The following is a 51603-nucleotide window of genomic DNA, read 5'->3' as shown; positions in this document are numbered from 1 at the left end:
TGGCTGGCCAAACAGCGATATCGAGGCACTTATGCCTTGGAACAACCAGCGCTGAACGGCATCAGCTACCCGCTTACATTGCAAGCCGATAAAGAGGAGTTCTCCTTCGCTGAACCGGCGGCCTGCTTTGCGATTACGGGGACAGTGCACTATTTTCGCCGCCTGTCTGGTTTCCGGGTTCACGGCTTTGCCGATTTGCACGGCGATGCTCTCGGCCCATGGGTGCATCGAACAGCGCGACATCGGCGACGGGGCAATAGTCGATGAGTTCTTGTGGAACACATAGTCTTCGGACGTGAAAATACTTTGGCTCGCACGCGAGGTGCTGGGGATGCGGCAGACCGGGGGGTGCACCATGCGGCGGAGGCGACACGGTAAAAGTTGCACTGTCACCGTAATTCATCCTAATTCATCCACCGTAATCCATCACCCCAGCAGTTCAATCACTCGGCGTCGATGTCGGCCTTAAGTGTACTGAACAAATTCCGAAGTGTTGACAAAGCCTCGGCATCGTCCATTAGCAACTTCCGGACTGCGCTCTCGTACTGTGCCTTTCCCTGGAAACCGAGGCTTGTTGCAATCCGGTCCAACGCCGGTGTCTCACGAGCGGGATATCTCGCGACGATCGCACCGACGTCTCCGTCATCGCACGCTTGCGTCAATCTCACGACCTCTTCGGCAACAATTGCTGGTACGTCGATCGTGATGGCGATCGGCTGCGCCTGAGCGATATCGGATCGCTTTGGGAGCCTGCTCATTAGTGATTGCCGGATCGAGGCTTCAACTACCCGCTCTGAAAGGCGTTGGATGTGCGGTCGAACAGAGTCGATGGCTGCAGCCTTGGCCTGTTCAAGCAACTGACTCGCGTCTGCACTCGTCATGTGGTGTTGGCGAGTCGCCAGTCGCTCCAGCACTTCGGCGTGATAGTAGATGGACTCGACTGCATAGACCGGTACAGCGTAGACGCTCTTCCCCTTCAGTTCAGCAATCACGCATTGCGGCCGACGATCATTGTCCACGATGCCAAACGCCCGCAACCAGTGCAGATCGTGCGCGTCACGGATGCTCGATACGGCGTGTTCGACATCACGACAGCTCGACTTCGGGATCACCGATACCTGTGGGAACAGCAGGCTATAGAGGGGCTTGTCCAAGCTGCTTTCGGTCCCCTCAACGAAGAGCAACTTGCGGCGGCTGCCAAGAACATCCTGCTTCAGCTGGTCATCAATCTCAGCGCTTGCGCCCATCAGATCAGCATCCCAGTTCGACACATTCGAGTTCTGATAGGTGCAACCTCGGATCAGAAGTGTTCTCGCCTCTGGATTATCCAGAGGCAGCATCACATCGTGCGTGGAGATGACGAACGCGCAGTCAGCTCGCTTCGAGAACAAAAGCGTGAGCAAGGGCGATATGATGGAACGGTGAAGATGCCGCTCGGGTTCATCAATGAGCAGAATCGATCCAGGCTTGCAAGTAAGGACATTTGCCGCGATTAGAAGGGCATTCCGCTCTCCGTCCGACAACTCGGCTATACTGTACTTGGCTCCATTATTTCGCGATGCCATCACTTGCTCGGATTCGTGAATGGATATCTCCACCGGGATATTGGAAAGTCTGAGCAGTTCGTTGATGACTTTTATTGGAGCATCTTTCTTGGCCAACTCTAACGCAAGGTCCGTGTCCTTACCGTCGACGGCATCGGCAATTGATCGTGCCCGAATGTTTTGTGCGTCCACCAGATCATATATGGCCACACTAGCCCGAGCGGACGAGTAGTCATCCTTCCACCGTGACTGAGGGTGCGCATCTGCGTTGAGCATGCTGGTTTCGGTGCTCTTCTTACTATGGGCAGACAGTGTGATCGCATTTGACTCGAACCAAGTCTGGCGATGAGCGGAAATCCTGCGACCCATCGCCCGATGGTTGGAGTAGAAGCGCTGCAGCAGACTGGATTTCCCGGTCCCGTTCGCGCCCAGTACGAAAAGAACTTGTCCGACATCGACTGTGAAGTTCAAGGGTTGCCCGGTCAGCAAAGGTAACGATAGATCAAATGGCATCTTGTTCAGATTCCCGAATCAGTCGCCACGACTCTAGGATGCTTCCTTGATATTTGCACGTCGTGACACGTCGAACAGTTTGACCTTTTCGCACCGACGATCGGGTATAGGATTATGGTGGCAGCGCACAATTTTCTTTCGCCGCCTGCCTCGTTTCCGGGTTTCACGGCTCGCCGATTTGCCCGGCGATGCGGCAGACCGGGAAAGCGAGCAAGGTGAGCACTATGCGGAGGGGGCGACATGGTAAAAAGTGCACTGTCACCGTAGTTCACATTTTCTGCGCCGCTTCAAGCGAGGTCGCTCATGCCTTCCTTACATGCCCCATCAGGTGTTGGACGCCTCTTCTAGCAACTCGGACTTGTTGGTTGCCGATTTGAAGGCTTGAAGCATCGCGTCGGCAACGAAGTTTTCCAGCTGAGTGTAGAAAGGGAATTTTACGTCGCAGACTGGCGCCGCAACACCGTCTTTATAGGGTTCAAACTTGCCATCGCCCTTTTTTCGCTTAGTGCGCTCGAAAAGCTCTCGGTATCGCCTAGGAGACACTCCATAAAAGTGTTGAAACTGCACCGCAGGATAGCCTTGGTAGCGACCCCTGTCACTGCTCTCGACCTGTAATGAATCGGAGTGAAGATCTGACGCAAGGCTTTTCGGATATGGCTCCAAAAATATCACTTTGCTGATGCCTGCTGCTACTATGTGTTTTGCGCACATGTGGCAGGGAAACGTAGTACAGTATAAGGTGCTGTCTCGTACTGCGTGGCCCAGCCGAGCTGCATCGGCTATGGCGGACATTTCGGCGTGAATGATGCGGCCGTATTCCAGGGCATCCATAAATTGAGAATCGAGAACTTTGGCGTTCTCAAGGACGTCGTTTACGCTACGCTCAGGATCGATGATTTTGACTAATTCGGACAAAATCTCTCTTTTGCGTTGATCGTTCGAGTCATGCTCTCTCACGTACTCCCGATCATCGTGATTCTCATCATGCCAATAAGTTCCTCCTGTTGCCTTGGGAACCTCATTGGACCCCAATGCAAGTATTTCGCCGGTTGGTGAAAACACGGCGGCTCCAACCTGACGTGATAAATCAAGAGTTCGAAGCGCAGCAGCCTTGGCCAAAAACATTCCATATTCCATGCGGGTAGGGGAGATGGAATTCGAACCGAAAAGCAGCTCACAAAATCGATCAATCTGTTTTTGAACGGACTGTTCCGCATCATTATTGATGATGAAATCCGCGTCATGAAAAATCTTGGACACTCGTTGGCCGTGAGCGTGCCCCAGTTCGTGTTCGTCGGCTTGGGTCAACGCCTCCGCTTTGTCTCGGAAACGGTGAGGACCTGCCGTGTTGTCATCACTGGCGAAGCGTCTCGACAAATAATCCACTCGCGCTCCTCTGCGAGAATAGATAGACACTTGATAGAAGAGATCGCCGTAAACCGACCTCAATAGATCAATCTCTTCCTTTCGTTTGAACTGATGAAGCAGATAGACAACCCTGCTGAATTCCTCGGCGCCTCCTCGATGAGGAAGGCGAAGGCGCTTTTTGATCACGCGCATTACGGTCGCTGACGCCAAAAAGGCATTGTCCGAAAACCGCTCCCGCAATTGGTCTCCATAAGAGATGTGGGTCTCGTACCGTTCATAAAGCGGCGTTTTCCGTAGTGGTTTGTTCGGCTTCACGTATTTCTGGAAGACCGAAAACACGTCAGTCACTTTGACTTCGACAACGTGATAGCCGCGGCGTTCGAAGTGACTTCGAAAATCCAGCAGCGATTGCGCGATCTCGGCGCCCATCGGTGCAACGAACCCAATGAAGAGTTCCGGGAATTTAATTTGCTTAATGACTGCTCCCACCGAACCATCCCCCCAGATGTGTGTTATCCTCTAGCCAGAAGCTAGGAGGCGACAATGGCTGGAATGAACCCCGAAAGGAAGTCCCAGGATGCGATCGAACAAGCCAACCGCAAATTGCTTCAGGAAAACGATAAGCGATTGGAAAAATGGCGGGAAGATCGGTTGAACTCGATCGAACGGGAGAGAGAAATTACCGATCGAAATCTCGTAAGAGCTTCGGCTCGCGAATAGAATCAGCTTCGATATCCAGCAATCGGCAATCCCGTTTTAGGTACCGCAGAGCTAAATACGCGGCGCACCTGTGATGGGGTGGCCGCCCCGCACAGTTTCACAAACGCGCTGAGCCTTTGAAATCTCGGATTGGATCGAAGGGAACTGGCTGGGGAACCTGGATTCGAACCAGGACTAACGGAGTCAGAGTCCGTGGGTCTACCGTTAACCTATTCCCCAGCAGGCGTGGCTGTTGAAAACCGCGCGGCAGGGCGACGATGTCGCCGCGCGTGCCTTGTAGCCGCCGCCGGAAAATAGTCAACCCTGTGTCTGGGTTCAATTGCTGGCTTCCGGCGCTTCAACTCTCACTCCGGCTGAATTGCGAGCGCTCGAAATAGAGCACCACGCCGAGCGCGATCAGCAGCGGGATGATCAGGTAGAACAGCCGAAATACCAGCAGTGCCGCCAGCACGCCGACCTGGTCCATATGTGACAAGCCGGCGAGGAACACCACCTCGAAGACGCCGAGCCCGCCCGGCGCATGCGAGATCTGCGCGATCGAGAACGACACCAGGAAAACGCCGAGCACGACGAAATAGCCGGGATTGCCGGCGGCGGGCAGGGCGAAGAAGATGATCGCCGCCGCCGCCAGCAGCTCGATCGGGCCGACCAGCAATTGCCGCGCGACGATCGGCAGCGCCGGGTAGTGCAGCTGAAAGCTGCCGATCCTCAGCGGCCTCAGATGCAGCCAGCTGCCGAACACATAGGCCGCCACCACGAGCAGCATGGCGAGCCCGGCGGCTTGCGACAGCTTGTGATGCGGCGTGCCGGAAAACCGGTCGATCACCTCGGGCTCGAGCAGCAGGACGATGCTTGAGACGAACAGCGTCGACAGCACGAAGGTGATCCAGCAGATCGCCACCAGAACGCCGACATCCTGCCCGGTCAGGCCCTTGGTGCCGTAGGCGCGGTAGCGGACCACCGCACCGGAAAACACCGAGCCGCCGATATTGTGCGACAGCGCGTAGGTGGTGAACGAGCAGAAGGTGACGAACAGCCACGAAACTTTTTTGCCGATGTGCAGCAGCGCGATGTGGTCGTAGCCGGCGAGCGAGGCATAGGCGATGACCGAGCTCAGCGCCGCCAGCACCCAGCCGCGCGCCGGGATGGCGACTATGCCGGCCCAGACGTCGTCGAGCGAGATGCCGCGCAATTCGTGCAGCAGCAGCCACAGCGAGAACACCACCGCGGCGATGCCGATGACGGGCCAGAAATAGCGCCTCCAGTTCATGGCCTGACGATCATGCGTTGCAGCCCGTACCCGTTTTCCGGTTCGCAGCAGGAAAACCGCCCGCGGTCCCGAATGATTCATTTCAGAAATGCCTCATTGAAGCCGGCTATTCAACCGGGAACGCGCGTCGCGGCGCTCGCGCCTTTCCTTCTCCCCTTGTGGGAGAAGGTGGATCGGCGCGCAGCGCCGAGCCGGATGAGGGGTGTCGGAAGAAACTCGGCTCGAAAAAATCGAGTGATCTGAACGGCTTACATCTTCGACGCCGCGATCCGTCCAGCACCCCTCATCCGACCGAGCTTCGCTCGGCCACCTTCTCCCACAAGGGGAGAAGGGGTCACCGACGTCGCCGCCTTCACGCCGCCGGCAAAATTCGCCGCGAGCACTCTTGGTGATCCGGCCCGGCGCTGATAGTCTGGCCGCAACTTGAACATGTAAAAGCGCCTGCTGCGTCCGGTCTCGGTTCGCGCGGCGCCGGAAGGAACGACAGTGGAAGACCACGACGCCGGCGCTGGCGCGCCGGAAGTGGGCGTGTCCAGGGGTTCGCCGACGCCGTCCGGCCAGGCAAGCCCATCCACCGGACGCTACGGCCGTCAGGTGCAGCCCCGGTCCGGCAATGGACAGGCTGGCGACACGTCCCACGATCACAAGGGTCAGAACGGCCCGCATCAGAACGGCAAACCCAAGAAGCGGCGCAAGCGCCGGCGCGGGCGCAAGGTTTTCGCACGCGACGAGACTCGTCCGGTGGCAACAGGCACTTCCACCGCCGGCGAGGCCCCGGCCGCTCGCCAGCCCCAGCCAGCGGCTTTGATCGCGCCCCCATCTTCGATCGCGCAATCGGCTTCGATCGCGCAATTGCCTCCAGCCTCGCCAAGGCCGGGGCAAGGTGCCCGCACGCCGCCACCGCTGCAGGAATTGCCGGTATTTGCCGCACTCGACCTCGGTACCAACAATTGCCGCCTGCTGGTCGCGGTGCCGACGCGTCATGGCCAGTTCCGCGTCATCGATGCGTTCTCGCGCATCGTCAGGCTGGGCGAGGGCCTTACCGCCAATGGCCGGCTCGGCGACGCCGCAATGGACCGCGCGGTCGAAGCGCTGAAGATCTGCGGTGACAAATTGCGCAACCGCAAGGTCAGGAAGGCCAGGCTGATCGCCACCGAGGCCTGTCGCACCGCCGCCAACGGCGTCGAGTTCCTCGAGCGCGTCGAGCGCGAGGCCGGCCTGAAGCTCGAGATCATCGACCGCCAGACCGAGGCGCGGCTGGCGGTGTCGGGCTGCGGCTCGCTGGTCGAGCGCGACACGCAAGGGGTCGTGCTGTTCGACATCGGCGGCGGCTCGTCCGAAATCGCGCTGATCGACCTCACCGGCCAGCGCTCGCCGAGGCTTGCCAACCATATCGTCTCGTGGACCTCGCTGCCGGTCGGCGTCGTCTCGCTGGCCGAGCGTTTTGGCGGCCGCACGGTAACGCGCGAGATCTTTGGCGCCATGGTCGAGGATGTCGCAATGCGGCTGCGTGCCTTCGACGGGCGCGACCGGCTGAGCCACCTCCTGTCCAGCCCGAAATTCCATTTGCTCGGCACCTCGGGCACGGTGACGACGCTGGCCGGCGTCCACCTCGATCTCGAACGCTACGACCGCCGCCGCGTCGACGGGCTGTGGATGGATCGCCACAGCGTTGATCGCATGGTCGAAAAGCTGGTCGGCTGGGATTTCCAGCAGCGCGTCGCCAACCCTTGCATCGGCGCCGACCGCGCCGACTTGGTTCTGGCCGGCTGCGCCATATTGGAGGCGATCCGTGCCGTCTGGCCGTCGGAGCGGCTGCGTGTCGCCGACCGCGGCCTGCGCGAGGGCATATTGAGCGAATTGATGGCCGACGACGGCGTCTGGCGCAACAGTGGGCGGGGCAGAGCATGATCCCGAAAAGTGGCTGCCGGTTTTCGGACAAGATCATGCTCAAACAGGCAATCAAGCAATGACCAAGAAACCGGAAAGACCGAGCTCCGCCGGCATTCGCGTGCTGAAGACGAAGATCAAGAAGAAAAGCGGGCTGAAGGAATCGTCGCGCCGCTGGCTGCAGCGCCACATCAACGATCCTTATGTCCAGCGTTCGAAGGCCGACGGTTATCGCTCGCGCGCGGCCTATAAGCTGATCGAGATCGACGACAAGCACCATTTGCTCAAGCCCGGCATGAAGGTGATCGACCTTGGCGCGGCACCCGGTGGCTGGTGCCAGGTCGCCGCCGCACGTACCAAATCTGCCGCGGAACACCCGAACGTCGTCGGCATCGACTATCTCGAGATGGACGCGGTGCCGGGCGCGCCGGTGCTGCTGATGGATTTCCTCGATCCGCAGGCGCCGCAGAAGCTGGCCGAGACGCTGGGCGGGCCGCCGGATATCGTGCTTTCCGACATGGCCGCACCGACCACCGGCCACAAGCGGACCGACCACATCCGCACCATGCATCTGTGCGAGGTGGCGGCCGATTTCGCGCTGTCGGTATTGAAGCCGGGCGGGCATTTCCTCGCCAAGACGTTTCAGGGCGGCGCCGAGAACGAATTGCTGGCAAGGCTGAAGCGGAATTTCCGCTCGGTCCATCACGTCAAGCCGCCGGCCTCGCGCGACGAATCGGTGGAGCTATATCTGCTGGCGAAGGATTTTAAGGGCTAGCGCGCTTTCCTTCTCCCCTTGTGGGAGAAGGTGGCCTCGCGAAGCGAGGTCGGATGAGGGGTGTTCCAGCTTGGCAACACGCTTGCAGTTATCATCGCCTCATTTCTTCCAACACCCCTCAACCGTCTCGGCGCTGCGCGCCGATCCACCTTCTCCCACAAGGGGAGAAGGGAAGGGTCCTCAACTCCCCGGCGGGCTCACCGGCTCCAGCGTCTTCGGCGGCGTCAACCTGCCATGTCCCGACACGGCATTGCCGGCGTCCGGCGCCAGCCGCATGAACGACAGCGAGGCCGCCGCCGACACCGCCGCCACGATGAAGAAGGCGGTGTGGAAGTCGCTCAGCGTCAACGGGCCGCCATGGATTTTGGTCGACACTTCCAGGATACCGCCGGCCAGCGCGACGCCGAGCGCGATCGCCAACTGCTGGAACACCGCCGTGATCGGCGTCGCCTTGCTGGTGTCGGCGGCCGAAATCTCGGCGTAGGCAAGCGCATTGATGCCGGTGAAGAACATCGAGCGGATGAAGCCCCCGGCGAGCAGCATGGCGAGGATCAGCCCATAGGACGTGTCGGGTGTGAACAGGCCGTTGATGGCGATGGACGCGGCAGCGATGAGCGAGCCTGAAATCAGCACACGGCGGAAGCCGGCGACCCTGAAGATCAGCGCGGTGACGAATTTCATGCCTATGGCGCCGATTGCCGAGACGAAGGTGATCATACCGGACTGGAACGGCGTCAGCCCGAAACCGATCTGGAACATCAGCGGCAACAGGAAAGGTACGGCACCGATGCCGATGCGGAACAGTCCGCCGCCGAGCACCGACGAGCGGAACACCCGATTGCGAAACAGCTCGAGCGCCAGCAGCGGATTCTTGGCGCGGCGCGCGTGCAGCAGGTAAAGCACCGCCGAAGCCAGCCCGACGGCAACGGTGAAAAAGCCGGCAGCGGGCGGCAGAGCCGGCAGGCTGACCACCGAGAGGCCGAACACGATGCCCGATGCCGCCAGCCCGCTCAGCACGAAGCCGGTGAAATCGAGCGGCGGTGTCTCGGCAGGGTCGGTCTTTGGCAGGAAACGCGTGGCCAGCCAGATGCCGATCAGGCCGATCGGCACATTGATCAGAAAAATCCAGTGCCAGGAAAAATAGGTCGTGATGAAGCCGCCGACCGGCGGGCCGACCAGCGGGCCGACCAGAGCCGGAACGGTCAGCCATGACATGGCGGCGACAAGTTCGCTTTTCGGCGTTGCGCGTACCAGCACCAGGCGCCCAACCGGCGTCATCATGGCGCCGCCAATGCCTTGCAGGAAGCGTGAGACCACGAAAGCCGGCAGCGAATTGGACATGGCGCACGCGACCGAACCGACGATGAACACGGCGATCGCGGCACGGAAGACATTCTTGGCCCCAAAGCGGTCGGCCATCCAGCCGCTGATCGGAATGAAGATCGCCAGCGAAACCAGATAGGCGGTCAGCGCGAGCTTGAGCGCGATCGGGTTGGTGTGGATGTCGATGGCGATAGCCGGCAACGATGTCGCAATGACGGTCGAATCCATGTTTTCCATGAATAGAGCGACCGCCAGGATAAGCGGAATGGTGCGGTTCACGATGGATCCGGCCTTGAAATGTGCGTCGCGATTGCCTGCCGGCCTTGGGGGGCCAAACCGACAGGTAGGGTGGTTATCATGGCTTGGCCCGGATGTCGCATTAATTTGCTGTCACGTTTGTGCGACCGCAAGTCTTGCAGCACCTGCGGCAAATGCAGCTTTGCCACTACACAACCATCGGCTTTTCAACGGCGACGGGACGTGTTACGAGCCAGCGCCAATCCTGAAAGGGAAGAAGACGAGTCGGCGCTGTCCATCAGGGCGAGCGCCTTTACTGCATTCCGAGGGCTGGCAATGGCAAAAATCATCGAGACGTCCACCGGCGCACTGGCGCTGACCTTTGACGACGTGCTGCTGCAGCCGGGTCATTCCGAGGTCATGCCCGGCGAGACCGACATCCGCACCCGCATCGCCGGCGACATCGAACTCAACGTGCCGATCCTGTCGGCCGCCATGGACACGGTTACCGAGGCGCGGCTCGCCATCGCCATGGCCCAGGCCGGCGGCATCGGTGTCATCCACCGCAATTTCTCGCCGGCCGAACAGGCCGAGCAGGTGCGGCAGGTGAAGAAATTCGAATCCGGCATGGTGGTCAACCCCGTCACCATCGGTCCCGAGGCGACGCTTGCCGATGCGCTGGGTCTGATGCGCACCTACAGCATCTCAGGCATTCCGGTGGTCGAGAACGGCGGCACCGGCGGTCACACGGTCGGCCGGCTGGTCGGCATCCTGACCAACCGCGACGTGCGCTTCGCCTCCGATCCGGCGCAAAAGGTCTATGAACTGATGACCCGCGAGAACCTGATCACGGTCAAGGAGAACGTCGATCAGGACGAGGCCAAGCGGCTGCTCCACCAGCACCGCATCGAGAAGCTGGTCGTGGTCGACCGGGACGGCAATTGCGTCGGGCTTATCACGGTCAAGGACATCGAGAAGTCGCAGCTCAATCCGCACGCCACCAAGGATGCGCAGGGACGCTTGCGCGCCGCCGCCGCCACCAGCGTCGGCGATGACGGTTTCGAACGGGCCGAGCGCCTCATCGACGCCGGCGTCGACCTTCTGGTGATCGACACCGCGCACGGTCATTCGCAGCGCGTTCTGGATGCGGTGACGCGGGCCAAGAAGCTGTCCAACTCGGTTCGCATCCTGGCCGGCAACGTCGCCACCGCGGAAGGCACCTTGGCCCTGATCGATGCCGGCGCCGACGCGGTCAAGGTCGGCATCGGACCAGGCTCCATCTGCACCACCCGCATCGTCGCCGGCGTCGGCGTGCCGCAGCTCTCGGCAATCATGTCGGCGGTCGAGACGGCGCAGAAATCGGGCGTGTCGGTCATTGCCGATGGCGGCATCAAATATTCGGGCGATCTCGCCAAGGCACTGGCCGCCGGCGCCAGCGCGGCGATGATCGGCTCGCTGCTGGCCGGCACCGACGAGAGCCCGGGCGAGGTCTATCTGCACCAGGGCCGCTCCTTCAAAGCCTATCGCGGCATGGGCTCGGTCGGCGCGATGGCACGCGGCTCCGCCGATCGTTACTTCCAGGCCGAGGTGCGCGACACGCTGAAACTGGTCCCGGAAGGCATCGAAGGGCAGGTCCCATACAAAGGACCTGTGTCTGGCGTGCTGCACCAGCTTGCAGGCGGCCTGAAAGCCGCTATGGGTTATGTCGGTGGCCGCGACCTTGCCGATTTCCGCGAGCGCGCCACTTTTGTGCGGATATCCAATGCCGGACTTCGTGAAAGCCACGCCCATGACGTCACGATTACCCGCGAAAGCCCGAATTATCCTGGCGGAGCCTGACCGTCATGCGTCTTGGCGCAATCTGGCGGCAATGATCCTGCGGCTGTCGCGCCACGCGGCCGCACTCTGTGTCGCCGCCGTGGCGGTTTTCATCATCATGACGGCGATGGAGTTCCTCTATTTTCGCCAATTGAGCGGCGGTCTGCCGTCGCTCGACATGCGCTATGCCGGTTTCACCCCGGATGAGGGCATGGCCTGGCTGACGGCCCTCGGCCGGCGCGGCAGCGAGATTATCCTCGTCTGGCATTACCTGACCTTCGACCTGCTGTTTCCGGCGCTGCTGTCGCTGACGATGGTAAGCCTGATCCTGGCCACGGGCCGGCGGCTGAAGAACTTCCGTGCACTGCCTGCGCAAACCCAGTCGATATTCGCGGTTGTGCTGGTGCTGCCATACCTGCTTACCGACTATGCCCAGAACATCGCCGTGGCTCGTCTTTTGTCCGATTTCCTGTCGGCCAATCCGGATTCGCTATCCTTCGCCTCGGCGCTGATCGTCACCAAATTCGCCCTGCTGGCGATACCGGTGACCGTCATTGCGGCTTTCATTCTGATGGCTCAGAAACGGCCTTGAAGGCTGGGTGACAACGACAGGGGGCGTCTTGAACCAGACCGCGATCTTCTGGCCGATGCTGGCGCAGGTGCTGCTGGTCTATATCGTCTATGTCGTAATGGGCCGGCGCCGCCATGGCGCGGTCAGATCGGGCGAAGCCAAGACCGGCCAGTTCAAGACGCGCTCGACGGAGCCTGGGTCCAGTATCACCGTCGCCAACAATCTGAGCAACCAGTTCGAACTGCCGGTGCTTTTCTACGTCTTATGCTTGACGCTGCACGTGACCAATGGCGTCAATTATCTGACTTTGGCACTGATGTGGATCTTTGTCGTCTCCCGCTATCTTCACGCATCGGTCCACTTGACCAGCAATCGGATAATCCTGCGCAGCAGGGCATTCTACCTGGGCGCGGTCGTTCTTGCACTTGGCTGGATATGGCTAGCGCTGCATCTGCTCGGCTTGGTTTGAGCAAGCTCAAGGCTACAAATCGAACACCGCGATCTTGCGCTTGTCGAACCTGATGGCGAGTTCGCCGCGCACCAGCTTGAGCGCGGCTTCGCCAAAGACGGCGCGCCGCCAGCCTTGCAATGCCGGCACGTCGGCTTCCTCGCCCTCGGCAGCGATGCGGTCGATGTCGTCACTGGAGGCGAGTACCTTGGATGCGACGCCCTCCTTTTCGGCAACGATCCGCAACAGCACCTTCAGCAACTCCGCAGCCGCGCTTGACCCCTCCGGCGGCTGGAAGCTCTTCGGCAGCTTCGGCATCTCTTCCCTGGGCAGGGCAAGGGCAGCGTTTACCGCGCCAAGCAGTGCAGTCGCCGTCGACGAGCGCTCCCAGCCCTTCGGCGTGGTACGCAGCTTGCTCAGCGCCGCAGCGTCGCGCGGCGCCTGCTGCGCCACTTCGTAGATCGCATCGTCCTTGAGCACCCGGCCGCGCGGCACGTCGCGCTCGCGCGCTTCGCGTTCGCGCCAGGCGGCCACCGCCTGCACGATCGCCAGTTCCTGCGGCTTGCGCAGCCGCATCTTGAGCCGCTTCCAGGCATCCTCTGGATGCGGATCGTAGGTCTCGCGCGAGGTCAGCACGTCCATTTCCTCGTTCAGCCAGTGGGCGCGGTTTTCCCGCACCAGCTCGGCGCTGAGATGCTTGTAGACCTCGATCAGGTGGGTGACGTCGGCGAGCGCATAGTCGAGCTGCTTTTCGGACAGCGGACGGTGGCGCCAGTCGGTGAAGCGCGAGGACTTGTCGAGCCGCGCGCCGGTGATGCGCTGCACCAGCTGGTCGTAGGAAACGCTGTCGCCGAAGCCGCAGACCATCGCCGCGACCTGTGTGTCGAACACCGGATGCGGCACCAGATCGCCGAGATGCACGATGATTTCGATGTCCTGCCGCGCCGCATGAAAGACTTTGACGATCGCCTCGTTAGCCATCAGCCTGAAGAACGGTTTCAGGTCGATGTCGGGCGACAGCGGATCGATCAGCGCCGTCACCCCGGGCGCTGCCATCTGGATCAGGCACAGGATCGGCCAGAAGGTCGTTTCGCGAATAAATTCGGTATCGACGGTGACGAATTCCGCCTTTTCGAAAGCGGCAATAGCGGTCTCGAGTTCTTTCTGGGTGGTGATGACGTGCATCAAATCGCTTTTGGCAAGGGACTAGGGTCTCCTTCAATTTCAGCCGCGCGCGCTTTCGTCAAGCGCAAGCACCTCTATCCAGGCTTTGCCGGTTCATCGGGATCGGCATTCCGCTTCGCCAACCGGGCAAAAACCGTCGACGTGCGCAACAGCGCCGTAAAACGGCTGCGATGGGTGGCCGGCACGGCGGAGCGCGCCTGCATCCGGTAAAGGATGACGGCCACGAAGATCGCATAGACGGTGGCGCTGAACACGAACAGCGCGCTCGGCCCGAAAAATTGCATCGCCGTCGAGGCTGCGAACGGCCCGCCTATGGCGCCGAAGGAATAAAACAGCATCAAGGCTGCATTGATCAACACGAACTCGCCCTTGTCGGCGCGGTCGTTGGAATGCGCCGCCGACAGCGAATAGAGCGGCATGGCGAAGCAGCCGAAGATGAAGACGAGCAGGAAGTTGAGGAACGGACTGCCGCCAGCCACGAACGCCAGCGCCAGTGCCGCCACCATCGCACAGCACGTCGTCATCAGCAGCACCGAGCGCCGGTCCCAGCGGTCGGAGAGATAGCCAAGCGGGTACTGGATGATGGCGCCGCCGAAAATGCCGACGCTGACGAAGGTGACGACGTCGGCAACCGACATGCCGATCTGCTCGGCATAGACCGGCGACAGGGTGCGGAAGGCGCTGTTGGTGACGCCGACGGCGATACAGCCGAAGCAGCCGAGCGGCGAGATCCGCCAGACGCGCGCCAAATCGAGCTTGACGTCTTCCGGCGGCGTCGGATTGGAGCGGTCGCCGAGCGAAACCGGCACCAGCGAAACGGTGATCATCATCGACATGATGGCGAAGATGGCAAAGCCGCCGGCGCCAAAGATCGGGATCAGGAACTGGGCGCCAGTCACCGAGCCGATGTCGACCATCCGGTAGATGGCAAGCACCCGCGCCCGGTCGGTGTTGGTGACGCCGGAATTCAGCCAGGCTTCCATGATGGTGAACAGGCCGGCAAAGCAGAACCCGCCGGCGAAGCGCACGGCGCACCACATCACCGGATCGATGACCAGCACCAGAAGCAGCGTTCCCGCCGAGGCGATCGCCGCCAATGCCGAAAAGGCGCGCACATGGCCGACCGACTTCATGATGCGGGTCACGGCAAGGCAGCCAAGCAAAAAGCCGGCGAAATAGAACGTGCCCATCAGGCCGATTGAGGAAGCGGGAAAACCCTCCTGCGCACCACGCAACGCAATCAAGGTGCTCTGCAGGCCGTTGCCGCCGAGCAGGATGCCGGCGGCGATCAGGAGGGGGATCAGCGGGCGGATGGAAGACATGAAGGAAAGCCTGTCGTTGATCCCTTCTTGAACCATCGCCTTCGCCAATGCCAGCGGCAATTCCCGGCGGCGTTGGGGCCAGCCGGAGGCTACCGCGTGGCACCGGACGCTCCGTGTTGGGAACCAAGGCGTATCTTTGTAGTTCAGTGCTGGTGGGCGAATACACGTCTTGTGAGCTGCCGGTGTGCGGAGACGGTGTCGGGCATCGATGTGGTTTCTGTTGCCCGGCCTGAAGCTCCAAAGGGAGGTCCGCCATCATGAAATTTCGTCCCGCATTTGCTGCATTTGCCGTGGCGGCAGTTCTGGCGGCCGGGCCGGCGCGGGCTGTCGACCTCGCCATGGTGTCCGGCGACACCGGCAACGGCCAGCGAATCCTTCGCGAGATCCTCGATCAATACGAGAAGAAGACCGGCAACAAGGTTAGCGTCGTTCCGCTGCCGCCCTCGGCGACGGACCAGTTTGGCCAATACCGGCTCTGGCTCGCCGCCGGAAGCAGCGACGTCGACGTCTATCAAACAGACATCATCTGGGCCCCCCAGCTTGCAAGGCAGTTCATCGACCTGACCGAAGCGACCAAGGATGTCGTTGGCGCCCATTTCCCATCGATCATCAAATCGCAGACCGTGGACGGCAAGCTGGTCGCCTTGCCGATATTCACCGACGCTCCGGCGCTCTACTACCGCAAGGATCTCCTCGACAAATACGGCGCCAGGGTCCCGGCCAGCTGGGCCGAGCTTGCCGACACCGCCAAGCTGGTCATGGACAAGGAGCGCGAGGCCGGCAACAAGGACATGTGGGGCTTCGTTTTCCAGGGCAACGCCTATGAGGGGCTGACTTGCGATGCACTCGAATGGGTGAAGTCGAACGGCGGCGGCCAGATTATCGAACCGGACGGCACGATCTCCATCAACAATCCGCAAGCAGTTGCGGCGCTGGAAATGGCGAGGAGCTGGGTGGGAACCATCTCGCCGCCCGGCGTTCTGGCCTACCAGGAAGAAGAGTCGCGCGGTGTCTGGCAGACCGGCAACGCCGTCTTCATGCGCAACTGGCCCTACGCCTACGCGCTTGGCAACAGCGAAAGCTCACCCATCAAAGGCAAGTTCGAGGTGACGACGCTGCCGCCGGGGTCGGGTGAGGGCGCCCGCCCGGCAGCAACGCTTGGCGGCTGGAATCTCGCGGTTTCCAAATATTCGAAGAACCCGGATGCAGCGATCGAGCTGGTCAAATGGATCGCCTCGCCTCAGATGCAGAAGTACCGCGCCTTGAAGGGGGCATATCTGCCGACCATCGAGGCACTCTATGACGATGCCGACATCGCCAGCGCGCAGCCGGTTATCCCGCGCTGGAAGGAAGTCGTCCTCAACGCGGTGCCGCGTCCCTCGGCCCAGGCCAAGAGCAGGTACAATGAGGCATCGAGCGAGTTCTGGACCGCCGTCCACAACACCATTTCCGGCGAAGGCACGGCCGCCGACAATCTTGCCGATCTGGAGTTCTCCTTGACCAGGCTCAAGGGCACCGCGTGGTGACCTCGCCGCGCTCAGGCTCGCTGCTGGCGCGTCAGCGTGTGCGCTCGGCATGGCTGCTGCTTGCCCCGATGCTCATCGTGCTCGCCGCCGTTGCCGGCTGGCCGTTGACGCGCACGATCTATTTCGGCTTCACCGATGCCTCGCTCGCCGACCTGGAAGCCCGCCGCTGGGTTGGCTTCGCCAATTATTTCTCCGTCCTGCAAATGCCGAGCGGCCGAGTCGTCTATGACGGGCTGCTCGCCGATCCGGTCTGGTGGCGCGCCGTCTGGAACACGGTGCGCTTCGCGGTGATTTCGGTGACCTGCGAGACGGTGCTCGGCATGATCGTCGCGCTGGTGCTCAACGCCAGGTTTCGCGGCCGCGGTATCGTACGCGCCGCTATCCTCATCCCTTGGGCGATCCCGACGATCGTGTCGGCTAAGATGTGGCAGTGGATGCTCAACGACCAGTTCGGCATCATCAACGACATCCTGCTCAAGCTCGGCCTGATCAGCACAAAAATCGCCTGGACGGCCAGCGCCGACACGGCGATGGTCGCCGTCCTCGTTGTCGACATCTGGAAAGCGACCCCGTTCATGGCGCTTCTCATTCTCGCCGGCCTCCAGATGCTTCCACAGGAAATCTATGAGGTCGCCAAGCTCGACGGCGTCGGAGCGTGGAGAATTTTCTGGAAGATCACCTTGCCGCTCATCCGGCCGGCGTTGATGGTGGCCATGATCTTTCGCGGTCTCGATGCCCTGCGCATCTTCGATCTGATCTACGTGCTTACGCCAAACAACATGCATACCAAGTCGATGTCGGTGTTCGCCCGCGAGAGCCTGTTTGAGTTCGACAAGTTCGCTTACGGTTCCGCCGCCTCGACGCTTCTCTTCCTTATCCTCGCTCTACTGACCATGCTCGTTCTTTGGCTCGGCCGGATAAGACTGGACAAGGACTATTGATCATGTGGATCGTCAAGCGCACGGCTTTCTACCTCCTCGTCGCCGTCATCGTCGTCGTCGCGGTGTTTCCGTTTTACTACGCCATCATCACCAGCCTGAAATCGGGGACGGCGCTCTTCCAGATCGACTATTGGCCGACGACGATTACCTTCAGCAATTACAGAACCGTGTTCACCGAGGGGACCTTCCTGCGCAACCTCGTGAACTCGCTGTTCATCTCGAGCGCCGTCGTCGTCATTTCGCTGTTCCTGGGCGTCACCGCCGCCTATGCGCTGGCGCGCATCCGCTTCAGAGGCCGTTCGGCGCTGCTCCTCATCATCCTGTCCGTCTCGATGTTCCCGCAATTGGCGGTGCTTGCCGGTCTTTTCGAGCTGATCCGCACCTTCGGCCTCTACAATTCGCCGTTTGCGCTGATCTTGTCCTACATGATCTTCACCTTGCCGTTCACCGTCTGGGTGCTCACCGCCTTCGTTCGCGACCTGCCGATCGAGCTGGAGGAAGCGGCCATCCTCGATGGCGCCACGCCGTGGATCATCATCAGCCGCGTCTTCCTGCCGCTGATGTGGCCGGCGCTGGCGACCACCGGGCTTCTCGCCTTCATCGGTGCGTGGAACGAGTTCCTGTTCGCCCTGACGTTTACCTCCAGCAACGAGCAGCGAACCGTGCCGGTGGCGATCGCGCTGCTCTCCGGCAACTCGCAGTTCGAGATCCCGTGGGGCAACATCATGGCCGCATCGGTGATCGTCACCGTGCCGCTTGTCATCCTCGTCCTGATCTTCCAGCGCAAGATCATCTCCGGCCTCACCGCGGGCGGGGTGAAGGGGTGAGGTGCATAGTTGAACTGCCGGCACGGAGCAGCGAACTCAGATGGACGCCTCGGGCATAAATTGATGCCAGTGGGATAGGGGCGAGAAGAACGCGAACTCGACCCGGCTGCCGCTTGCCTTGACAAATGCACCCTCTCATGTGCTTTTCGCGCAAATTTTCAGGCTGGGCCATCGTGCCTTGGCCGCAACCAACATCCGGACCTAGCAATGACAATGCATCGTTACCGCAGCCATACCTGTGCCCAGTTGAGAAAGAGCGACGTCGGTTCCTCCGTTCGCCTGTCGGGCTGGGTGCATCGCGTGCGCGACCATGGCGGCTTGCTGTTCATCGATTTGCGCGATCATTACGGCCTGACCCAGATCGTCGCCGATCCGGATTCGCCCGCCTTCAAGATCGCCGAGACCCTGCGCGGCGAATGGGTCGTCCGCGTCGACGGCGAGGTCAAGGCGCGCCTCGCCGACACCGTGAACCCTAATTTGCCGACCGGCGAGATCGAGATTTTCGCGCGCGAGATCGAGGTGTTGTCGGCGGCCAGGGAATTGCCGCTGCCGGTCTTCGGCGAGCCGGATTATCCGGAGGACATCCGCCTCAAATACCGCTTCCTCGACCTGCGCCGCGACACGCTGCACAAGAATATCGTCGCGCGGACGAAAATCATCGCCGAGATGCGCAAGCTGATGGGCGAGGTCGGGTTCACCGAATTCTCGACGCCGATCCTGACCGCCTCGTCGCCGGAAGGGGCGCGCGACTTCCTGGTGCCGTCGCGCATCCACCCCGGCACTTTCTACGCGCTGCCGCAGGCACCGCAGCAGTATAAGCAGCTGATCATGGTGTCCGGCTTCGACCGCTACTTCCAGATTGCGCCGTGCTTCCGCGACGAGGACCCGCGCGCCGACCGTCTGCCGGGTGAATTCTACCAGCTCGACGTGGAGATGAGCTTCGTCGAGCAGGAGGACGTGTTCACCACCATGGAGCCGGTGATGCGGGGGGTGTTCGAGACCTTTGCCGCCGGCAAGCCGGTGACGCAGAAGTTTCCGCGCATCGCCTATGATGTCGCCATGCGCAAATACGGCACCGACAAGCCGGACCTGCGCAACCCGATCGAGATGCAGGCCGTCTCCGATCATTTTCGCGATTCCGGCTTCAAGGTATTCGCCAGCATCCTTGCCAACGATCCGAAGGCCGAGGTCTGGGCTATTCCGGCCAAGACCGGAGGGTCGCGCGCCTTCTGCGACCGCATGAACTCATGGGCGCAAGGCGAGGGCCAGCCAGGGCTGGGCTATATCTTCTGGCGCAAGGAGGGCGAGAAGCTTGAAGGCGCCGGGCCGCTGGCCAAGAACATCGGCGAGGAGCGCACCGAGGCGATCCGACAACAACTCGGCCTTGCCGATGGCGATGCCGCCTTCTTCGTCGCCGGCGACCCGAAGAAATTTGTCTCCTTCGCGGGAGCGGCGCGCACCCGCGCCGGCGAAGAACTCAATCTTGTCGACCGCGACCGCTTCGAATTGTGCTGGATCGTCGACTTCCCGTTCTTCGAATGGAACGAGGAGGAGAAGAAGATCGACTTCGCGCACAATCCGTTCTCGATGCCGCAAGGTGGCATCGATGCGCTTAACGGCGAGGATCTGCTCGGCATCAAAGCGTTCCAGTACGACATGGTCTGCAACGGTTTCGAGATCGCCTCGGGCGGCATCCGCAACCATCTGCCGGAAGCCATGGTCAGGGCCTTCGAAACCGTCGGGCTGGACCGCGCAACGGTCGAGGAACGCTTCGGCGGCCTTTACCGTGCCTTCCAGTATGGCGCGCCGCCGCATGGCGGCATGGCGGCCGGCATCGACCGCGTCGTCATGCTTCTGGTCGGCGCAAGGAACCTGCGCGAAGTGACAATGTTTCCGATGAACCAGCAGGCCTACGATCTGTTGATGAACGCGCCGTCGGAAGCCAGCCCGCAGCAGCTTCGCGAATTGTCGCTGCGCGTCGTGGCGACGAAGAAAGAGCTTTAGGAAACGCTCCGAACTGGTTCTGTTGAATTCATGAAAAAGCCCGGCATCGCTGCCGGGCTTTTGCTTTGGGATCTCAGTCAGTCTTCGTTCGCCGTAACCGTCACGCCGAGCGTTTTCGGCAGGTCGAGCGGGTTGGACATGGCGCCCGCCATGATCAGCGCGAACGGCACCGCTGCCGGCGGCTCGGCCGAGACCTCGATGCTTTGCGGATCGTCGAGGAACTTGTTGACCGCGGCCGAAACCTGCGCCGTCAGTTCCGGATTGTTGAGCTGCGCCATGCCGAAGGGTACGATCGCTTTGGCCTGGTTGGCGATGTCCTTGCCGGACATGCCTTGCTGCTTGCCGGCATAATCGAGCACCTTTTTGGTCAGCGAATCGTCGTCGAAGCGGATCGAGGCGCTGTTGAACGAAAGCTGCTGCAGCAGCCCGAGCATGGCCATGCCTTGCGCGGAATTGTCGGCGCCTTCGGGCTGCGCTGCCATCTTCTTCTGCATCTCCTGCATTGATTTGATGACGTCCAGCGTATAGCCGCCGAGATCGAAGGTCATGCCGAGCGTGCCGGCATTGTCGACCGATATTTCGTATTTCGATAAGTCCATCCTGCCGTCGGTAGGCTGCCAGGTGCCTTCCATCTCAAGATTGCCTGATATGTTCTGGTAGCCGAGCGCGTTGATGACTTCCTTGGACTTCGGATCTTCGACCAGGGTCAGGTCGGCAGTGAATTTTTCCGTGGTGCCGGAGAACTCCAGGGCCTTGCCGTCGGCCGGCGGCGTGATTGCGATGGCAAGCCCGTCCATCGAGAACGCAGTCTTGTCGGCGACCTTGACGGTCATGTTTTCTAGCTCGGCCGATTTGTACATCATCAGCGAGCCCAGCGGACCGGTTGCGCCTTCGGCCGGAACCGTCATGTCGTGGATGACGAAGGGGCTGAGATTGAGCGTGACGCCATCTTCGCTGTGTTCGAACGGCAACGTCGATACGGTCGCGATTTGATAGCCGCCATTGGCTTCGGTCACACCTTCGAGCTTGACGTCGCCGATCTTGAGCGCCTCCTTTTCGGCCGCCGGCTTGACCGCCACGCCTTGCAGAACCATGCTGGAGGCGTCGCCGGTTACGCCGGTCCAGGAGAGGTCGACGCCCTGGGCGGCGAGGGCAGCCTTCAGCCGGTCGGCGACCGCGGTATCCTGCGCGAATGCCGCATTCAGCGGCAGCGTCAGCAAAAAGGTCGAAAAAGCCAGTCTTTTAATAAGTGTCGAGTGTCTGATCGTCATCGAGAGCTCCCCTGAGAGTGTCCTGAAATTCTTTTCAAATCGTCGCGTCGCCACCATTCGGTGACGAACTGGACCGGAAAAAGGCGGGCCTCGGCACAATGGTCGAAAATCGCGACCAAAGGCAAACCCGATCCATCAGGCTTGCGATAGAAGCAGGATGTAACGGATTGATGTTGGCCGGCGTAGCGACGCTCCCAATTCCTGTTGCATAGGAGGACGTATGATGGTGCCTCTTGCCGCGAATCACCCGCTCGGCTAGTGCCAGCCCATGGGAAAAAGGCTTTTGCCGCCGGAGAGTGGCGGCGGCGACAATATCGAGCCGGTCGATCTGAAGAAGGCGCTGGAAGAGCGCTATCTCGCCTACGCGCTCTCGACCATCATGCACCGGGCGCTGCCGGATGTGCGCGACGGGCTGAAGCCGGTGCATCGTCGCATCATGCATGCCATGCGTCTGTTGCGGCTCAACCCCGACCAGGGCTTTGCCAAATGCGCCCGCATCGTCGGCGAGGTGATGGGCAAATTCCATCCGCATGGCGACCAGTCGATCTACGACGCGTTGGTGCGGTTGGCGCAGGATTTTTCGATGCGCTACCCGCTGGTCGACGGGCAGGGCAATTTCGGCAATATCGACGGCGATAACGCCGCCGCCATGCGCTACACCGAAGCGCGCATGACCGAAGTGTCGACGCTGCTTTTGGAAGGCATCACCGAGGACGCGGTCGATTTCCGCCCGACCTACAACGAGGAAGACGAGGAGCCCGCCGTGCTGCCCGGCGCCTTCCCGAACCTGCTCGCCAACGGCTCTTCCGGCATCGCCGTCGGCATGGCGACCTCGATCCCGCCGCACAATGCGGCCGAGCTTTGCGACGCCGCGCTCCACCTGATCGAGCATCCGGATGCGCCCGTCACCAAACTGATGGATTTCGTCCAGGGGCCGGACTTTCCGACCGGCGGCATCATCGTCGACAGCCGCGCCTCGATCCTCGACGCTTATGAAACCGGCCGCGGCGGCTTTCGCGTCAGGGCGAAATGGAACCAGGAGGATCAGGGCAGGGGCACCTGGAACATTGTCGCCACCGAAATCCCCTACGGCGTCCAGAAGGCCAGGCTGATCGAAAAGATCGCCGAGCTTTTGATGGCGCGCAAGCTGCCGCTGCTCGAGGATATCCGCGACGAGAGCGCCGAGGATATCCGCGTCGTGCTGGTGCCGAAGAGCCGCTCGGTCGATCCCGGCATCATGATGGAATCGCTGTTCAAGCTGACCGAGCTCGAAAGCCGCTTTCCGCTCAACATGAACGTGTTGTCGCGCGGCAAGGTGCCGAACGTGCTGTCGCTGAAAGGCGTGCTCAAGGAATGGCTGGAGCACCGCCGCGACGTCCTGATCCGCCGCTCCAAGCACCGCCTCGGCGAGATCGAGAGGCGGCTGGAGATCCTCGCCGGCTATTTGATCGCCTATCTCAACATCGACGAGGTGATCAGGATCATCCGCGAGGAGGACGAGCCCAAGCAGGTAATGATGGCCCGCTGGTCACTCACCGACACCCAGGCTGAAGCCATCCTCAACATGCGGCTGAGGGCGCTGCGCAAGCTTGAGGAATTCGAAATCCGCGAGGAATTCAATGGCCTGACCGGCGAGAAGAAGCAGATCGAGGCACTGCTTGCGTCCGACGCCAAGCAGTGGGCGACGATCAAGTGGGAAGTCGCCAACGTTCGCCAGAAATACGGGCCCGACACCGAGATCGGCAAGCGACGCACAGAGTTCGCAGATGCACCCGAACATGACCTGACCGATATCGCCCATGCCATGATCGAGCGCGAGCCGGTCACCGTCGTCGTGTCAGAAAAGGGCTGGCTGAGGGCCATGAAAGGTCATCTGACCGACCATTCGGCCCTGACCTTCAAGGAAGGCGACAGCCTCAAGCTCGCCTTCCACGCCCAGACGACCGACAAGGTGCTGGTCTTCACCACCGGCGGCAAGTTCTACACGATCGGCGCCGACCGTCTGCCGGGTGGGCGTGGCCATGGCGAGCCGATCCGCATCATCGTCGACATGGACAACGACCAGGATATCGTCACCGCCTTCGTCCATGATCCCAAGCGCAAGCTGCTGCTGGTGTCGCATGACGGCAACGGTTTCATCGTGCCGGAAGAAGAAGTCGTCGCCAACACCCGCAAGGGCAAGCAGGTGATGAACGTCAAGGCGCCCGACGAGGCCCAGCGCTGCGTGAGCGTCGCCGGCGACCATCTCGCCATTGTCGGCGAGAACCGCAAGATGCTGGTGTTCCCGCTGGCCGAGATCCCGGAGATGGGGCGCGGTAAGGGCGTGCGCCTGCAGAAATACAAGGATGGCGGTGTTCTCGACCTCAAGACCTTCACGCTCGCAAGCGGCCTGTCCTGGCAGGATTCGGCAGATCGCACCTTCATCAAATCGCGTGACGAGCTTGCCGAATGGATCGGCGCCCGCGCCTCGGCCGGCCGCATGGTGCCGAAGGGATTCCCGAGGACTGGCAAGTTCGGGTGAAGCGGTAATCTCCCCCCTTGAGGGGAGATGTCGCCGAAGGCGACAGAGGGGGTCGGAACGTCCAGACGCGACCCTTATCGCAGACAGAGGAGACTGGCGTCTCACGCGCGGCGACCCCCTCTGGCCTGCCGGCCATCTCCCCTCATGAGGGGAGATTAGCAGCTCCACCCAAACATTTGGAATGTCGTCACGATTGCTGCACTATATCAGTGCATAAGCGATGCGATGGGCCAGGGAGAGTTGGGCGCTTGAAGGAAGTCAGGATACAGAAGCCGGAGCGGCAGCAGCGCCTGTTTGGCCTGTCGACGCCGCTCAGGGCCGCTGTCATTCCGCCGCTGTCGGCGGCGCGCTGGCTCCTGGTGCTGATCGTCGCCGCCGGCGTTTATTTCTTCCACGGCTTCCTGTTCCCGGTCCTTGCCGCCCTGGTGATTGCTTTCGCCAGTTGGCCGCTCTATCGGCGGCTGCTCGCCGGCGTCGGCGGCAACCGCACGATTGCGGCGACGCTTGCGATCTTGTTCATCCTGACTTTCCTGGTGGTGCCGATCGCGCTTGCCGGCACCTACGCCATCAATGAGGTGCGCGAATGGGTCAACTGGGCGATCGAGACCAACCGCTACGGTGCGCCGACGCCGCACTGGCTCGCCACCATGCCCGTGGTGGGCGAATGGCTCAATGAACAATGGACGGTCAACGTTGGCCACCCTGGCGGCATCGGCGAACTGATCCAGCTGATCAGCGGCGCCAATATCGGCAGCATCTATCGCGGCGTGCTTGCCGCCGGCGGCAGCGCCTTCGGCCTTTTGCTGACGCTGCTGTTCATGATGATCGCGCTGTTCTTCGCCTATCGCGACGGCGAGCATTTCGCCGGACAGGTCGATCGCCTCGGCGAACGCATCCTGCCGGCCAGATGGGAACGGATCTCACGCGTGGTGCCTGCGACGATCTCCTCGACGGTAACCGGCATGACCGTTATCGCCATCGGCGAAGGGCTGGTGCTGGGTATCGCTTACTGGTTGGCCGGCGTACCATCGCCGGTGACGCTCGGCGCGCTGACAGGCATCATGGCGCTGATCCCCGGCGGCGCGCCGCTGTCCTTCACGCTGGTCTCGATCTATCTCGCGGCCAGCGGCTCGCCGATGGCCGGGCTGGCACTGTTCATCTGGGGCGCGGTCGAACTCTTCATCGTCGACAAGACATTGCGCCCGAAGCTGGTCGGCGGGCCGATAAAACTGCCCTTCCTGCCGACTTTTTTCGGCCTGATCGGCGGCGTCAAGACAATGGGCTTTCTCGGCCTGTTCATTGGCCCGGTGCTGATGGCGCTCCTGGTCGCGATCTGGCGCGAGTGGCTGCGCGAGGTAGAACTGACCGATGAGCTCGCTGCCGCCGAACCGGCGGAGCACGATGACGCGCCGCCGCAGATCGAAATTGTCGCCGAACGCGCCGCCGCGAAAAAGAATCAGGCCGGGTGACTGATGGCGAACGTGGCGCGGCGTTTGCGCCCCTCGTGCAATTGCCAGAGCGAATGGCCGATCAACGTCATGATGAGGATCGCGCCGCCGATCAGGCTGTTGCGCGACGGCGCTTCGGCGAAGATCATCCACACCCAGACCGGTGCCAGCACGGTTTCAAGCAGGTAGAACATCGCCACCTCCGGCCCGGAGATGTATTTTGGGCCGTTGGCGAGGCAGAAGAACGAGATCGGCATGATGACGGCACCGTTGAAGACGATCCACCATGGCGCGTTGACATGAAAACCCACCTTGGAAACCATCAGGGTGGCGACGGCCAGCGGCAGCACCACTCCAATCAGCGCCGTGAAACCCATGTCCTTGCCGCTTGCGCGCGAGATGGTGATGGCCGCTGCGATCATGAAAGCCGAGCATAGCGCCATCAGGTCGCCGAAGAGATGTCCGGTTCCAACGGAATCGCCGACAATGATCGTCACGCCGACGATCATCAGTGCCAGCGCTGCAAGCGTCAATGGCCGTGGCCTCTCCTTCAGGAACAGCCATGACAAAAGGGCCGCGAACATGGTTGTGAACGCCAGGATGAAAACGAGGTTGGCGGTCGATGTGTTGTAGACGCCGGTGATGAAAGCGATCGAGCCGAGCCCGTAAAGGCCGGCAACGATGAGCCCTGACCAGCCCGGCACAAGCTGCGGTGCCTTTGCGCTCAGCGAGCGCCAGACGGCCCAGATGATAAGCGTGGCGACGAAGGTTGTGCCGGTGCGCAACAGCAGGATCGTCCATGCCTCGCCATCGGCGAGCCGGATCAGCGGAATGTCGACGGTTAGCGTCAGCCCGCCGATGGCGGTGATCAGAAGGCCTCTCTGGTGGTCGTTGTGGGAAGACATGCGGCAATTCTCGCGTAGGCTTGGAGGCGCAAAATTGACCCGCCCGGTATTCCAGCCGATCGGCCGGAAGCCCAGCGGGCGTCCTCCTCGAAACAATTTAAGGGTGAATACCGAAGGCAGGAATCAGCGCGAAACCGCTTCGTGATTGTAGCGTTCCCAGCCTTTCGGGCCGAGATGCTCCTGCGGCTGGAAGCGCATCTTATAATTCATCTTGCGCGAGCCGTTGACCCAGTAGCCCAGGTAGACATGGGGCAGGCCCATCGCCCTGGCGCGGGCGATGTGGTCGAGGATCATGAAGGTGCCGAGCGAGCGGTCCTCGAAGTCCGGGTTGAAGTAGGAATAGACCATCGACAGGCCATCGGCCATCTTGTCGGTGAGGGCCACGGCGATCAGTTCGCCCTGGCCCTTGCCGGTGATGAAGCTGTCGGGTCCGCGGCGACGGTATTCGATGACCTTGGTGTCGACATGGGTATCCTCTACCATCATGGCGTAGTCGAGCACGGTCATATCGGACATGCCGCCACGGCGATGGCGGGCGTCGAGATAGCTGCGGAACAGCGAATACTGTTCGGTGGAGGGTTCGGCGTCGTGCATGGCGCCGACCAGATCCGAATTATGCTGTATGACCCGTTTCATGTTGCGGCTGGCGGTGAATTCCTGCGCCAGGATGCGCACCGACACACAGGCGCGGCAGGTCTCGCAAGCCGGCCTGTAGGCGATGTTCTGCGACCGCCTGAAACCGCCCTGCGTCAACAGATCGTTCATCTCCGGAGCCTTGTCGCCGACCAGATGTGTGAACACCTTGCGCTCGAACTGGCCCTCGAGATAGGGACACGGCGAGGGCGCGGTCAGAAAGAACTGTGGCGACTGGGTCGGGTGCTGCGTCATCGAGCCTTGGAAACACTCCTGCGAATCGCTCTACCTTTGGCGCGGACGCCGAAAAATTCAACAGGATTGTGAAAGCCTGGTTGATTGGATGTCTTCACATTTGTGCGCAAAGGCCGTGGCCGCGCTTCAAAAGTCTGCTCAGCGATCGCTGCGGCTGACGACGGTGCCGAGCAGCAGGTCGTGCAGCGTGCGCTTGCGGTCGGAAAACAGGCTCACCAGCAGGACCAGCGGTGAAAGGATGACATTGCCGGCCCAAAACAGCACCGAATGCACGACGGCGGTCAGCCCGTCGATGCGGGTGCCGTCGAGCCGGTCGAGCCGGATGCCCATCACCTTCATGCCGGTGGTGGCCTGGTCTTTACTGCCGAGCGTGTTCCAGATGTAGAGGACGGCGACCGCCGGTACGAGAATGGAAAACAGCATCCAGCCGAGGCCGAGCGTCAACAGCCCAAACAAGAACACCAGGATCGCGAATGGAATGGTGAGCAGCGCCACGATGAAATAGTCGATGACGAAGGCGAGAATGCGCCGTGTGCGCACGCCCTCATAGGCGCGGACATCTTCGAGCCTGCTGGTGATGATTTCGCCGTCGAAAACGCGAGCGTTCATTTCATTTCCTCGTAATCGAACCCGGGTTAAGGCACGGGCCGCTTATTGGTGAAATGGTGAAGGTTCGCGGCGGAATCAAGATCGAGCCTTTCGCCGCCGTGTAGATGGTGACGGTGTGCCTGGTGCCGTCTGACTTGTTGAATTCATGGCGCGGATAGCGTTAGCTTGCTGCGGCGCAACAAAGGGCGCCGAGCCGAGGGGACGGGGCGACATGGACTACGACATGCTGGTCATCGGCAGCGGCCCGTCCGGGCGCCGCGCCGCGGTGCAGTCGGCCAAGCTTGGCAAGTCGGTGCTGGTGGTCGACAGGGGCCGGCGACTCGGCGGTGTGTCGGTGCACACCGGCACCATACCGTCGAAGACGTTGCGCGAGACGGTGCTCAACCTCTCCGGGTGGCGTGAGCGCGGCTTTTATGGACGCGGCTACCGCGTCAAGCAGGACATTTCGGTCGGCGATCTGGTCGAGCGCCTGCACAAGACGCTCGACCATGAGGTCGAGGTGCTGCAGCACCAGTTCATGCGCAACACGGTCAAAAGTGCGCGCGCCGCGGTAAAATTCCTCGGCCCCAACAAGGTCAGCCTGACCACCGACACCGGCGACTACAGCGAGGTTGGCTTCGCCCATGCGCTGATCGCGGTCGGCACCCGGCCGCACCGGCCGCGCGACGTGCCGTTCGACAAGACACGGATCTTCGACAGCGACGAGATGCTGGAGCTCGACCGCCTACCGCGCACGCTGACGGTGATCGGCGCCGGCGTCATCGGCGTCGAATATGCGACGATCTTTTCGGCACTCGACGTTCCGGTGACGCTGGTCGAGCCGCGCAATACCATGTTGGATTTCGTCGACCGCGAGATCGTCGATGACTTCATCCATCAGATGCGCGACCGCGGCATGACCATCCGCTTGGGCAGCGCCGTCAAGGAGATCGCCTCCAAACCCGATCATGCCGAGGTGATGCTGGCCGACGGCCGCACCATACGTTCCGAGATGGTGCTTTATGCTGCAGGGCGTACCGGCAATGTCGGCAGCCTGGGGTTGGAAGCGGTCGGCATCGAGGCCGATCCCAGGGGCCGCATCAAGGTCGATCCGCAGACGTTCCAGACCAGCGCGCCCAACATCTATGCCGCCGGCGACGTCATCGGCTTTCCGAGCCTGGCATCGACCTCGATGGAGCAGGGCAGAGTGGCCGCCTGCCATGCGTTCGGCGTGCCCTTGCCGCCGCCGCCCGAAACCTTTCCCTACGGCATCTACGCCGTGCCGGAAATCTCCACCGTCGGGCAATCCGAGGAGCAGGTGCGCGAGAGCGGTGCTGCCTACGAGGTCGGCGTGGCGCGGTTTCGCGAGACATCGCGCGGCCACATAATGGGCGTCAACACCGGTTTCCTGAAGCTTCTGTTCTCGATCGAAACACGCCGTCTGCTCGGCGCCCATATTGTCGGCGAGGGCGCGACCGAGCTCATCCACATCGGCCAGGCGGTGATCAATCTCGGCGGCACTGTCGACTTCTTCGTCAACAACACCTTCAACTATCCGACGCTGGCCGAAGCCTACAAGATCGCCGGGCTCGACGCCTGGAACCGCATGGGGCGAGGGTAGCCTCGAGGCTCATCGGTCTGACGGTGCAACGGCGACTGCAGGATCCGCCAGCCATTGCCTGACGATCTCTGCGTCCGGATCGCCGATTTCATGGCCGGAGGCAATGGTTTGGGTCTCGACTTTGGCGCCATGCGAGCTCAGTAGAGCAGCCAGCGCCGGCGCGAATGGCCCGTAGGTCAGGTCGGTGGCGCCGGCGATGATCAACGCCCGCGCCTTCGACAGGTCGGCCGCCGGCACCTCGTCGAGCACCGGCATCGGACGCAGCAATGCGGCGCGCTGGATCAGGCCTGGATGCAGCAGCATGACGCTTGAGACCAGGTTGGCGCCGTTCGAATAACCAACAAAGGTCGCGCGGCGGAGATCGACGCGGCGGCGCTTCGCGATGCCGTCGACGAAGCCCGCGAATGCGTCCGCCTCAGCATGGATGCTGGCCTGTTCGAAACGCGTCGGGGTGATTCGCGTGAACCAACGGAACCCGTCCTCCTGAGGGATGCGGCCACGGACCGCAACCAGCGCCGCATGCGGCGCGATTTGCCGACCAAGCGGCAGCATGGTTGTCTCGTCTACACCCGATCCATGCAGCAGGAACAGCCAGTCACCGGGTAAGTTGGCGGGTCGATGTAGCCGGTAGAAAAAGCCTGAATTTTCCTGCAAAATACCGTCTTCGAGGCTCTCCTCGGCCATCGTCACATCCTTTTGATTTCGTGTTACTTTCGTTAATTTGCCGGCTTCAAAACGAAATATTTTCAAGCTCCGCGAAAGTTGATTGAACCGGGCGCATTTCAGTCCGTTTCTTTGCCGATATAATCCCCGCGGGAGGGATCGAAGCAGTGTGCGCCGGGTGATCGCCCGAGGGGTCGCATGCCAGGCATAAACAACCAGCTTTAAGGCCTTTTATCGATGACCATGCCAGTTTCGCCGGAACGCGATACGCGTATTGACGTGTTCCGGGCTCTCGCCCTCCTGACCATATTCATCGACCACGTGCCGGGCACCGTTTTTGAAACCCTGACCTATAAGAATTTCGGGTTTTCGGATGCGGCCGAGGCCTTCGTGCTGATCTCCGGCATGTCCGTCGCGCTTGCCTACGGTACCAAATTCCAGCCGGGAAACCGGCTGATCGCAACGCTGAAGATGTGGCGCCGCGCCGGCGTGCTCTATGTCACCCACATCGTCACGACGATGGTGGTCATGGCTATCTTCTGCGCAGCGGCGGTGTTTGCGAGACGCCCGGACCTTCTGACGCTGATCAACATCGAGCCGCTCGTCAGGAACCCGCCGCAAGTCCTGGTCGGTATCGTCACGCTCGGCCATCAGCTCGGTTACAACAACATACTGCCGGTCTATGCGGCTCTGCTGTTGATGGCGCCGGCCTTCCTGCTGTTCATCAGCTACAGGCCACTGGCCGCGCTTGCCGTGTCCGCAGCCCTTTGGCTGGTTGCCGGAATCTACCAGATCGCGCCGCCGAACTACCCGGAGCCCGGGTTCTGGTTCCTCAATCCGCTGTCATGGCAATTGCTGTTCAATATCGGCATGGCCAGCGTGTTGCATGTGCGGCGCGGCGGCACCATCCCGGTCAATCGCTGGCTGGTCGGCGCGGCGGCCGCCTACGTGCTGACGGCGCTCGTCTGGGTGCACAGCCCGCTGTGGGGGCATGTGTCGTGGCTCGACCTGCCGGTGGTGCTGACCGGTTTCGACAAGACGTTCCTGTCGTTGCCGCGGCTGCTGCACATCCTGGCGATGAGCTATCTGGTCGTCGCCTTGCCTTTCGTCTCGAACCTGTTCCGCACCGGCCGCGACAATCCGCTCGCCATATTGGGCAAACGCTCGCTGCCGGTTTTCATTGCCGGCACGGTGATTGCCATGGCGGCGCAGGTGATGAAGCTGATCAACCCGGGCGGCATTGCCTATGACAGTCTGCTGCTCGCCGCCGGCATCGCCATGCAGTTCGCGCTCGCCTTCTATCTGGAGTGGCTGTCCGCCATCGGCTGGTCCGGCAAGGGCAAGCCGGTCCGCAACGAGGCGCCGCCTGTCCGTCCATCCTTTGGCATCGGTCCCATGGCGGCCAATAGATAAGGGTTGGAGCCGATCTGCCCAGTCAGCCTGTACTTGGCGGCGGTCCGGACGATGCCCTGACGACAAGTTCGACGTCGAGCGTTTCTCGCCGCACCGTGCCGTCGAAGTCGAGGATTCTTCGCGCTGCCCGGCGGCCGATCTCGGCGATCGGCTGGGCGATGGTGGTGAGCGGAGGCTCGCAAATTGCGGCTTCAGGCACGCCGTCGAAGCCGACGACGGAAACATCGCGGGGAACCGCGATGCCCCGTGCACTGAGCCATTCCAATGCCACCATCGCGATCCGGTCCGACATCGCCAGGATGGCGGTCGGCGGCTCCGCCGCTGCGAAGATGGTTTCGAGACCAGCCCTTGTGCTCGCCTTGTCGTTTTCGGTCTCGTAGACCGGCACCTTGGCGGTGTCGACACCAAACCGGGAAAGCTCTTCGAAATAGCCGAGGAGGCGGTCACGGGTCCCGGTATAGGACGCCGTCCGGACCTGCTCGGGCGAGACAAGACCGGTGCTGTCGTCGGCGAAGGCCAGCGACAACACGGCGAAGCGGCGATGTCCAAGTTCCGCCAGATGGCGCGCCGCGAGCCGGCCGCCGGCAACATTGTCGATGCTGATCGCCGAGACCGTGTCGTCCTGCGAGCCGAGCTCCAGCGCGACGAAGGGGAGCTTTCGTTCGCGCGTCAACTCGACGAGGCGCGGACCGCCCTCGATGCAGAACAGGATGAAGCCGTCCACGAGGGCGCTCTGGATATTCCAGGCAAGTTTTTCCTCGTTGCCAGCCGACACGAGGGCTATCCCCGCGCCAGTTGCGTCGCAGGCTTCCGAAATGCCGGCCATCATCACGCGGGCAAACGGGTCGTCGAAGAAATAGGACAGCGGCTCGGTTGTGGCGACGCCGATTGCATTGACCTTGCCGGCGCGCAGCAGCCGGCCCTTGGGATCCGGGCCGGCGTAGCCCAGCGCGTCGGCCGCCGCCTTGACCCGCTCGCGGACTTCCTCGCGCACGATTTCGGGACGGCTGAAGACATTGGAGGCAGTGCCGTGCGATACGCCCGCGGCTTTGGCGATGTCCGCCAGCCGGATGGGCCTCCTGCTGCCTTCGGTGAGTGATGCCATTTGGTTGTCTCCGGGTCTCCCGTCCAACAGGATCGCCGATTACTTTAACACCTTCGTTGGATCGATTCAAATTTTTGCTTGACATTTATGGTGCGATACGTATTCTTTGAATCGATCCAAGAGGCGCTTCGCCAGCGGGTTTGGATCGATACAAGAGGAGAGTGCCATGCATCCCGTCAATTACCTGTTCGAGGACATTTACCGGAACGACTGGAGCATCCGCTCGAGCGCAGAAGCCCGTAAGGGGCGCGACAGGACCGGTCCGTGGATTCGCGACCTGCGTTTCCTCGTAGGACGCAAGCGGAGCTGATCGGCGGCCTATTTTTTTGCCCGCTGATTGGATCGATTCAAAAGGCTAGAGGAGATTAAGCCATGCACCCGATCAAGCATCTGTTCGAAGACATCTATCGCAATTATTGGGGCATTTCTCCGGCCGCCGAACGGCCGGAGCGACGGCGTGTAGTCAAGACGACCAAGCGCGAAGTCCGGCCCGAACGTCGTCAAGACTGACAGAGCCGGCGAACCTGCCGCGTCAAGGGCGCGGGCGTACCAGCGCCGAGGCGGCCATCACCAGCCAGCCGCCGATGAGCAACATGCCGCCGATCGGCGCCGACATCGGGAACAGCCGCGAGCCAAGGAAGTCGCGGGCCAGAAGATCACCCGAGAACAGCAGAAGCCCGACGAGGAGGATGAGGCTTCCGGTTCGCAGGATGCTGTTGCCACCGAGCAGCCCGACGGCAAGGAAGACCGGCGCATGCATGAGCAGGAAGGACGCGGCCGTACCGACGAAAGCGCCGCCGAGATGCGCCGCCGCCGCCGAAAGCGCCACGCCGGTTGCGCCGCACAGGCAGCCGGCAAGAACCAGAATGCGGCCGCCTGCCGCGTGTTCATCCGTGCTCATTTCCACGCCTCCGTGATTCCTGGCGACCGCCTGAGATAGTGCCGCGAACCGTGTCAGGATTTGCCGGCTTCCGCCAGCATGTCGCGTTCGCGGCGCGATTGGACCAGCCAGTTATAGGCCGCTCCGCCCGCCATCAAAACGGATGTGCCGAGAAACACCGAGCGCATACCGAAATGGCCACCGGCGAAGCCGCCGAGCAACGGCCCGGCAACCTGCCCGACATATTGCGCCGAGATCGACAAGCCCAGCACATTGCCGCCGACGCCGTCGGGCACATTGTGGCGGATAACGCTGGTGATGCAGGGCAAAAGACCGCCAAGCGCCAGGCCCATCAGGAAACGCAGGCCGACGAGTTGCCAGCCCTGCGTAACGAACGCCTGCGGAATCAGCAGCAGCGCCGAGACTGCGAGTGCGACAACGATGACGTTCCAGTGGCCGATACGGTCGGCGAGCTTGCCGAGCCTCGACGCCGACAGGATGGCGCCGAGCGCTGCCGCGGACATGACGATGCCGGAGACCAGCGTGACCTGGCTCTGATCTTCGATGAGCTGTTGGACGTAGACGGTGATGATCGGCTCGATCGACATGGTGGCGAAACTCAACAGCATGCCGGTCGCCAGCATGGCGACGACGGGGCGCTTGTCGGGAATCTGCGACCAGCCGTCTTTCGCTCTTTCGTCTGACTTGGCCTTGGCGGCAACCGGGCGAGGGGCCTCCTTGATCAGCAAGGTGGTTGCCAGAAACGCCAGGAAAATGACCCCGCCGGCGAGCAGGAATGTGGCGCGGATGCCAATCAGCGGCGGCAGCGCGCCGCCGAGCAGCGGACCGACCAGGGCACCGGCCGTAATGCCGGCCGACAGCACGCCCAGCGCCCAGCCGGAGCGATCCTTCGGCGTCTGCATAGCAACCAGGATGGTCGAGCCCGAAGAATAGCCGCCGGCAAAGCCGATCAGCAGGCGCAGGAGCACCAATTGCCAGACGGTCTGCACCATGCCGGTCAGCGACATGCACAGCGCCATGCCGAAACTGGCGCGCACCAGCATCAGTTTGCGGCCGTAGCGATCGCCTAGCCGCCCCCACAGGGGCGCGACCAGCGCGGCAGCAAGGAAGGTGGCGCCGTAGGCGATGCCCGACCACTGCACGATCGCCGCATGGCCCTCTGCGCCCAACTGCTCGACGTAAAGCGGCAGGAAGGGCAACAGCAGCGTCATCGCTACAAGCGTGCTGAACGAGCCGGCAAAACACACGGCGAGATTGCGACGCCAGTGGACGTTGTGCGTGCCTTGCGTGGCGAGAGTGGCGTCTTGCGGCATGTCCTATCCTGTCCGGCAGCTTGCATGAAAACTTGCTGCGGATACCATTTTGGGATACCAAGCTGGTATGTGTCATGAACGCAAGCCCCGTCGCTGTCAATGCGGGCCTCTCAAACATGATGGACAAAGGCCGGCGTGATCGGCCAACGCTGGCCAGTGACCCGATTGCCGGAACAAATGACCTGAACGGAGCGCCAATGTCGCAGATGCAGAACGTCGAAAAGCAGCTTCGCGAGATGATCCTCGGGCTCGAGATCGGTCCCGGCGAGCGGCTGACGGAGCGCTGGGTCGAAAGCCGCTTCGGCGCTTCGCGCACGCCGGTCAGGGCGGCATTGCTGCGGCTCGAGACCGAAGGCCTGATCTGCCGCGACGGCCGCGGCTGGACGGTCTCGCCCATCAATCTTGCTGAGCTCGAGCAGATCGCTGTCTATCGCGAGGCGGTCGAGGTCGCGGCACTAAGACTAACTTGCACCTTGCAGGACAGAAGTGCCGTCGAAATCATCGAGGCGATGCTCGATTCTTGCGACGACAAGACGCCGCGCGAGGAATGGCATCGCGTCGGCATGGATTTTCATATCGAGTTGGCCCGCCTGTCCGGCAACGAGTTCCTGTTCAGAGCGGTTCGCGACGCGATGACACGCCTGTCGCGCGCCCGCTGGCTCGAGGTTCGCGACGAGGCAGCGCTCGGCCGTGCCTGGGCCGAACACCATGCCATTCTGTCGGCGGTGCGGGCCGGCGATGCCGATAGCGCCGCCCGCCTGCTTTCAGCCCACATCATTGGCAGCCGCGACCGGCTGGTGACCTCGCTGCGCAACGACCGGCGTGGCCTCCGCGCCAGGGGATTTGCCGTCGTCGCTTGAGTGTCGCTTGAGTGAGGATCGGCTGCCATTGATCACGAAAAGGGCAGATGAGCGAAGAATGCTACTTTCGGTCTCGCTTCGCAAATGCCGATGGCGTAAGAGCGGCGATGGAAAACAACCGATTTGACACACCCGTGACCGTCAAGGGCGCGGCGGGAAGCAATCAGCTCTTGCGTACGGCCCGCGAGGCTTCCGACTACCTCCTCAACAATTGGCCAGGCAAGCGCAGTCCCAAGCACCGCGAAGCGCTGCAGGCCTGTCATGATGCGCTGGCCGGCGACAAGCCGGCCATGAACGCAAGACGGGCCTTCATTGCCGCCGCCCGCGAAGTGAACGTCTTCGTCAGCGACAAGGCGCCGGCCTGAGGCATAGCGGGGACTTGACCGAGACCCGGGCCGCCTGACAGGCCTGATATCATCACTCGGCCGTTTCGGTGTTGGTTTGCGACTCGCTTTCGCCCTCGGGCTTCGATCGCTCTTTGGCCGCGACCTTGGCAGCCTGCTTTTCCGCCTTCTTGGCAGCCTTCTGCCGGTCGCGTTCCTTGCGTTCCTGACCGTAGTTCGGTGCTCGTGCCATATCGTTTCCTTTCATTGTGCTTGGCCTTTGCCTAGGAGCATTGGGCCACAAACACAACACCGCAAGGCACGATCGGCTCCATATCTCGTCGCAGTCCGGAGCCCCGCTTCAGGGCCGTTTTTTCAGGCGCCGTCTCGGTCGAGGACGAGATCGGCGGGCCCGAACCGGTCCTTTGCCGTGAATTGCTGGTGCCAGTAGGGATAGAGCACGGGCGGCCTGCTAACCACGTCGAGCCGTGTGCGCTCCTCATCGGCAAGCACAAGGCTTGCAGCGGCGATATTGTCTTTGAAATGCGCTTCGGTTCGTCCGCCGATCACCAGCGAACTGACAGCGGGCCGGCCGAGCAGCCAGGCAAGCGCCACCTGCGCCGCCGACACGCCGTGGTTGTTGCCGATATCGATCAGCACGTCGACGATCCGCCACAGCCGGTCCTCGTCGCGGATCGGCGGTTCCGACCAGCCGCTGAGCTGTCGGGCGGTCGGCTGGTCACGGTGGTATTTGCCGGACAGCAACCCGCCGGCAAGCGGGCTCCAGACCAGCACGCCGAGTCCCTGGTCGACCGAGATCGGCAACAATTCATACTCGGCCTCGCGCGCTTCCAGTGTGTAATGGATCTGCTGAGTGACGAAGCGCGGGTGGTGATGACGGTCGCTGATACCCAGCCCCTTCATCACCTGCCAGCCGGAATAATTGGAGCAGCCGACATAACGGACCTTACCCTGCGCGACCAGCGTGTCGAGCGCGGCGATGGTTTCCTCAAGCGGTGTCAGGCCATCCCACTCGTGCAGGAAATAGATGTCGATGACATCGGTCCTGAGGCGCTTCAGGCTCCTTTCGCATTCGCGGATCAGATGGTAGCGCGACAGGCCTTCATCGTTGGGGCCCTTGCCGATCCGCATGCGCGCCTTGGAGGCGATCAGCACGTCGCCCTTGCGCTTGCCGCCGAGCACCTCGCCGATGATCTCTTCCGACACCCCGTTCGAATAGACGTTGGCGGTGTCGATGACATTGACGCCGGCATCGATGCAAAGGTCGATCATCCGGCGCGCCTCGTCGAGGTCGGTCTTGCCGACCGCCGAAAACGCGCCGCCGCCGCCGAAGGTCATGGTGCCCATGGTCAGCGTCGAAACCTTCAGCCCGGAACGGCCGAGAGTGCGGTATTCCATGTCGTATCCTCACGATTTATCGGGAAAGGGCGTTGCAAACGACAGCCCTCAATGAACCGGATATTTGTAGGATAATTCGTTCCGCTTGTCGCCCGTTCCGCAGGGCAAGCTCGATCACATCTTCCGGATTGAACGCACAGCCAGCGCAGTAGTGGCTGCAATAAAACCGTCATTGCCGGCCTATACCAACATCGGTCCAGCGCTTCGATTTCCGGCCGCCGGGCCGGGCGGCAGAGCGCCTGACAGCGGCCGGCAAGGCCTGTAAGCGGAGCAGCACAGAATTCCCCGGCCAGGGACTGGCTGGAGGAGGTGCCGCACGAGGAGATCACACTGCCGGAGCGCGTCTTCAATCCCGAATACGAGCGCCAGGTACTGCCGCGCGAACTGTATGTGCCGGAGAAGTACTGAGGCAGGGACCCCTTCTCCCCGTCACTATACGGGGAGAAGGTGCCGGCAGGCGGATGAGGGGCAGCGCCAAGGTCGGCAATTGAACCCGCTCAAATCACTTCGTGGACTAAACTTATTCTGACGTCATATTGCCCTCGGTGGCATTGTCCGGCAGCGTAAGCTTCGATCGCTTGCGCCGCCCCTCATTGCCCTGCCGGGCATTTCTCCCCGTATAGTGACGGGGGAGAAAGGGGCCTGCACCAAGGGTTTCGCCAACAGCGCAGACAAAAACGCCCACGCTACTTCCTAATCGCGCTCGATGATGACATGCGTGGCCTTCGGCGTCGCGACCTGCTCGCTGCAGCGGTAGCCGAGCTTGGGCATGTCGATGCCGGCAAAAAGGCTCTCGCCGGCGCCGAGCAGGACCGGTGAGATCGCCAGATGCATTTCGTCGATGAGCTTTTCCTTGAGATATTGCCGGATCGTAGAAACGCCACCGCCCAGCCGTACATCCTTGCCGTCAGCCGCTGCTCTCGCCTTTTGCAGCGCTGAGTGGATGCCGTCGGTCACGAAATAGAAGGTCGTGCCGCCTTCCATGACGATGGGATCACGCGCATGGTGGGTGAGCACGAAGACCGGCACATGGTAGGGCGGGTTGTCACCCCACCAGCCTTTCCAGCTGTCATCCGGCCATTCGCCGCGGATCGGCCCGAACATGTTGCGGCCCAGGATCCATGCGCCGACATTTTCGAAGCTGCGCGCCGCGAACGCCTCGTCAGTGTCCGTGGTCCCGCCATCCTTGCCGAGGACCATCTTGCGGAAGGTGCGGGTGCCGAACATCCATCCGTGCAGGGCTTCCCCGCCAACACCCAGCGGGTTCTTCAGGTCTTGGTCGGGACCGGCGCCGAAGCCGTCGATCGACAAGGTGAAAGCGCTGACGCGAAGTTTGGACATGAGAGCCTCCTTGATAACCAATTGTGAGATGCAAGCAGTTACCGGGTAGCTTAACTGATTGCATTTTGCAAGCAGTATCTACTGCCGCATCTGTGAAATGACGACGATTGGCATCGGAAGTGCTGATGGAGGGCCGGTCGGGACGATGGGTTGCCTAGGTTCTGATTGAACCAGCCTCTCGTCAGCCACAGTCGCTGCTATGCGCTCTGGGCTCGGCGACAAGCTCACGTTTCAACAACGTCAGCATGGTTCTGGCAAGTTGATCGGGAGCCTCGCAATTCGCTGAGACGCGATAGTAGCGGCTTGCGTCAAAGCCTAGTCCAACCGCCAGCAACTCAACCCTGCCGGCTTTCTCGAGCTGACGAACCACATGAATGAGATGATCGTCGAGATAGCGCGGGCCGTTTGCTAAAAGTGTGGCATCGTCGACCGGCGCGCCGTCGGATACGACAAACAGTACTTTACGGGACTCAGGACGTTGCAGCAGCCGCCCGGCCGCCCACTCGATGGCTTCACCATCGACATTCTCTTTAGGCAGGTCGGGTCGCAGCATCGGCTTGAGGGCATGGCCCATACTGCTCTGGCGCTTGTCGCCGGCCTCCCTGTAGACGATATGAAGCAGGTCGTTCAATCTTCCCGGATTGGCGGGCCGGCCATCTTCATTCCAAGTGCGTCTTGATTCTCCGCCGCGCCAATTGCGCGTTGTGAAGCCCAAGAGTTCGACCTTGAGGCCGAGTGTGCTCAGGAATTCCTGAACAATGTCGGCGGATGCAGCCGCGTACAGAATTTTTTGGCCGCGCATCGAGCCGGATTGATCGAGGAGGATAGAAACGACGGTGTCGTCGAGGTCTGATTCCGAGAGGCTGTTTCGGATCTCGGCCGCTATATCCGCCGCCAGGATATGGTTCTTCGTCTTCCACCCGGCGAGGCCGCTTTCAAGCTCGATCCATGCGGCGTCGAGCGCGGAGTTTTGCTTGTCCGAGATTCGACCAATAGCGCTGGACAGCTTGGAACTCGGCACAATCCAGTCATAAAGCGTGACATAGGCGTGATACCCAAGCGTATCTGTGTCGCCGCGTGGCTTGGGACCGAACACCGTTTTGAAATGCTTGCCCAGCCCCCACAACAACGTTTGCTAGCCCTTCAGCATCGCCGCCACTTCGGGCGCAAAGTAGGTGAGAATCCCGTCGCAGCCGGCGCGCTTGAAGGCGAGCAGCGATTCCAGCATCGCCTGTTCGCCGTCGATCCAGCCATAGGCGGCGGCGGCCTTGATCATCGAATATTCGCCCGAGACCTGATAGGCGAAGGTCGGCATCTGCAACTCGTCCTTCAGCCGGCGGATGATGTCGAGATAGGGCAGGCCAGGCTTGACCATCAGCATGTCGGCGCCCTCGGCGAGATCCTGCTCGGCCTCGCGCACCGCTTCGTCGGAATTGGCGTGATCGATATAATAGGTCTTCTTGTCGCCCTTGAGCAGGCCGGCGGTGCCGACCGCCTCACGATAGGGGCCGTAAAAAGCGGATGCGAACTTGGTCGCATAGGACATGATCGCTACATCCTGAAACCCATTGGCGTCGAGCGCATCGCGGATGGCACCGATCCGACCGTCCATCATGTCCGAGGGGGCAATGATGTCGGCCCCCGCCGCCGCCTGGATGACGGCCGCCGCTGTCACCTGCTCCACCGTTTCATCATTGACGATAATGCCTTCGCGCAAGATGCCGTCATGGCCATGCGAGGTGAACGGATCGAGCGCCGCGTCGGTGATGATGCCGATCTCCGGGACCGCGTGCTTGATGGCGCGGGTGGCGCGGTTGATAATGTTTTCCGGATCGAGGATGTGCGAACCGGTCTGATCGCGAAGGCCGAGCTCGACATTGGGGAAAGTAGCAATCGCCGGAATGCCAAGCTTTGCCGCGCGCTCCGCCTCCTTGACGGCGAGGTCGAGCGACAGGCGGAAAACGCCGGGCATGGCGGCGATCGGTTCGCGCACTTGTCTGCCGTCGACGACGAAGATCGGCCAGATCAGATCGTCGACCGACAGCCGGTTCTCCTGAACAAGGCGGCGCGACCAATCGGCCTTGCGCATGCGCCGCAGCCGCCGGCTGCCGGTGATCTCGTCGACGCTGCGCGCGCCGGCAGGCTTTGCAGGGGTGAATTTGTTCATCGCAAAAACTCCGGATCGGGCGGCTTTTACCACGAGCCTCCGCTGCTGACCAATGCGACACGATTGTGCCAGCGGTCCTGTTGGCTATTCTGGTTGACCATTGCCCGACAGGATCTGCGCAGCACCCCGCATGGCGACGCGGAATGCCTCGTCGAAGCTGACACCGCGCACTTGCCATTTATAAGCCTTGCCCTTCATGGCAAGCCGCCAATCTGCGACCCAGCCAAGTTCCTTGTCGCTCCAGACGATGCTGCCGGCGAGCGCCTGGTCGGCGCCGGCCTTTCGGGCAAGCTGGTCCAATGTCGCCATGTCGGCATGGCTGAGGCTTCGGTCGCCCAGCTTTGAGGCGGAGAGCAGCGACGCTGCGGGAAATACAATCCGCATGACCAGTGGACCGGTGGCATTGGCAAAGGATTCGCGCATCGCCGCGCCGCGCTGATCGTCCGCGTTCAGCGCGAAATGTCTCGCGCCTTGCTCCGCGGTGAGGAAAATCGCCAAGCGTGGCCGCTCGCCAAGCCATGGTTTGCTGCCAAGCGCGGCAAGCACCGGATCGATGACTTCGGGCTTATAAAGGCAGGTGAGATCGTGCGGCCGGTCATGAGTGCCCTGTTCGTCATGGACCGGAATGCCTTCGAGACGGTCATGATAACGGAATTCGGCAACGAAGCTGCCGGCCTTGTCGCGCAGCGCCGCCATCTCAGTTCTCTTCGGCAGCCGCTGATCGCCGGACACACGAACCAGCACCGCATCGAGGCAGGCCTTGAAACCGATCTGCCTGTTGACCTCGCCCTGGCCGGTGACGACGGTCTGCGATTGATAGAGCTCGTTGACGGTTTCGGCCGATACGGGAGGAGTGTTCGCAGCGATCAGGCCGACCACCACAACAGCAAGGCGCAGCAACCAAGGCATGATTCCAACCTCCCGGTTCAAAGCGCCAGCATTAGCACCGGGTGACGCCGACGACCAAGCCGCGGATTGGGCGCCGCCATTGACGCGGCCATGCGCCACGCTTTAGCACTTCACTCCCGGCGGGGCGCAGGGAGGGAGTCTCTGGCGATGGATTTTGGCGGAGGCGACGAGATTCGCTTCGAAAGATTGGGCAGGGCCGGCGTCGTCACGCTGACGCGGCCGCAGGCGCTCAATGCCGTAACCCACCGCATGGTCAAGGCGCTGGACAAGGCGCTGCGCAGTTGGGAGCGCGACGACGGCGTCGACGTTGTCGTGGTCAAGGCCGAGGGCAGGGCGTTTTCGGCGGGCGGCGACATCCTCCACATCTACGAAGCCGGCCGCGCAGGAAAGCCTCCGGTCGATTTCTTCGCCGATGAATACCGACTGAACGCCCGCATCGCTCGCTTCAAGAAACCCTATGTCGCGCTGATCGACGGCATCGTCATGGGCGGCGGCGTCGGCATCTCCTTCCATGGCTCGCAGCGGGTGCTGACCGAGAACGCGCAGTTTGCCATGCCCGAGGTCGGCATCGGCTTTTTCCCGGATGTCGGCGCCAGCCATCTGTTGCCGGATCTCGGCGGCAGCTTCGGCATGTATCTGGCGCTGACCGGCGACCGCATCCGCTATGGTGATGCTTTGTGGTCGGGCCTCGCCACCCATACGATCAAGGCGGAGGACCGGGCCGGCTTTCTCGACCGGCTGGCGGAAAGTGGCGATCCGGAATCAGTGCTGCGCGGCTGCTTCGTCCCGGCTAGGCGTGAGACCGACAGACCGACGCTGGAGGCCATCGCCCGGCATTTCGCGCAGCCGTCGCTGGCCGATATCGTCGCCAGTCTGGAGCGGGCAGCCACTGCCGACGAGTTCGCCGCAAAGACGCTGGCCACCATCCGCACCCGTTCACCGACCAGCCTGCATGTTGCATGGCGCCAGATCAGCGCCGGGCAGACGTTGTCGATGGACGAGTGCATGAAAATGGAGTTCCGTATCCTCAACCGCATGCTTGCCGGGCACGACTTCTATGAAGGTATCCGCGCCGCCATCATCGACAAGGGCTCGACGCCGCAATGGCGGCCGGCAGGCATCGATGACGTCAGCGCCGCCGACGTCGACGCCTATTTCGCACCGCTCGGCGAACGGGAACTGAAGCTGTGAGCGAGGTGGCCTCGAGACGCGTGGTGCTGCAGCCCTCGACGATCGAGGTCATCTTCGCCTGGTTCCAGCGCGTCATCGCCGGCTACTGCCTGCTGTTCGGCATCTTGTACTGGATCCGGCTGATCGGCTTTTACCCCGGCCCGTTGTGGCGCTTCGACCTGATGCCGGTGCACTGGCAGGTGGCGGCGGTGGTGCTGGCGGTGTTCTTTCCATTCGCTGCCGCCGGCCTCTGGATGCTGGCGTCCTGGGGGCCGGTGATCTGGTTCATCTGCGCGGTGACCGAGAGCGTCATGTATGCCGGCTTCCCCGAGCTGTTCGGCCACCGGCCGCTGATCGTCGCTTCGCACCTTGCGGTAGCGCTGCTCTACATAGTGTTCCGCGTGGTGATCTGGATCCAGAAGCGGCAAGCCCGGCGATAGCAATTCCGGCCAGGATCGTTGGCTAAATCTTTAGGTTAATTATCCTTGCTCGGGTGACCGTCCGTTAAGCCTCTTTCGAAACCCCTTACCGGTAAGCTCTTGTTAGCCTTGGCGTTTAAGTCGAATTTTATGAGTATTCGATAGTGTCGCGATCAAGGTGAAGAACAAAAAATCACCGGGCGACAAACGAGAGGCAAAGACAATGATCAATTCGCGTCCGGCGGCGAAGACCGCCAACGTATCCGATGACCGCCGCGAGGCGATCCGTTCGCTGTACATGGAATCGCTGCAGCTGGTCGAGCGGCTGCATCGCCGTCTGCTTGATGTGATCAAGGACGAATTCGACCGCAACGGCCGCTCCGACATCAACGCCATCCAGGCGCTGCTCCTGTTCAACATCGGCAATTCGGAACTGACAGCCGGCGAACTGCGCTCGCGCGGCTATTATCTCGGCTCGAATGTCTCCTACAATCTGAAGAAGCTGGTCGATCTCGGCTTCATCAACCACCAGCGCTCGCGCATCGACCGCCGTTCGGTGCGGGTCTCGCTGACGCCGAAGGGCAATGAGGTGGCGGAAGTCGTCGCCGGCCTCTACGAGCGCCATGTCGGTTCGATCGAGCAGGTTGGCGGCATCAACACCGAAGAGTTCAAGCAGATGAACCGCGCCCTGCAGCGGCTGGATCGGTTCTGGAACGATACCATCGCCTATCGGATGTAGTCGCATCCGCCACAGCAAGATCTGAAGCTGGACCACGGAAGCGCTGCCGCGGAGCAGACCAAAGGCCGGTGCCGAAAAGCACCGGTCTTTCCGTTTCGTCAGGCCGGCCGCTCCAAATTCGAGCAACAGCCACGTTGCCGCCATATTCCAATGGAACCGAAGATGCGGGTGATGCCGGGGCCAAAGCCGTGCATTTGTCCTGTGCTCAAATCACTTCCCATGTGGTTTTACACCGAAGTGATGCGGGCCATGGTTGGCTAATTGTTAAGAAGCCAACTCTAGAGTGCGGGCGAGAGCGCCCGGTGGGTTGAATTGTAGCAGGAATGTCTGGAACGTCCATGAGAACCAGCCGCCGTTTCTTCCTTTCAGGAGCCTCCGCGCTCGCAGCCGCAATGGTCGCCGGCCGCGCCAGTGCGCAGGATGTGATCGGGGATATCCTGAAATCCTCGGCCCGCGGCAATTGGGACGACCAGTTCGACGCGCGCCCCAGCCAGGGCGGCAAGGTGGCCTCGACGCTGCCGATCTTCAGCCTGCAGACCGTTTCGTTTACCGAGCAGGCGGTCGCGCAATACCAGAACATCGTTGCCCAGGGCGGCTGGGAGCCGGTTCCCGACACCAAGAAATTGCAGCTCGGCGTCGATGATCCCGACGTGGTCCCGCTGCGCAAGCGCCTGATGATTGCGGGCGATCTGGCGCAGAGCGCCGGCATTTCGACAGCCTTCGATTCCTATGTCGACTCGGCGGTCAAGCGCTTTCAGGCGCGTCACGGCCTACCTGCCGACGGGACGCTGGGCCAATATTCCTATGCGGCGATGAATGTTTCGGCGCCAATTCGTCTCGGCCAGTTGCAGACCAATCTGCAGCGGCTGCGCGAGCGCGCCGGCACGCTGGGCAACCGTTACGTGCTGGTTGACATTCCAGGCGCCCAGATCGAGGCGGTCGAGAACGATCGCGTCGTGCTGCGCCATACCGCGATCGTCGGCAAGATCGACCGCCAGACGCCGATCGTCAATTCCAAGATCAACGAGATCATCGTCAATCCCTACTGGAACGCGCCGGTCTCAATCGTGCGCAAGGACATCATTCCGCTGATGCGGAAGGACCCCAACTATCTCAAGGACAGCCATATCCGCCTGTTCGCGCCGGATGGCAGCGAGGTTGATCCGCTGACCGTCGACTGGTCGACCGACGATGCCGAAAAGTACCGCTTCCGCCAGGATCCGGGTGCTGGCAACGCGATGGCCTCGGTCAAGATCAATTTCCCTAGCCCGGACGGCGTCTACATGCACGACACGCCGCAGCAGAGCCTGTTCGGCAAGATGATGCGCTTCGATTCCTCGGGCTGCGTGCGCGTCCAGAACGTGCGCGATCTCGTCACCTGGATTCTTCGCGATACACCGGGCTGGAACCGCCAGCACTTCGAGGCGGCGATCAAGAGCGGCGAGAACGTCCCGGTGCAGGTCGCCAATCCAGTGGCGGTCTATTTCCTCTATATCTCGGCCTGGTCGACGGGGCCGGGCGTGGTGCAGTTCCGCGACGACATTTACGGCCTCGACGGGGCCAACGAGCTGCAGATCACATCCGCGCTCTAAGCAGCTGAGTTCATTTGCAAAAGGCTGCCGGAAGGGCGGCCTTTTTTATTGTCGTCGGCGCGCTCTGAGCTTTGCGCATGATTCCGAAAATCGGTTTTCGCCACGGATCATATTCAAACCATGCGGGGCTGTTCAGGAGATCACGCGAAGCCCTGCTGCCGGCCGGCAGGCGAAGAAATAATGTGCTTTCAGGGGGGCTGCCGCAATCCGGCCAGCAAATTTCGCGCTGCAAACGTGGCGGGCCGAAAGCAACTGTGTTAATGGCGCGACAGACCCCGAACCTTGAGGATTTCAGCCCATGGCAACAGCAGCGGCAGTGTCGAACAAATTCGAATCCTTCTTCGAAACCACGCTTGCCGATGCCGACCCCGAGATTTTCGGCGCCATCCGCAACGAGCTCGGCCGCCAGCGCCACGAGATCGAGCTGATTGCCTCGGAAAACATCGTCTCGCGCGCCGTGCTCGAGGCGCAAGGGTCGATCATGACCAACAAATATGCCGAGGGCTATCCGGGCAAGCGCTACTATGGCGGCTGCCAATTTGTCGATGTCGCCGAGGAACTGGCCATTGAACGCGCGAAAAAGCTGTTCGGCTGCAACTTCGCCAACGTCCAGCCGAATTCCGGCAGCCAGATGAACCAGGCGGTGTTCCTGGCGTTGCTGCAGCCCGGCGACACCTTCATGGGACTCGACCTCAATTCCGGCGGGCACCTGACGCATGGCTCGCCGGTCAATATGAGCGGCAAATGGTTCAAGGTTGTCTCCTATGGCGTGCGCAGGGAAGATCATCTGCTCGACATGGACGCGATCGAGAAGACCGCCCATGAGACCAGGCCGAAGCTGATCCTGGCTGGCGGCACCGCCTATTCACGCGTCTGGGACTGGAAGCGTTTTCGCGAGATCGCCGATTCGATCGGCGCCTATCTGATGGTCGACATGGCCCACATCGCCGGCCTGGTCGCCGGCGGCATGCATCCTTCGCCGCTGCCGCATGCCCATGTGGTCACCACCACGACGCACAAATCGCTGCGCGGGCCGCGCGGCGGCATGATCCTTTGCAATGACGAGGATATTGCCAAAAAGATGAATTCGGCCGTCTTCCCCGGCCTGCAGGGCGGTCCGCTGATGCATGTCATCGCCGCCAAGGCGGTGGCCCTGGGCGAGGCGCTGAAGCCGAGCTTCAAGATCTATGCGGAGAGCGTCGTCGCCAATGCCAAGGCGCTGGCCTCCAGTCTGCAGGAAACCGGTCTCGACATCGTCTCCGGCGGCACCGACAACCACCTGATGCTGGTCGACTTGCGCCCCAAGAACGCCACCGGCAAGCGCGCCGAGGCTGCCCTTGGCCGCGCCAACATCACCTGCAACAAGAACGGCATCCCCTTCGACCCGGAAAAGCCTTTCGTGACCTCGGGCGTTCGGCTCGGCACGCCGGCCGGTACCACGCGCGGCTTCGGCCAGGCCGAGTTCCGCGAGATCGGCAAGCTGATCGCCGAAGTGCTGGATGGACTGAAGGTCGCCAATTCCGACGAGGGCAATGCGGCCGTCGAGGCAACCGTGAAGGCCAAGGTGGCGGCATTGACGGATCGTTTTCCGCTTTACCCGTATCTTGGTTGACGCAGGGCGTCGTTCCCCCAACTGTGACGGCGCCGATCAACTGGGCACGGCTTCATCTCGGAGACGCTTGATGATGATGCGAATTTTCCGTTTCGCCAGTGTTGGCGCTGCCTTGCTCACCTTAGCCACCTCGCAGCTACTCGGCGCGGCCTTTGCGCAGACCGAGCCGGCGCCGGCAGCACCCAAGACAGAGACCTTCGGCAGGTGGTCCACCACGGTGGACGAGGTCAACACCGGCGAGGATGAGCGCAAGACCTGCGCCGCCTCGACGGTCTTTTTCGACGCCAACGGGACCAGTGGCACCCTCACGCTGGCCATCTCGAATGGCGACGTACTGCCGCCAGGGGGCTATCCGAGCCTCATCATCGCCGTGAAAAACAGTGAGTTGCCCAAAGGCGACAACATCCCGGCGGTGTTCCGCGACGTCAACGACAAGATCAAGGCTGGTTTTCATCTTATCGCCGACGGCCAGTGGATAATGAACAACAAGCCCGAGACCACGCTCGCCATACTGCGTGCCATGCGCCGTACCAGCGCCCTTGATGTCAGCTTCGCCGACAAGCCGGTCGCGACCATATCGATGGACGGCTTCACCAAGGCCTATCGCTATCTCGGCACGTCCTGCGGCTTCCCGACCGGCGACGTCGCTCCCTGATTGGCGTATTGCCGTCCAACTGATTGCCGCTCTCGCAATTTTGCTCGTGCCTCGCTATCTCTGAGGCGCGATCGGTCATCGGCCATACTTTGCCATCGTGGCAAAAACCTCTAAGCCTTTCGCTCTACGAGAAACGCGAACCGAAGGCTCTCCATGCGCTGTCCCTACTGTCAGTCCGAAGATACGCAGGTGAAGGATTCGCGCCCCGCCGAAGACGGTGCAGCGATCCGCAGGCGGCGCGTCTGCCCGGATTGCGGCGGCCGCTTCACCACTTTCGAGCGCGTCCAATTGCGCGATCTCGTCGTGGTGAAGAAGTCTGGACGCAAGGTGCCGTTCGACCGCGACAAGCTGCTGCGCTCGGTCGAGATTGCGGTACGCAAGCGCAACGTCGACCCGGAACGTATCGACCGGGCGGTGACCGGCATCGTGCGCCAGCTCGAAAGCTCGGGCGAGACCGAAGTGGCTTCTGGCGAAGTCGGCCGGCTGGTCATGGAGGCGCTTAAGTCGCTCGATGATGTCGCCTATGTGCGCTTTGCCTCCGTCTACCGCAATTTCCGCGAGGCCAAGGATTTCCACGACGTGTTGGGTGAGCTCAAGGGCGACGAGCTCAAAACCGACGAGTCCAGAGGCGAAGAGCTGAAGAGCGAAGAGGACGCCAGCTGAGCATGGCAGGGTCCGAACGCAGCACGGCCGAGCAAGAGGTCCTCGATCGCCGCTATATGGCGGCGGCCCTCAGGCTGTCGCGCAAGAATGCCGGCCGGACCTCGACCAATCCTTCAGTCGGCACGCTGATCGTACGCGATGACGGCGACGGGCCGATGATCATCGGCAGCGGCGTCACCGCCGTCGGCGGCCGGCCGCATGCCGAGACCGAGGCGCTGGCCGAGGCCGGCGAACTGGCGCGCGGCGCCACCGCCTATGTAACGCTGGAGCCCTGCGCCCATCACGGCCGCACGCCGCCTTGCGCCAATGCGCTGGTCAGTGCCGGTGTGGCGCGGGTGGTCGGCGCTGCCAGCGATCCGGACCCGCGTGTTTCCGGCAAGGGCTACACAATCTTGCGTGCCGCTGGCGTCGAGGTGGTGGAAAAAGTGCTGGCGGCCGAAGCCGCGGAGCAGATGGCCGGCTATTTGATTCGATCTCTGAAAAAACGCCCGGAAGTGATCTTGAAACTTGCGCTTTCGAGCGACAACAAGATTGGCGTGAAAGGCGAGAGACAGGTCTCCATCACCGGCGATATCGCCCGGCGCGAAGTCTATCTGATGCGCGCCGAAGCCGATGGCATATTGATCGGCATCGGCACGGCACTGGAAGACGATCCGGCGCTGACGGTTAGGCTTCCGGGACTGGAGAGCCGTTCGCCGGCACGCATCGTGCTCGACCGTCAGATCAGGCTACCCGAGACTTCGAAACTGGTCGCCGGCGTCGACCGCGTGCCGCTCTATATCGCTGCCTGCGCCGAGGCCGATCCGCACCGGCGCGCCGCGCTCGAACGCGCCGGCGTTCGCTTCATCGGCACTGAGACCTATGAAGGCGATATTGCGCTGCCGGAACTGCTCGAGGATTTGGCGGCGCTCGGCATGGCCAGCGTCCTGGTCGAGGGCGGCGCCAGGGTGGCCAAGGCGTTCCTCGACGAACAACTGGTCGATCGTATCGTGCTGTTTCAGGGGCCGGACGCGATCGGCGAGGGCGGCATTGCATCGCCGATCGATGCCAGCAATATCCCGCCGGGATTTCGCAAATTGCGCAACATGCGTTTCGGCGAAGATACATATGCGGAATGGATAAGAGACATCTAGGACCGAACTGATGTTCACGGGACCAAACTAATGTTCACTGGAATCGTCACCGATGTCGGCACCGTCGCTGCCGTGAAGCCGCTCAGGGAAGGCGTTGGTTTGCGTATCGACACCGCCTACGATCCGCAGACCATTGCCATCGGCGCCTCGATTTCCTGCGGCGGCGTCTGCCTGACGGTAACGGGATTGCCGGAAGATGGCGCCAACGTACGCTGGTTCGAGGTCGAGGCCTGGGAAGAGGCGCTCAGGCTGACGACCGCGATGGGCTGGAAATCCGGCACGCGGATCAACCTGGAGCGGGCGCTGAAGATCGGCGACGAGCTTGGCGGCCATATCGTGTCAGGCCATGTCGACGGCATGGCCGAGATCGTAGCCCGCAAGGAAGAGGGTGACGCCGTGCGCTTTACCCTGGAAGCACCGCGCGAGCTTGCCAAATTCATCGCCCCCAAGGGTTCCGTCGCACTCGACGGCACTTCGCTCACCATCAACAAGGTGGAAGGCACCCGCTTTGACGTGCTGTTGATCCACCACTCGCTGACGGTCACCACCTGGGGCGAACGCCAGGTCGGGGACTGGGTCAATCTCGAGATCGACACCATGGCCCGCTACGCGGCGCGACTGGTGGAGGCGGCTAAAGAGGGGCTTTGAGGCGCTCGTCCATAAAGCCCATTCCCTGATACGACCGCCGCCGAGTTGGCCTTGTAAGTTCCTTCGGCAATCTTCCGCTTGCGATCAAACCGGCTTCGGCCTAAGTCACCGGCGATCCCCGGAGACATCTATGGCAGGCACATCCCAACACGGCAAAGCGTTCATCCGTCCGAAGAAGAAGGCCCACCTTCTTGTCATCGAGGCGCGCTTTCACGACGACCTTGCCGACGCGCTGCTCGAAGGCGCGACCAGCGCGCTCGACGAAGCGGGCGCGACATACGATGTCGTCACCGTTCCGGGCTCGCTCGAAATCCCGGCGGTGATTTCCTTCGCGCTCGATGGCGCCTCCGAAGGCGGGACGAACTATGACGGTTTCGTCGCCCTCGGCACGGTGATCCGCGGCGACACCTATCATTTCGAGATCGTCGCCAACGAATCCAGCCGTGCCCTGATGGACCTGTCCGTGCAGGATGCGGTCTGCATCGGCAACGGCGTCCTGACCACCGAAAACGACGAACAGGCCTGGACACGGGCCAGGCGTTCGGAAGGCGACAAGGGCGGCTTCGCGGCGCGTGCGGCGCTGACCATGATCGCTCTAAAGGAACAACTGGGAGAGCGAACGTGAGCGAACCCGCTTCGCCCGGCCAGCCTGCGGTTCGCCACGCCAACAAGCGCGGTGCTGCCCGTCTGGCCGCTGTGCAGGCGCTCTACCAGATGGACGTCGCCGGCAGCGGTGTGTTTGAGATCACCGCCGAATACGAGGCGTTCAGGCTCGGCAAGGAAGTCGACGGCGCGCTCTATCGCGAAGCCGATGCGCAATGGTTCCGCGCCATTCTTGCCGGCGTTGTCGAGCACCAGAAGACCATCGATCCAGTCATCCGACAGGCGCTGACCGAGGACTGGCCTCTGTCGAGGCTCGATTCCACATTGCGCGCCATATTGCGCGCCGGCGTCTACGAGCTGATGCAGCGCGAGGACGTGCCGGTGGCGGTCATCGTTTCCGAATATGTCGACATCGCCAAGGCATTTTACGA

50 protein-coding genes, 1 tRNA gene and 1 pseudogene (1 of these 52 cut by a window edge) are annotated in these 51603 nt (G+C 61.9%); 31 read left to right on the top strand and 21 right to left on the bottom strand.

What is annotated here, in order from left to right; genetic code table 11:
- Nucleotides 1–267, top strand: a 267-nt coding sequence (locus AC0L2X_RS23730; RefSeq protein WP_473600407.1) for a hypothetical protein, incomplete at its 5' end; no start/stop codon positions are given.
- 176 nt (nt 268–443) lie between these two features.
- Here AC0L2X_RS23730 and AC0L2X_RS23725 read toward each other — a convergent pair.
- A complete protein-coding gene (locus AC0L2X_RS23725; protein ID WP_473556038.1) occupies nt 444–2057 on the bottom strand; it encodes an AAA family ATPase in 1614 nt (537 codons plus the stop codon).
- Nucleotides 2058–2381: 324 nt separating this feature from the next.
- On the bottom strand, nt 2382–3914 hold the full coding sequence (locus AC0L2X_RS23720; protein ID WP_473556036.1) for an anti-phage dCTP deaminase: 1533 nt from the start codon (nt 3912–3914) through the stop codon (nt 2382–2384).
- Nucleotides 3915–3968: 54 nt separating this feature from the next.
- On the opposite strand from AC0L2X_RS23720, the gene AC0L2X_RS23715 reads away from it, so the two are divergent.
- A complete protein-coding gene (locus AC0L2X_RS23715; protein WP_473556035.1) occupies nt 3969–4145 on the top strand; it encodes a hypothetical protein in 177 nt (58 codons plus the stop codon).
- 145 nt (nt 4146–4290) lie between these two features.
- On the opposite strand, the gene AC0L2X_RS23710 is transcribed toward AC0L2X_RS23715, so the two are convergent.
- Together AC0L2X_RS23710 and AC0L2X_RS23705 are read right to left on the bottom strand one after the other, a co-directional pair.
- Nucleotides 4291–4364 (bottom strand) — tRNA-Gln (locus tag AC0L2X_RS23710).
- 118 nt (nt 4365–4482) lie between these two features.
- A complete protein-coding gene (locus tag AC0L2X_RS23705) occupies nt 4483–5415 on the bottom strand; it encodes a lysylphosphatidylglycerol synthase domain-containing protein (RefSeq protein WP_473556033.1) in 933 nt (310 codons plus the stop codon).
- Between the two features lie 486 nt (nt 5416–5901).
- On the opposite strand from AC0L2X_RS23705, the gene AC0L2X_RS23700 reads away from it, so the two are divergent.
- Both AC0L2X_RS23700 and AC0L2X_RS23695 read left to right on the top strand, forming a co-directional pair.
- Nucleotides 5902–7326 carry a Ppx/GppA phosphatase family protein gene (locus AC0L2X_RS23700; RefSeq protein ID WP_473556031.1) on the top strand — a complete coding sequence of 475 codons (1425 nt, stop codon included), beginning with the start codon at nt 5902–5904 and terminating at the stop codon, nt 7324–7326.
- Between the two features lie 58 nt (nt 7327–7384).
- On the top strand, nt 7385–8080 hold the full coding sequence (locus AC0L2X_RS23695) for an RlmE family RNA methyltransferase (RefSeq protein WP_473556029.1): 696 nt from the start codon (nt 7385–7387) through the stop codon (nt 8078–8080).
- Between the two features lie 180 nt (nt 8081–8260).
- Here AC0L2X_RS23695 and AC0L2X_RS23690 read toward each other — a convergent pair whose 3' ends face one another.
- A complete protein-coding gene (locus tag AC0L2X_RS23690) occupies nt 8261–9682 on the bottom strand; it encodes an MFS transporter (RefSeq protein ID WP_473600406.1) in 1422 nt (473 codons plus the stop codon).
- 294 nt (nt 9683–9976) lie between these two features.
- Here AC0L2X_RS23690 and guaB point away from each other — a divergent pair, with 294 nt between their 5' ends.
- Genes guaB through AC0L2X_RS23675 form a run of 3 tightly spaced genes read left to right on the top strand, consistent with a single transcriptional unit; the run spans nt 9977 to nt 12498 of the window.
- Entirely contained in the window at nt 9977–11479 is a 1503-nt protein-coding gene (gene guaB, locus AC0L2X_RS23685) for an IMP dehydrogenase (RefSeq protein ID WP_473556027.1), read from the top strand.
- A gap of 31 nt (nt 11480–11510) precedes the next feature.
- The gene (locus tag AC0L2X_RS23680; RefSeq protein WP_352491924.1) at nt 11511–12050 is read left to right on the top strand and encodes a hypothetical protein; all 540 of its coding nucleotides are present in this window, start codon (nt 11511–11513) and stop codon (nt 12048–12050) included.
- 28 nt (nt 12051–12078) lie between these two features.
- Nucleotides 12079–12498 carry an MAPEG family protein gene (locus AC0L2X_RS23675; RefSeq protein WP_352491835.1) on the top strand — a complete coding sequence of 140 codons (420 nt, stop codon included), beginning with the start codon at nt 12079–12081 and terminating at the stop codon, nt 12496–12498.
- A gap of 12 nt (nt 12499–12510) precedes the next feature.
- Here the strand turns inward: AC0L2X_RS23675 and rnd are convergent, their stop codons facing one another.
- Nucleotides 12511–13662: a ribonuclease D gene (gene rnd, locus AC0L2X_RS23670; RefSeq protein ID WP_023674454.1), complete on the bottom strand. Its 1152-nt coding sequence runs from the start codon at nt 13660–13662 to the stop codon at nt 12511–12513.
- A 74-nt stretch (nt 13663–13736) separates the two neighbouring features.
- Nucleotides 13737–14984 carry an MFS transporter gene (locus AC0L2X_RS23665; protein WP_473556085.1) on the bottom strand — a complete coding sequence of 416 codons (1248 nt, stop codon included), beginning with the start codon at nt 14982–14984 and terminating at the stop codon, nt 13737–13739.
- A 257-nt stretch (nt 14985–15241) separates the two neighbouring features.
- On the opposite strand from AC0L2X_RS23665, the gene AC0L2X_RS23660 reads away from it, so the two are divergent.
- The 4 genes from AC0L2X_RS23660 (at nt 15242) to aspS (ending at nt 20282) form a co-directional block, all read left to right on the top strand.
- The gene (locus AC0L2X_RS23660; RefSeq protein WP_473556026.1) at nt 15242–16510 is read left to right on the top strand and encodes an ABC transporter substrate-binding protein; all 1269 of its coding nucleotides are present in this window, start codon (nt 15242–15244) and stop codon (nt 16508–16510) included.
- Nucleotides 16511–16578: 68 nt separating this feature from the next.
- Nucleotides 16579–17451, top strand: coding sequence for a carbohydrate ABC transporter permease (locus AC0L2X_RS23655; RefSeq protein WP_473556084.1), 873 nt, complete (start codon nt 16579–16581; stop codon nt 17449–17451).
- 2 nt (nt 17452–17453) lie between these two features.
- Nucleotides 17454–18278: a carbohydrate ABC transporter permease gene (locus tag AC0L2X_RS23650; protein ID WP_473556025.1), complete on the top strand. Its 825-nt coding sequence runs from the start codon at nt 17454–17456 to the stop codon at nt 18276–18278.
- 213 nt (nt 18279–18491) lie between these two features.
- Complete coding sequence (gene aspS, locus AC0L2X_RS23645; RefSeq protein ID WP_473556082.1) at nt 18492–20282, top strand: aspartate--tRNA ligase; 1791 nt, start codon at nt 18492–18494, stop codon at nt 20280–20282.
- 77 nt (nt 20283–20359) lie between these two features.
- On the opposite strand, the gene AC0L2X_RS23640 is transcribed toward aspS, so the two are convergent.
- Nucleotides 20360–21553 carry a hypothetical protein gene (locus AC0L2X_RS23640; protein WP_473556022.1) on the bottom strand — a complete coding sequence of 398 codons (1194 nt, stop codon included), beginning with the start codon at nt 21551–21553 and terminating at the stop codon, nt 20360–20362.
- Between the two features lie 268 nt (nt 21554–21821).
- Here AC0L2X_RS23640 and parC point away from each other — a divergent pair, with 268 nt between their 5' ends.
- Together parC and AC0L2X_RS23630 are read left to right on the top strand one after the other, a co-directional pair.
- Nucleotides 21822–24074, top strand: coding sequence for a DNA topoisomerase IV subunit A (parC, locus tag AC0L2X_RS23635; protein ID WP_473556021.1), 2253 nt, complete (start codon nt 21822–21824; stop codon nt 24072–24074).
- Between the two features lie 248 nt (nt 24075–24322).
- Nucleotides 24323–25543 (top strand): AI-2E family transporter, encoded by a 1221-nt coding sequence (locus tag AC0L2X_RS23630; protein ID WP_352491840.1) that lies wholly within the window; start codon nt 24323–24325, stop codon nt 25541–25543.
- On the opposite strand, the gene AC0L2X_RS23625 is transcribed toward AC0L2X_RS23630, so the two are convergent.
- The 3 genes from AC0L2X_RS23625 to AC0L2X_RS23615 form a co-directional block, all read right to left on the bottom strand.
- The gene (locus tag AC0L2X_RS23625) at nt 25531–26427 is read right to left on the bottom strand and encodes a DMT family transporter (protein WP_352491841.1); all 897 of its coding nucleotides are present in this window, start codon (nt 26425–26427) and stop codon (nt 25531–25533) included. The two genes, AC0L2X_RS23630 and AC0L2X_RS23625, sit on opposite strands and share 13 nt — an antisense overlap.
- A 123-nt stretch (nt 26428–26550) precedes the next feature.
- Nucleotides 26551–27315 carry an arginyltransferase gene (locus AC0L2X_RS23620; RefSeq protein WP_023717252.1) on the bottom strand — a complete coding sequence of 255 codons (765 nt, stop codon included), beginning with the start codon at nt 27313–27315 and terminating at the stop codon, nt 26551–26553.
- 138 nt (nt 27316–27453) lie between these two features.
- On the bottom strand, nt 27454–27924 hold the full coding sequence (locus AC0L2X_RS23615) for an RDD family protein (protein WP_352491842.1): 471 nt from the start codon (nt 27922–27924) through the stop codon (nt 27454–27456).
- 211 nt (nt 27925–28135) lie between these two features.
- Here AC0L2X_RS23615 and sthA point away from each other — a divergent pair, with 211 nt between their 5' ends.
- Nucleotides 28136–29524, top strand: a complete 1389-nt coding sequence (gene sthA / locus AC0L2X_RS23610; protein WP_352649948.1) for a Si-specific NAD(P)(+) transhydrogenase — start codon at nt 28136–28138, stop codon at nt 29522–29524.
- Between the two features lie 9 nt (nt 29525–29533).
- On the opposite strand, the gene AC0L2X_RS23605 is transcribed toward sthA, so the two are convergent.
- On the bottom strand, nt 29534–30208 hold the full coding sequence (locus tag AC0L2X_RS23605; protein WP_473556017.1) for an alpha/beta hydrolase: 675 nt from the start codon (nt 30206–30208) through the stop codon (nt 29534–29536).
- A gap of 216 nt (nt 30209–30424) precedes the next feature.
- Here AC0L2X_RS23605 and AC0L2X_RS23600 point away from each other — a divergent pair, with 216 nt between their 5' ends.
- Nucleotides 30425–31600 carry an OpgC family protein gene (locus AC0L2X_RS23600; RefSeq protein WP_352491845.1) on the top strand — a complete coding sequence of 392 codons (1176 nt, stop codon included), beginning with the start codon at nt 30425–30427 and terminating at the stop codon, nt 31598–31600.
- Between the two features lie 22 nt (nt 31601–31622).
- Here AC0L2X_RS23600 and AC0L2X_RS23595 read toward each other — a convergent pair whose 3' ends face one another.
- Nucleotides 31623–32705: a LacI family DNA-binding transcriptional regulator gene (locus tag AC0L2X_RS23595; RefSeq protein WP_352491846.1), complete on the bottom strand. Its 1083-nt coding sequence runs from the start codon at nt 32703–32705 to the stop codon at nt 31623–31625.
- 166 nt (nt 32706–32871) lie between these two features.
- On the opposite strand from AC0L2X_RS23595, the gene AC0L2X_RS23590 reads away from it, so the two are divergent.
- Both AC0L2X_RS23590 and AC0L2X_RS23585 read left to right on the top strand, forming a co-directional pair.
- Nucleotides 32872–33015: a hypothetical protein gene (locus AC0L2X_RS23590; RefSeq protein WP_352472030.1), complete on the top strand. Its 144-nt coding sequence runs from the start codon at nt 32872–32874 to the stop codon at nt 33013–33015.
- A 62-nt stretch (nt 33016–33077) separates the two neighbouring features.
- Nucleotides 33078–33215 carry a hypothetical protein gene (locus tag AC0L2X_RS23585; RefSeq protein ID WP_352491847.1) on the top strand — a complete coding sequence of 46 codons (138 nt, stop codon included), beginning with the start codon at nt 33078–33080 and terminating at the stop codon, nt 33213–33215.
- A 22-nt stretch (nt 33216–33237) separates the two neighbouring features.
- Here the strand turns inward: AC0L2X_RS23585 and AC0L2X_RS23580 are convergent, their stop codons facing one another.
- Both AC0L2X_RS23580 and AC0L2X_RS23575 read right to left on the bottom strand, forming a co-directional pair.
- A complete protein-coding gene (locus AC0L2X_RS23580) occupies nt 33238–33606 on the bottom strand; it encodes a DUF423 domain-containing protein (RefSeq protein WP_473556014.1) in 369 nt (122 codons plus the stop codon).
- Between the two features lie 53 nt (nt 33607–33659).
- Complete coding sequence (locus AC0L2X_RS23575) at nt 33660–34919, bottom strand: multidrug efflux MFS transporter (RefSeq protein ID WP_352491849.1); 1260 nt, start codon at nt 34917–34919, stop codon at nt 33660–33662.
- Nucleotides 34920–35116: 197 nt separating this feature from the next.
- Between AC0L2X_RS23575 and AC0L2X_RS23570 the strand changes: the two genes are divergently transcribed.
- Complete coding sequence (locus AC0L2X_RS23570) at nt 35117–35779, top strand: GntR family transcriptional regulator (RefSeq protein WP_352491850.1); 663 nt, start codon at nt 35117–35119, stop codon at nt 35777–35779.
- Nucleotides 35780–35886: 107 nt separating this feature from the next.
- Nucleotides 35887–36144: a DUF982 domain-containing protein gene (locus AC0L2X_RS23565; RefSeq protein WP_023674477.1), complete on the top strand. Its 258-nt coding sequence runs from the start codon at nt 35887–35889 to the stop codon at nt 36142–36144.
- Between the two features lie 52 nt (nt 36145–36196).
- Here the strand turns inward: AC0L2X_RS23565 and AC0L2X_RS23560 are convergent, their stop codons facing one another.
- Together AC0L2X_RS23560 and AC0L2X_RS23555 are read right to left on the bottom strand one after the other, a co-directional pair.
- The gene (locus AC0L2X_RS23560; protein WP_292656176.1) at nt 36197–36355 is read right to left on the bottom strand and encodes a hypothetical protein; all 159 of its coding nucleotides are present in this window, start codon (nt 36353–36355) and stop codon (nt 36197–36199) included.
- A gap of 122 nt (nt 36356–36477) precedes the next feature.
- Complete coding sequence (locus tag AC0L2X_RS23555) at nt 36478–37521, bottom strand: aldo/keto reductase (RefSeq protein WP_473600405.1); 1044 nt, start codon at nt 37519–37521, stop codon at nt 36478–36480.
- Between the two features lie 303 nt (nt 37522–37824).
- Here AC0L2X_RS23555 and AC0L2X_RS23550 point away from each other — a divergent pair.
- Nucleotides 37825–37929 (top strand): annotated as a pseudogene (locus AC0L2X_RS23550) (polyphosphate kinase 2); the annotation flags it as partial.
- A 285-nt stretch (nt 37930–38214) separates the two neighbouring features.
- On the opposite strand, the gene AC0L2X_RS23545 reads toward AC0L2X_RS23550, so the two are convergent.
- From AC0L2X_RS23545 to AC0L2X_RS23530, 4 genes are all read right to left on the bottom strand, one after another.
- A complete protein-coding gene (locus AC0L2X_RS23545) occupies nt 38215–38862 on the bottom strand; it encodes a dihydrofolate reductase family protein (protein ID WP_473556012.1) in 648 nt (215 codons plus the stop codon).
- A gap of 181 nt (nt 38863–39043) precedes the next feature.
- On the bottom strand, nt 39044–39988 hold the full coding sequence (locus tag AC0L2X_RS23540; protein ID WP_473556011.1) for a cobaltochelatase CobT-related protein: 945 nt from the start codon (nt 39986–39988) through the stop codon (nt 39044–39046).
- Between the two features lie 9 nt (nt 39989–39997).
- The gene (gene hemB / locus AC0L2X_RS23535; RefSeq protein WP_473556009.1) at nt 39998–41029 is read right to left on the bottom strand and encodes a porphobilinogen synthase; all 1032 of its coding nucleotides are present in this window, start codon (nt 41027–41029) and stop codon (nt 39998–40000) included.
- An 84-nt stretch (nt 41030–41113) separates the two neighbouring features.
- Nucleotides 41114–41938, bottom strand: a complete 825-nt coding sequence (locus tag AC0L2X_RS23530; protein WP_473556008.1) for a DUF2066 domain-containing protein — start codon at nt 41936–41938, stop codon at nt 41114–41116.
- A 147-nt stretch (nt 41939–42085) separates the two neighbouring features.
- On the opposite strand from AC0L2X_RS23530, the gene AC0L2X_RS23525 reads away from it, so the two are divergent.
- The 11 genes from AC0L2X_RS23525 to nusB all read left to right on the top strand — a co-directional run.
- Nucleotides 42086–43129, top strand: coding sequence for an enoyl-CoA hydratase/isomerase family protein (locus tag AC0L2X_RS23525; RefSeq protein WP_473556006.1), 1044 nt, complete (start codon nt 42086–42088; stop codon nt 43127–43129).
- Nucleotides 43126–43548 carry a DUF6163 family protein gene (locus tag AC0L2X_RS23520; RefSeq protein ID WP_473556004.1) on the top strand — a complete coding sequence of 141 codons (423 nt, stop codon included), beginning with the start codon at nt 43126–43128 and terminating at the stop codon, nt 43546–43548. Before AC0L2X_RS23525 ends, AC0L2X_RS23520 begins: the two co-directional genes overlap by 4 nt.
- 202 nt (nt 43549–43750) lie before the next feature.
- The gene (gene ldtR / locus AC0L2X_RS23515) at nt 43751–44266 is read left to right on the top strand and encodes a transcriptional regulator LdtR (RefSeq protein ID WP_023674486.1); all 516 of its coding nucleotides are present in this window, start codon (nt 43751–43753) and stop codon (nt 44264–44266) included.
- Nucleotides 44267–44604: 338 nt separating this feature from the next.
- On the top strand, nt 44605–45858 hold the full coding sequence (locus tag AC0L2X_RS23510; protein WP_473556001.1) for a L,D-transpeptidase family protein: 1254 nt from the start codon (nt 44605–44607) through the stop codon (nt 45856–45858).
- Between the two features lie 298 nt (nt 45859–46156).
- A complete protein-coding gene (glyA, locus tag AC0L2X_RS23505) occupies nt 46157–47470 on the top strand; it encodes a serine hydroxymethyltransferase (protein ID WP_473556000.1) in 1314 nt (437 codons plus the stop codon).
- A 70-nt stretch (nt 47471–47540) separates the two neighbouring features.
- Nucleotides 47541–48125 (top strand): hypothetical protein, encoded by a 585-nt coding sequence (locus AC0L2X_RS23500; RefSeq protein ID WP_473555997.1) that lies wholly within the window; start codon nt 47541–47543, stop codon nt 48123–48125.
- A 153-nt stretch (nt 48126–48278) separates the two neighbouring features.
- A complete protein-coding gene (gene nrdR, locus AC0L2X_RS23495; protein ID WP_352491860.1) occupies nt 48279–48788 on the top strand; it encodes a transcriptional regulator NrdR in 510 nt (169 codons plus the stop codon).
- A 2-nt stretch (nt 48789–48790) separates the two neighbouring features.
- Complete coding sequence (gene ribD, locus AC0L2X_RS23490; RefSeq protein WP_473555994.1) at nt 48791–49921, top strand: bifunctional diaminohydroxyphosphoribosylaminopyrimidine deaminase/5-amino-6-(5-phosphoribosylamino)uracil reductase RibD; 1131 nt, start codon at nt 48791–48793, stop codon at nt 49919–49921.
- Nucleotides 49922–49951: 30 nt separating this feature from the next.
- Nucleotides 49952–50569, top strand: a complete 618-nt coding sequence (locus AC0L2X_RS23485) for a riboflavin synthase (protein WP_352491862.1) — start codon at nt 49952–49954, stop codon at nt 50567–50569.
- Between the two features lie 130 nt (nt 50570–50699).
- Nucleotides 50700–51194: a 6,7-dimethyl-8-ribityllumazine synthase gene (gene ribH / locus AC0L2X_RS23480; protein WP_352491863.1), complete on the top strand. Its 495-nt coding sequence runs from the start codon at nt 50700–50702 to the stop codon at nt 51192–51194.
- A protein-coding gene (gene nusB / locus AC0L2X_RS23475; RefSeq protein WP_352465538.1) for a transcription antitermination factor NusB crosses the window boundary here: on the top strand, nt 51191–51603 show its 5' portion. It continues 88 nt past the right edge of the window; the window shows 413 of its 501 coding nt (coding positions 1–413); the start codon lies at nt 51191–51193; its stop codon lies beyond the right edge, outside the window. The genes ribH and nusB overlap by 4 nt, the downstream gene beginning before the upstream one ends.

The organism is Mesorhizobium sp. WSM4828 (assembly GCF_055811175.1).
The sequence above is the reverse complement of the archived record's forward strand: the minus strand, read 5'-3'. Positions and strand labels throughout refer to the sequence as shown.

Excerpts from the sequence above, each read along its gene's own strand:
- parC (WP_473556021.1), top strand. The coding sequence starts at position 21,822 with ATGGGAAAAAGGCTTTTGCCGCCGGAGAGTGGCGGCGGCGACAATATC.
- AC0L2X_RS23715 (WP_473556035.1), top strand. The coding sequence starts at position 3,969 with ATGGCTGGAATGAACCCCGAAAGGAAGTCCCAGGATGCGATCGAACAA.
- AC0L2X_RS23545 (WP_473556012.1), bottom strand. The coding sequence starts at position 38,862 with ATGTCCAAACTTCGCGTCAGCGCTTTCACCTTGTCGATCGACGGCTTC.
- aspS (WP_473556082.1), top strand. The coding sequence starts at position 18,492 with ATGCATCGTTACCGCAGCCATACCTGTGCCCAGTTGAGAAAGAGCGAC.
- AC0L2X_RS23485 (WP_352491862.1), top strand. The coding sequence starts at position 49,952 with ATGTTCACTGGAATCGTCACCGATGTCGGCACCGTCGCTGCCGTGAAG.
- AC0L2X_RS23705 (WP_473556033.1), bottom strand. The coding sequence starts at position 5,415 with ATGAACTGGAGGCGCTATTTCTGGCCCGTCATCGGCATCGCCGCGGTG.
- AC0L2X_RS23725 (WP_473556038.1), bottom strand. The coding sequence starts at position 2,057 with ATGCCATTTGATCTATCGTTACCTTTGCTGACCGGGCAACCCTTGAAC.
- AC0L2X_RS23665 (WP_473556085.1), bottom strand. The coding sequence starts at position 14,984 with ATGTCTTCCATCCGCCCGCTGATCCCCCTCCTGATCGCCGCCGGCATC.
- AC0L2X_RS23525 (WP_473556006.1), top strand. The coding sequence starts at position 42,086 with ATGGATTTTGGCGGAGGCGACGAGATTCGCTTCGAAAGATTGGGCAGG.
- AC0L2X_RS23640 (WP_473556022.1), bottom strand. The coding sequence starts at position 21,553 with ATGACGATCAGACACTCGACACTTATTAAAAGACTGGCTTTTTCGACC.
- AC0L2X_RS23585 (WP_352491847.1), top strand. The coding sequence starts at position 33,078 with ATGCACCCGATCAAGCATCTGTTCGAAGACATCTATCGCAATTATTGG.
- sthA (WP_352649948.1), top strand. The coding sequence starts at position 28,136 with ATGGACTACGACATGCTGGTCATCGGCAGCGGCCCGTCCGGGCGCCGC.
- AC0L2X_RS23560 (WP_292656176.1), bottom strand. The coding sequence starts at position 36,355 with ATGGCACGAGCACCGAACTACGGTCAGGAACGCAAGGAACGCGACCGG.
- AC0L2X_RS23555 (WP_473600405.1), bottom strand. The coding sequence starts at position 37,521 with ATGGAATACCGCACTCTCGGCCGTTCCGGGCTGAAGGTTTCGACGCTG.
- AC0L2X_RS23680 (WP_352491924.1), top strand. The coding sequence starts at position 11,511 with ATGATCCTGCGGCTGTCGCGCCACGCGGCCGCACTCTGTGTCGCCGCC.
- AC0L2X_RS23565 (WP_023674477.1), top strand. The coding sequence starts at position 35,887 with ATGGAAAACAACCGATTTGACACACCCGTGACCGTCAAGGGCGCGGCG.
- glyA (WP_473556000.1), top strand. The coding sequence starts at position 46,157 with ATGGCAACAGCAGCGGCAGTGTCGAACAAATTCGAATCCTTCTTCGAA.
- AC0L2X_RS23605 (WP_473556017.1), bottom strand. The coding sequence starts at position 30,208 with ATGGCCGAGGAGAGCCTCGAAGACGGTATTTTGCAGGAAAATTCAGGC.
- AC0L2X_RS23510 (WP_473556001.1), top strand. The coding sequence starts at position 44,605 with ATGAGAACCAGCCGCCGTTTCTTCCTTTCAGGAGCCTCCGCGCTCGCA.
- guaB (WP_473556027.1), top strand. The coding sequence starts at position 9,977 with ATGGCAAAAATCATCGAGACGTCCACCGGCGCACTGGCGCTGACCTTT.
- AC0L2X_RS23625 (WP_352491841.1), bottom strand. The coding sequence starts at position 26,427 with ATGTCTTCCCACAACGACCACCAGAGAGGCCTTCTGATCACCGCCATC.
- ribH (WP_352491863.1), top strand. The coding sequence starts at position 50,700 with ATGGCAGGCACATCCCAACACGGCAAAGCGTTCATCCGTCCGAAGAAG.
- nrdR (WP_352491860.1), top strand. The coding sequence starts at position 48,279 with ATGCGCTGTCCCTACTGTCAGTCCGAAGATACGCAGGTGAAGGATTCG.
- hemB (WP_473556009.1), bottom strand. The coding sequence starts at position 41,029 with ATGAACAAATTCACCCCTGCAAAGCCTGCCGGCGCGCGCAGCGTCGAC.
- AC0L2X_RS23655 (WP_473556084.1), top strand. The coding sequence starts at position 16,579 with ATGCTCATCGTGCTCGCCGCCGTTGCCGGCTGGCCGTTGACGCGCACG.
- AC0L2X_RS23650 (WP_473556025.1), top strand. The coding sequence starts at position 17,454 with ATGTGGATCGTCAAGCGCACGGCTTTCTACCTCCTCGTCGCCGTCATC.
- AC0L2X_RS23530 (WP_473556008.1), bottom strand. The coding sequence starts at position 41,938 with ATGCCTTGGTTGCTGCGCCTTGCTGTTGTGGTGGTCGGCCTGATCGCT.
- AC0L2X_RS23615 (WP_352491842.1), bottom strand. The coding sequence starts at position 27,924 with ATGAACGCTCGCGTTTTCGACGGCGAAATCATCACCAGCAGGCTCGAA.
- ribD (WP_473555994.1), top strand. The coding sequence starts at position 48,791 with ATGGCAGGGTCCGAACGCAGCACGGCCGAGCAAGAGGTCCTCGATCGC.
- AC0L2X_RS23620 (WP_023717252.1), bottom strand. The coding sequence starts at position 27,315 with ATGACGCAGCACCCGACCCAGTCGCCACAGTTCTTTCTGACCGCGCCC.
- AC0L2X_RS23590 (WP_352472030.1), top strand. The coding sequence starts at position 32,872 with ATGCATCCCGTCAATTACCTGTTCGAGGACATTTACCGGAACGACTGG.
- rnd (WP_023674454.1), bottom strand. The coding sequence starts at position 13,662 with ATGCACGTCATCACCACCCAGAAAGAACTCGAGACCGCTATTGCCGCT.
- AC0L2X_RS23595 (WP_352491846.1), bottom strand. The coding sequence starts at position 32,705 with ATGGCATCACTCACCGAAGGCAGCAGGAGGCCCATCCGGCTGGCGGAC.
- AC0L2X_RS23660 (WP_473556026.1), top strand. The coding sequence starts at position 15,242 with ATGAAATTTCGTCCCGCATTTGCTGCATTTGCCGTGGCGGCAGTTCTG.
- AC0L2X_RS23695 (WP_473556029.1), top strand. The coding sequence starts at position 7,385 with ATGACCAAGAAACCGGAAAGACCGAGCTCCGCCGGCATTCGCGTGCTG.
- AC0L2X_RS23600 (WP_352491845.1), top strand. The coding sequence starts at position 30,425 with ATGACCATGCCAGTTTCGCCGGAACGCGATACGCGTATTGACGTGTTC.
- AC0L2X_RS23575 (WP_352491849.1), bottom strand. The coding sequence starts at position 34,919 with ATGCCGCAAGACGCCACTCTCGCCACGCAAGGCACGCACAACGTCCAC.
- ldtR (WP_023674486.1), top strand. The coding sequence starts at position 43,751 with ATGATCAATTCGCGTCCGGCGGCGAAGACCGCCAACGTATCCGATGAC.
- AC0L2X_RS23570 (WP_352491850.1), top strand. The coding sequence starts at position 35,117 with ATGTCGCAGATGCAGAACGTCGAAAAGCAGCTTCGCGAGATGATCCTC.
- AC0L2X_RS23500 (WP_473555997.1), top strand. The coding sequence starts at position 47,541 with ATGATGATGCGAATTTTCCGTTTCGCCAGTGTTGGCGCTGCCTTGCTC.
- AC0L2X_RS23580 (WP_473556014.1), bottom strand. The coding sequence starts at position 33,606 with ATGAGCACGGATGAACACGCGGCAGGCGGCCGCATTCTGGTTCTTGCC.